Origin of the sequence: Legionella norrlandica, from assembly GCF_000770585.1 — a bacterium.
Taxonomy (GTDB): Bacteria; Pseudomonadota; Gammaproteobacteria; order Legionellales; family Legionellaceae; genus Legionella; species Legionella norrlandica.
The window spans coordinates 1-57,671 of sequence record NZ_JNCF01000014.1; the positions used below are offsets into that span (position 1 = coordinate 1).

Consider the following 57,671-nt stretch of genomic DNA (forward strand, 5'->3'; position numbering starts at 1 on the left):
TAACTTTCGTTAAATCAGTCATAAAATCAATGTGTTATCTTTTGAATCCTTATAGCAATTTTCTCGGCATATAAAAACCTCTTGTCAACAAAAATTATTTAAATTTTATATGGTTTTATGACCAAACGGTAAGGGGCCTGGTACATTCGGAAATCCAGGTTTACCCTTTCTTTAAGGAAACGCATGCAATAGGTCACCCCTATATTAGGGGTGACCTATTGTCTAGAAGAAAATATGATTTAATAGAATCTTGTTACTATTGTACAGTATAACAAGTTAAAGAGAAGCGAAAACGGGCTCTGTTTTGCTTAGGGCCCCACCTATATGGGGTAAAAAATTATCCTAATTCACTCATTGCTGACACAGCATGATACCCAGCATCGACATGCACTACTTCTCCAGTAATGCCTGAAGCCAGATCGGAACATAAGAACGCTGCAGTATTGCCAACTTCATCGGCAGTTACATTTCTCTGTAGAGGCGTGATGTTAGCATAAGCCGCGTGAATCTTACGAAAATCTTTAATCCCTGCTGCAGCTAGGGTTTTAATGGGGCCAGCTGAGATAGCATTGATTCGTAATCCTCTCGAACCTAAACTTGCTGCAAGATATCGTACAGAAGCTTCTAAGCTTGCTTTTGCGACCCCCATTACATTATAGTTTGGTACTGCTTTCTCTGCGCCATAATAACTTAATGTCATAATAGAACCTTGAGTCCCCACCATCATGGGTAATGCTGCTTGAGATAGTCCTATTAGACTATAGGCACTAATATCATGGGCTATTCTAAATCCTTCTCTGTTCGCACATTCAAGAAAATCACCACTGATCTGATCTGCTGGAGCATAGGCTACGGAATGAACCAAAATATCTAATTTATCCCAATGGTTATGTAAATTGTTAAAGACAGATTTAATTTCTTCATCATTTGCAACATCACAAGGGAAGGTCAGAGTTGAATTAAACTCAGCAGCCATTGTTTCTACACGTGATTGTAATTTTTCGTTTTGGTAAGTAAAAGCGAGTTCTGCTCCTTGAGCATGGAATGCTTTAGCTATACCATATGCAATGGATCGATTGCTTGCTAGCCCAACAATAAGCGCTTTTTTCCCAGCTAAAAATCCCACAGTAGTATCTCCTCTCATTTCAAAACATTAATCAAATTATCAGTTGCCTCTAGTGTGAGAAGCTAATAATTCGCGCATTTTAGCCTGAATCATCTCTATGGCAATCCTATTTTCTCCACCTCTAGGCACGATTAAATCAGCATAGCGACTTGATGGTTCAATAAACTGTAGGTACATGGGACGGACAGTGGTTTCATATTGATGAATCACTGACTCAAACGATCGATGTCTTTCTACTACATCTCGTTTTAGACGTCGGGTTAAGCATACATCAAGAGGAGTTGACATAAAAATTCGAATGTCCATAATTTCTCGAAGGGCTTTATCGCTAAAAAGAAGAATTCCTTCCAATACAATGATGGCATGTTTACCTACAGTTCGCGTTTCAGGTAAACGCAGATGTTTGGAGTGGGAATATATTGGAATTTCAACTGAATTACCAAGCCTTAACTGGCGAAGATGATCATAAAGCAGTGTATGGTCAAAGGAGTCAGGATGGTCGTAATTTATTTTTTCTCTTTGAGAAAAAGGCAAGTGCCCGTTGTCTTTATAATAGGCATCCTCAGAGATAACGACAACCTGTTCTGAGCCCAGTTCATTGACTATAGTATTTGCTAACAGACTTTTCCCGGATGCTGAAGGGCCGGAAATCCCAATAATAATTGCTGGCTTTATCATAATATTTTAATTAAAAATTTTGTACGAATAGTAAAGTTTTTTTAGTTAGAATTCAATCATTCTCTCCTGCCTTATGCAAGATATCTAACACTTCAAATAGAGGTTGCCCAACGCTTGCAGAAGGTTGTTTAATCAATAACAACGAAGATAACGTTGGGGCAATATCTGTTGTAGATACCTGCCGAAATATAAATTTTGGTTTTAAGCTTGGATGAGCAAATAATAGTGGTACATAAGTATCGTATTGCCATGGGCTGCCATGATTAACGCGGTCTTCGCTTTTAGCTCCATTACTTTGATAAGGTGGTTGTACCAGATAGACATCGCCTGCGCGATAAGTGTATGACATGCGACCAACTTTGGAGCTGAGCCAATCTTTTTCAACATCTTGTAATGGTAATGGATAGGCTCTAAATACTCCTGGAAAGTGACTTATTTCTTCCGCAATGTATTGGCTGATTTCTGCAACATTTAATTGCTTATCCTTTATAATTTGGTGATCAAAATATATGAAAGGAGGGGTTATTGACATTAAGGTTTGGGGTGGCAGATTGTATCGTTTCTTCAATAATCCTTTGATGGATTGCTCGGTAGCTCTTAGATTAATTGGTTTTATTTCAGATATTTTATGAGCTTTAAGGTAAGCAGGACCGTCACTAACACCATGGTCAGCAGTAAGTATAATTAGCGTATTGTTTAAGCCGACTTCTTTATCTATGATCTTAAAGAAATCGCTTAATGTATTATCCAGAGTTATTAAATTGTCTTCGGCTTCCAAGCTGTTAGGTCCAAATTGATGGCCAATGGCATCTACTGCGGAAAAGCTAACTGCCAGGTAATCAGTTTGGTCGGCTGTTTGTCCTAATTTTTCATGAATTAATAATTGTTGTGCAAAATTGGCAGTCAGCTCATCTGCTTTCGGTGTTCTTGAAAGAGCCTTAAAATAGGCCTCGGAGGGCGGATTTATCACATGATGAGGAAATGTTTGACCGAAATTACCGTAATTATGACGAAATGGAGGGGTGTCTGCGTTTTGATAAAAAGATTTTGGATGACTAAGGGTCCAGTCAAATTCTTTAGGCTGATAGTTTTTGTTCCAGTTTACTACCCATGATGGATAATCTGAATAGTAATAATTGGTTGTAATAAACCCCCCATTAGTTTTATCGAACCAAAAGGCTTTGCCGGCATGCCCTGCTAAAGTGATTGCTGCCCTATCTTTTAAGGAGACAGCGAACGCCCTGCCTTTTTTCGCCAAAATGATCTCGTCACTTGATGTAGAGGCTTTTAAGTTGTGAGGGGAACGACCTGGGATTTCGGTGCGTGTATGTACGGTAGGCAAAATTTTGACTTGCAAGTCCTCCATACAATATTTTATTTGTTTTGTTTTTCTATCATACCAATCATTATCAATAACGCCATGCAAGGAAGGGAAGCTACCTGTTGCGATGGTGCTATGACCTACACAAGTTGTGGTATTAGCATGAGGGTGATGGGCATTATGATAGTCTATCCCGTGACTTAACAAATAGTTAAAGCCTGAAGGGCCAAATTGTTTGTGATGGCGATAAATTAAATCACCTCTCAATTGGTCAATAACTATTTGTAAAATCAACTTTGGCTGACAGGAATTTGCATAGCAAATTAAAGTATATAAGAAAAGAAGAATGCCACAAGCTAGTTTTTTCATTTCGCCCCATTTTCTGATGTAAATTGATGGGTAAGTTAAATCAAATGTTTCATAAAAACAATAGACATCTTGTATAGCAGGTCCCTTTTGCTACACCTACTCAATTTTTTATTAAAATCAATAGATTGAAAATTAATTAGATAGTAAAAAGAAAAAGCATGACGAAAAGAAATAATTAGTTTAAACTGACCTCCGATGAAATTATTTCATCAGTCCTGTTCATGGAGTTTAAGGAGAAAATAAGATGTCTTTTGAATTAGTCGCATATGATCTATTACAAAAACGTATCAAAGAAAGTATTATCACATTAATCAAATCTAATAACAAAAAAGCTAAAATAAACCCTGACAAATTAGAAGACTCAGTAAAAGAGGTTTCTGAAGAGAGACAACCTCAAGTAATGGTTTTATTAAAAACCATGGATTTACTGGATAAGTCATCCCTGCCAAATGAAGAAAAAGCTCGTGTATTAAATGCGTTTGCCTATTATATTCGTGAACAAATTGCTATAAGTTATGGATGGATCTCTCCGGAAAGAAGCAATTTCTATAATTCACTTACTACATCACTTGATTTAACTAAAAATAACAGCCCTAATGATCAAGATTTGTATGCAATGTACTTTGCATTAGAGGAGTTTTTGCGTACTAACGTTTATAACAATGCTGATCCAATAAAAGGTTATTTAGTAGAACAGTCTTTCGCAATTGAAAAATATTCGGCTGTTAAGGATATTCGTGATTTAGTTCAAAAAGTGTCTGAGTTAAAGCTGAAAATTATTGAAGAGGCTGAAAAGCTGCATTTGCAACAACAAAAACCAAAAGCCACAAAAAGCAGTTGGTTTTTTGGTGGTTCGTCAAGCAAAGAGGAAAGCAATAAACCTCATGAGGACTCTAAGGCTCCTGTTTTATAAGCGAATAGCTCCCTCTTGCTCCAAGGTTCCGCAACTGCTTGCTGGGTCCAGTATTTTAGTAGTACTCTGGATCCCCCTGACAAGCAGCGGGACTTTGGAGAGCAGCTCTGGACTGGGTTTCCTGAAATGTGCAGAAGATTCAGCTTAAGGAGTGGTGTAGGATTCCTGTTCCACAGGATAACCACTCGTAGCCCAAGCCATAATTCCGCCCTCAACAGAATAAACTTCTAAATATCCTAAGTCTATCAAGCATTGGGCAGCATACAGGGATCTTACTCCACTTTTGCAATGCAAATAAATTGGTCGGCTTTTATCAGGTATTTTATTTTCAATTTCGAATGAAATGCAGTCTTTGGGAATATGGAGTGCTCCTCGTATATGCATACTTTCCCATTCATCCAATTCACGTACATCGATCAAATGCCAATTGGTTTGATTTTCCATTAGATCTTTCAACTCATGAACATTGATGGTATTGATTTTATCCCTTATCATAATGTATTTCTCTCACAGTAGGTCTAGTTAAGGTAGAGTGATGAAGTATCCAGTATATGGTCGCGGTAATTACTCCTCCAATTAATGTGGCAAATGCCCAAGTAGGAGCAGAAACTAAAACAGTTTTTTGACCAACTTTATAAAGACTGCCTGCATCGCGAGCTACGGCACCAGCAAAAATGACATGCAGTAATCCATTAATTAACATAATTAAATAAAAAAACGTTTGGATTTGAGTATTGAATTGTTCTGCTAATTGATTAAGCATCAGTCATTCCCCTTGTGTTTGTCGCGACTGTCTCCATGATAACAGAAAAATAGCGGAAACCACTAAAGCGATTGCGATACCCTGAAGAACGGTTGGTGTTTCATCAAAAACCAAGTATCCCCAGAATAAACCCGTCAAAGCAACAACCCCACCAGTTAGACTATAAAAAACCGGTCCTGCCATACGAATTAGAATAAAAAAGAGTAAATACCCTAAACTGGATAATATTATCTCTAAGATGACGATTTGTTTTACAAGAGTCAGAGGGGTTGAGAGAGGATAAAAGGCTTTCTGATTGAGGACAAGAGGTATCAGCAAAAATGAAGCGGCCAGTAACATTCCGCTAGCAGCTTGTAGTGCATTAATTTCTTTAGGTTGCCTGGCTCCAATATAAATTGAGCACAGAGCAAATCCAATAGGGCTAAGCATTGCTAGAATGGTCCAACTGGAATAAATTCCAGCTGTATTTATTCCTATGATTGCAAGTATACCTGTCATACCAAGTATTAATGCCGAAAATCGCCATCGATCAAGTTTTTCTTGACCAGACAGCAGAGCTAAGGGATAGACTAATAAAGGAACAGTATTGACCAGAACGGCTAATAAGCCAGAAGGAATGTGGTTTGCAATAAAATACATATTGGTATTTGGGATTGCGATGCCTATTAATCCGCAAATAAAAAAATAAGGCCAATAAGCAGGGTGTAGTAAGGGTGTTTGTTTGGTAAGAAAGCTGATAAAAGTTAATAATATTGCTGGCCCCAATGATTGCCAAAAAGCATAACCCAAAGGAGTAACGCCATTGGTCATTGCAAATTTTGCCAAAGTGTAGCCCGAACCCCAAATGAATCCTAAAAGTATAAGCAACAAAGTGGCTTTAATGGTTTTCAGGTCAAGCATATAAGATACTTTTGCGAATTTTTAGTGATTATGCCATTTTAAGTGAAAAATAACGATACTATTTAAATATCTGTAGTAATTTTTAAAAAGTATTAATACTTTCATTTTATGAATAACATAGGTAACATCGATTTATTTTAAAATTTAGGGAGTTTGGATGAACGCGAATGAAACCCCAGTTCCACATCTGACCACTGCTCATTCTGGTCCTTTGCATCATGTGGAAAAAATGATTTTAAATAAGCTTGCAGAAATAGAATCCTGGTTTAGAAAAAAGTGGCAAGAAACGCCTGCTCCCTTGACCTCATCTGTTGATTTACGCCATGCAGGTTTTAAAATAGCTCCTGTGGATACCAATTTGTTTCCCGCCGGCTTTAATAATTTGAATCCAGAATTTTTGCCTTTATGTATACAGGCTGCCCAATCGGCATTGGTAGAATACATCCCGGATTGCACTAAAATTTTAATTCTTCCTGAAAGTCATACCCGAAATAAATTTTATTTACGTAGCCTAAGTGTCTTAAAAACTATTTTTGCTAAGGCTGGTTTTATCGTTAGAATTGGTAGTTTGGATCCAGAGGCTAAAGAGCCAAAAGAAATACAGCTTGAACAAGGGGAAGCTTTATTAATTGAGCCTTTGCAAAGACAGGGTGACAAGGTAGGTTTGGATAATTTTAACCCTTGTCTTTTGCTTTTAAATAATGATTTGTCTTCTGGCGTTCCCGACATACTACAGAATGTACAACAGCGCATTAGACCTACAGCGAAGTTAGGTTGGACCTCTCGTTTAAAATCCAGTCATTTCCAATTTTTTGAAGAGGTGGCAAATGAGTTTTCTGAAGTAGTTGGCATCGATTCATGGTTAATCAATCCTTATTTCAGTGCAATAGAAGGGATTGATTTTATGGCTCAGGAAGGAGTTGAGCAGCTTGCTCAGGAGGTAGAGAAAATATTATCTCTAATCCATGATAAATATGCGACTTACGGGATAAAAGATAAACCTTTTGCTGTAGTAAAAGCTGATAATGGCACTTATGGTATGAGTGTGATGATGGTGCATAGTGGAAATGAAATTCGGCAATTAAACAGGAAGCAACGCACCAGGATGTCTACCAGTAAAGGTAGTAAAAAAGTGGATAGAGTCATTGTTCAGGAAGGCGTTTATACTTTTGAAACGATGCCTGATGGCGCTGTTGCAGAACCTGTTGTCTATATGATCGGGCAATTTGTAGTTGGTGGTTTTTACCGCGTTCACCAGGGTAGAGGAATTGATGAAAATCTCAATGCACCTGGAATGCATTTTGAACCGCTAGCTTTTGCACAAGCTTGTAATATGCCACGTGATGATTTGGGAGCAGTGGAATGTCCTAATCGTTTTTATGTATATGGAGTCATTGCTCGATTAGCTGCATTGGCTGCTGCAAGAGAAATTGCTGCAATCGGAGGTGAATAATGAAACTTGCAGTGCTTATGGATCCCTTACAATACATAAAGCCTTATAAAGACTCTACGGTAGCTATGATTAAAAGTGCCCAGAGATTGGGATGGTCTTGTTCTTATTTCACTCAAAATGAGTTGTTTTGTAGTAATGGGCAAGCTTATGCTTATGCTCATAGTATTAACATCGGGGATGAACGCAGTACGGATTGGGTTAAAACCAGCGATTTAGGCAAAAAATCATTAGGTGATTTCGATATTATTCTTATGCGCAAAGATCCACCATTTGATATGGAGTATATTTATTCAACCTATGCTTTAGACTTAGCCGAGCAGGGTGGAGCATTAGTTGCGAATAAACCTCAAAGCTTGCGTGATGCGAATGAGAAATTTTTCACATTGAATTTTTCTCAATGTTGTCCTCCAACTTTAGTGTCGAGGGATACCAAGCAATTAAGAGAATTTTGGCAGGATCACCGAGAAGTTATTTTTAAACCTCTGGAAGGGATGGGGGGTAATTCTGTTTTTTATGTTGATAAAGAAGGTAAAAATTTGGCAGTTATTTTGGAAGTATTAACCAAAGGTCAAACAAAATGCATTATGGCTCAGCGCTATATTCCTGAAATAACTCAAACGGGCGACAAACGCATTCTTTTAATCAATGGAGAGCCTGTTCCTTTTGCTCTAGCTCGTGTCCCAGCAAAAGGCGATCTTCGAGGGAATTTAGCTGCAGGAGCAAAAGGGGAAGTAGTACCTATCACTGCAAGGGATAAGTGGATTTGTGAACAAATAGCCCCAGTTCTAAAAGAAAAAGGACTGTATTTTGTAGGTATAGATGTTATTGGAGACTATTTAACAGAAATTAATGTGACTAGCCCAACTTGTATTCAGGAAATTGCTGCTGAGACAGGTTTGGATATAGCTGGTGATTATTTACGATGCCTTGAACAATTGCGGAATTGATTGTAAAAACTGTAATCGTTGAAAATGCACCAACCTACAGACTATTTTTAAATTCTCTAGTAATCGTTCAGGGGCATAACTTGAATCTTGGTGGAATGCCAGAGTTGTGTCCAGTTTTAATTCAAGACGGGCCAAATATGGCATTCCGACGATACAGCGTGAGGAGGCTTTTTTATTCATCAACATAGTCAGAGCCTAATTGGTCATTAGACGCGTTAGTTTCTTCTCTTGCTACTTTGTCTGCTTTGGTGTCCTCTATAAAAAGTGAGCCTGTATTTTGTTCTGTGCCTGCAATAAGATAATTTCTATGTTGCAAGTAGGCGTCTCTGATAAAAGTATATTTATCTAGGGCTTCATTTAGTATAGGTTCTGAGGCGAATAATTGTGTTCTTAAATCAATATAACGTAATCCAATCAATCCGTAAACCAAGCCCGCATCGTCAATGTAAACATAGGGAGTCCATAAAGCAAATTGGAATAACCAGCCTGCACCATCGCGAAGAGTGCTGGGACCTAAAAAGGGTATTACCAGATAAGGTGAGTTTTTATCTCCCCATTTGGCGAGTGTTAGGCCTAAATCATTATAATGGGGAGGAAGACCAAATTTTTCTGCTACATCAAATAATCCACCAACTCCAATAGTTGAATTAATAACCAGGCGCCAGGAGTCTTTAATTACCCATTTCCCTTCTGCTTGCAGTATATCATTAGCAATTGTGGGGAACATGTCCAGATTATTGAATGCATTGTTTACGCCTTTTCGTACGATTTTTGGTACAACAGCGACATAAAGTTTGGCAGGAGGCTTCAATACGGTGGAATCAAACGCCATATTGAAGTTATGAATCTTTCGGTTGAAGGGTTCGAAGGGATCTATTGGATTAGTTCCTTTATGCGCACAACTTGTTAATATAAAGGATCCTACCATACCAGCAAACATTAAAATTAAGCGCATAATTATTCTATTTATTAGATACTTAAGACGATGTTACACCAGTTTGAAGTTCTTGCAAACTAGTGAAAGGGGACTGGAAGATAAATAAAATTTTTATACAAGAGCTGGGTTTAAAACTGCAACAAAAAGGTGACTGGACCATCATTACACAAATAGACTTGCATGTTAGCACCAAACATCCGTTTTGGGTATTTGGATAACGCTGTTGGGCAAGGGTTAATAAATTATCAAAAAGCTGCCGACCTAGTTCTGGTGGAGCAGCATTTGAAAAACTCGGACGCAGCCCTTTTTGAGTATCTGCCAATAGCGTAAACTGGGGCACCAATAGTAATCCGCCATTGACATCTTTTAGGCTTAGGTTCATTTTCCCGTTAGAGTCTTCAAAGATACGATAATTGATGATTTTATCTAACATACGATGGATATTTTCTAATGCATCATTAGGTTCGAATCCACATAGTATCAGTAAACCGTGGTTTATTTTACCAACCGTTTGACCATGTATATCCACTCTGGCATCTTTAACTCGTTGGACAACAGTTAACATGCATCGAGACCCTGTTTTGAAATTTCCTTGCTGGCATAAATAATAGCATCAATAATTCCTGATTCTCTATCCGAATGACCAGCGTCTCTGACAATTCTAAGATTGGAAGCAGGTATAGCCTGATGTAACTCCCAAGCACTAGCTAAAGGGCTAACCAAATCAAAACGACCATGTACAATATAGGTGGGTATATGTCTTATTTTATGGACATTAGCCATAACCTGATTTTCTTCAATAAAGTAATGATTGATAACGTAATAAGATTCTAGTGTCGCTAAGGCTAGGGCGAAGTGTGGATCACTGTACTGATCTATAACGTATAAATGAGGCTGTAGGCTACTGCATCTGGCTTGCCAAAGTGCCCAATTTTTTGCAGCAGCCATTCGCGCTAATTCATTTGTTCCTTGTAAACATTCAGCATAGTATTGTGGAATATTAGAAAGCTTATTTTCTGGAACAGAGTTAATAAACTCTTCCCAATAGTCAGGGTAAACTAAATTGGCACCAAATTTATAGAACCACTCGATGTCTTTGGGGCGACCTAAAAATATTTGATGAAGGAGTAGTGCTTTAATTTGTTGGGGAAATTTTTGTGCATAGAGCAATGCCAATAGTGAACCCCAGCCTCCACCAAATAATACAAATTCTCTTATGCTTAGATAATCTCTAATGGAATCAATATCGTCCATTAGGAGCTGTGTGTTGTTCTCATTAATTTCTAGATGAGGTGTTGATCGTCCACAACCGCGTTGATCAAAGAGTATAATCCGATATCGCTGAGGATCAAAAAAACGCCTCATATGCGGATCTGCTCCGGCGCCTGGTCCATGATGCAGTACAATGACGGGTATGCCTTCAGGATTCCCGGTTTCTTCTAGATAAAGCGTATGCAGTTTACTAACCTTTAATTCGTGTTGTGTATAGGGTTTAATTGCCGGGTAGAGGTTATGCATTTTAGTCCTTTATCATCATGTCTTTGTATTATAATAATACTGAAATTAAATTTTTTTTAAACCGTATTTTGCGCTTTGATTACTTTGAAAGCAATACTTGGACAGATTTTCTCAGATCATTACGCAATATTTATGGATATTTAATCATTTCCTTGTCGGCAAATTAAGCCTTTGCTTTAAAAATTAAATTTAAAGATAATACAGGCACTTTTTCTGTTGGAAATATTTTTATGACCATGGCAATACTTCTCAAAGGATTAAATGAAAGGCAGCAGGAGGCAGTGACTTCTCCTTTAGGTAATATGCTAGTTTTGGCAGGTGCTGGCAGTGGTAAAACACGAGTATTAGTAAGCCGCATTGCGTGGTTAATAGAAGAGCGGCATATTTCTCCTCATGCCATTTTGGCTGTCACATTTACAAATAAAGCAGCTGGAGAAATGAGGACAAGGTTAAATAGCATGCTTTCTACTTCCATTCTTGGTTTGTGGGTCGGTACGTTTCATGGTTTGTGTCATCGTTTATTACGTCGTCATTATAAGGAAGCTCATCTTCCTGAACAATTTCATATTCTTGATTCAGAAGATCAGGCACGTCTGATTAAACGAGTTATCACCTCGCTTAATCTTGATCCAGAGCAGTGGCAAGTCAAACAAGTTCAATCATTTATTAATGGTAAAAAGGACGAGGCTTGCGCCCCCAACATATTAATGCATTGCACTATGGCCCAACCAAAACTTTAGTTTCTATTTATAAAGCCTATGAACAAGCCTGCCAAACTGCAGGAGTGATAGACTTTGCTGAGCTATTATTACGAACACATGAGTTGTTGAGAAATAACGAAGAAATTCTTTCTCATTACCGAGAGCGTTTCCAAGCTATTTTAGTGGATGAATTTCAAGACACAAACACAATTCAATATGCCTGGATTCGCTTGCTTGCTGGTGAGCATACGGCTGTTTTGGCTGTAGGGGATGATGATCAATCCATTTATGGTTGGCGTGGAGCCAAAGTAGAAAACATTCAGCAATTTGTCCGTGACTTTAAAGATACCCAGATCATAAGGCTGGAGCAGAATTATAGGTCAACTGCCACCATATTAAATGCGGCAAACGCTTTAATTATAAATAACAGCGCTCGTATGGGCAAGGAATTATGGACTTCTGGTAGTGAAGGTGAAAAAATTCTTGTATACAGTGCCTTCAATGAATTGGATGAAGCTCGTTTTGTTATAGAAAGAATCATGATGGAGCTGAATGAAGGTGTGAGTGCTGATGAAATTGCTATCCTATATCGCTCCAATGCTCAGTCTCGAGTTTTGGAAGAAGCTTTATTACGCGCAGGCATAGCGTACAGAATATATGGGGGAGTACGGTTTTTTGATAGGGCTGAAATTAAGGATACCTTGGCGTACTTACGTTTATTAGTTAATCCAAACGATGATACTGCTTTTGAAAGGGTAGTTAATTTTCCTACTCGTGGCATAGGTGAAAAAACACTAGACGAACTGCGTCATTATGCCAAGGCAGAAGAATGCTCTTTATGGGTTGCTTCCAAAGAAATATTTCAATCAGGAAGTTTGGCGCAAAGGGCTGGTTCTGCATTAGCCAAATTTATTGACTTGATTGAAAAACTCCAGATGTTGACGACCAACAAAGAATTGGATGAACAGATTTCTGATATTATTCAGCATAGCGGTTTGTATGCTCATTTTAGTAAGATTAAAGGCGATAAATCAGAATCACGTTTGGATAACCTGCAAGAGCTAATCAATGCTGCTAAGCAATTTCGCTATGAATCTGATGAGGAAGACGAACTGCCTTTAGTAAATTCATTTCTCGCACATGCTTCATTAGAATCAGGAGAGTTGCAGGCTGATGAGCATGAACGTTCCGTTCATTTAATGACTCTACATGCTGCTAAGGGACTTGAGTTCCCTATTGTATTTTTGGTAGGTATGGAAGAAGGAGTATTTCCTGGAAGACAATCTATTGAAGAGCCTGGACGTTTGGAAGAGGAACGCCGGTTATGTTATGTAGGGATGACGCGAGCCATGCGGAAATTAGTTTTGTCCTATGCCGAAGTCAGAAGACAATATGGACGCGAAGAGTATCATAGATCATCACGATTTTTGCGTGAAATTCCTCAACAGTTTCTTGATGAAGTACGCATTAAGGCGAGATTTCATAGGCCAGGTGCGACAAGCCATAAATTACCGGTGGCTGAAGAGACAGCTGGTATTGCAATAGGACGAAATGTACAACATGCCAAATTTGGTCAAGGCGTTGTTCTGGCTATGGAGGGGAGTGGAGCGCACACTCGCGTTCAGGTAAAATTTAGGGAGCATGGTGTGAAGTGGTTGGTTTTAGCTTATGCCAATTTAACAGAATGCCTATAGTAGTTGCGAGACTTTTACAAAGCAGCTGAAGTGCATTTTAATATTGAATTTTTTCTCCGCGAATGCTAGGGTGCGTTTGGCAACGGAAATTTGTTATACTTTTAAATTTGAAAAGCTCATTTCGGATAAAGTTATCTGTAGAGTATAATATGCGTTATTAATTAACTATTAATAAGGGGAATTGTGTGAAATTTACAAATTTATTGACGGCTGGAGCATTAGCTACTACATTAGTATCACCCATGAGTATGGCAGCAGATACAAACAGCTCCTCTTTATCAGATGCCCAAAAAAAAGAAATTGAAAAAGTAATTCATGATTATCTAATTAATAATCCAGAAGTTTTATTGGAAGCTTCTCAAGCTTTACAGCAAAAACAACAACAAAACATGCAACAGCAAGCTCAATCTGCAATTCAAGAAAACGCTGATGAACTTTTTCAAGGCCAGCTGACAACAGTTGGTAATCCAAAAGGAAATGTGACATTAGTTGAGTTTTTTGATTATCAATGCATTCATTGCAAAAAAATGGCTCCTACCATTGAAAATCTGGTTAAAAAAGATAGTGGGTTGCGAGTGATATACAAGGAATTCCCCATCTTTGGCAAGAGTTCTGATATGGCTTCCAGAGCTGCTCTTGCGGCAGGTATGCAAGGTAAGTATCAAGCCATGCATAATGCTTTGATTAAATTGGATAAGCGCCTGGATGATAAAATTGTCATGGATACTGCCAAATCTTTAGGTTTGGATATGGAAAAACTTAAAAAAGACATGGACAGTAAGGAAGTGACTGATATATTGGATGCTAATCGGGATTTGGCTGAAAAATTACACTTAATGGGTACTCCGGCATTTATAATTGGTTCAACACCTAATGGTCAATTTAAAAAAGGCAGCGAAACCTCATTTATTCCTGGTGCTACCAGTGAGCAATCGCTGCGTGAGTTGATTAAGAAAGCAGGTGGAAATTAAACATTCATTTTAACCAATAGCTAAGATTCGGAAATTTGATTAAAATGTGCTATTCCCGCCTTCGCGGTAATGGCACGTTTGAGATTATGTTTGATCAAAACATGATTTTTGCCCTAATAAGTGCTGAATTTCACTAGATTCCGCATCGCCTACACTAATATATTAAAGTTTTATATTTGTTATTTTTTGAGATTTTCATGAATAAACCTACTACTTTTCAGGAAATTATATTAACTCTGCAACAATATTGGGCGGATCTTGGTTGCGTTATCTTACAGCCTTTAGACCTGGAAGTTGGTGCTGGTACATTTCATCCAGCAACTTTTTTGCGGGCCATTGGTCCTGAACCATGGTCAGCTGCTTATGTTCAGCCATCGAGAAGGCCGACTGATGGTCGGTATGGGGAAAATCCAAACCGTGTTCAACATTATTATCAATTTCAAGTGGTATTAAAGCCATCACCAATTGATATACAAGATAAATATTTGAATTCATTACGCGCACTTGGGGTAGATCCTTTACTTGATGATATCCGTTTTGTTGAAGACAATTGGGAGTCTCCGACATTAGGTGCTTGGGGATTGGGTTGGGAAGTCTGGCAAAATGGCATGGAAGTGTCTCAATTTACTTATTTTCAACAAGTAGGTGGCCTTATATGTAAACCAATAACTGGTGAATTGACTTATGGTTTAGAACGTATCGCCATGTTTGTTTTAGGTGTGGATAATTTATTTGATTTACCTTGGTGCAAAACAACCAACGGTATTGTTACTTATGGTGATGTGTTCCATCAAAATGAAGTAGAGATGTCAGCTTATAACTTTGAACAAGCTAATGTTGAGGAATTATTTAGACAATTTGATTATTATGAAAGCGAAGCTCAAAAGCTGATTGCTTTGCAGTTACCGCTTCCAGCTTACGAAATGGTAATAAAAGCTTCTCACTCATTCAATTTGTTAGATGCTCGTAAGGCTATTTCAGTGACTGAAAGGCAAAGATATATTTTGCGCGTAAGACATTTATCAAGGGCAGTGGCTCAAGCTTATTATCAAGTGCGTGAAGCCTTGGGTTTTCCTATGCAAAAGGTGTGTAATGGTTAATGATTTTATTTTTGAATTAGGATGTGAAGAATTACCCTCTGGAGCAGTTTGGCCCTTAGCCGATGAGCTTTCTGCTCAATTATTGGCTGCGCTAGATAAAGCACAATTAAGTTATGGGGAAGTAAAGCAGTTTGCAACACCAAGACGTTTAGCTGTTGTTATTTATGATTTGCAGACAGAACAAGAAAGTCAACTGGTTACTCGACGTGGTCCTGCTGCAAAAACTGCATATGATAGTGAAGGAAACCCCACACCTGCATTATTAGGATTTGCAAAATCATGTGGAGTTCTTGTAGAAAAACTTACTAAAATCGAAACTGAAAAAGGGGAGTGGATCGTTTTCGAGACTCAAAACGAGGGCGCTAAAACAAAGGATCTGCTTCCTACCTTGATAAATCAGTCTTTGGCGAGTTTACCTATAGCAAAACCTATGCGATGGGGAGACGGCGAGGATGAATTTGCCAGGCCAGTGCATTGGGTAGTGATGCTTTATGGGAATAAAGTACTTGAACATACCGTTCTAGGTGTTACAAGTGGTCATCACAGCAGAGGGCACCGCTTTCATCACCCACAAGAGATTAAGATAGAATCAGCGACTAGCTATGAAGCTCAAATGAGAGATGCTTTTGTTATTGCTGATTTTCATGCTAGGCGACAAACGATTATAAACCAGGTTCAGCAATTAGCAGCATCTCTGGATGCTTTCGCAGTTATGCCTGAAGAATTGGTTGATGAGGTAACCTCTATAGTAGAGTGGCCTCAGGCCTTAATGGCAGATTTTGAAGAGGAATTTTTAGAAGTTCCTCCTGAAGCATTAATTGCTTCCATGCAATCGCATCAAAAATGCTTTGCTCTAAAGGACGGTGATGGTAAGTTGTTGCCTCATTTTATTACTATCTCTAATATTGTGAGTTCTAATCCAGAACAAGTCATATTAGGGAATGAGAAAGTAATGAGGGCGAGGCTAAGTGATGCGGCATTTTTCTTTAAACAGGATAAAAAGCAACCTTTAAGTGCACATATTCCCTCTACTGAACAAGTTATTTTTCAAGCAAAACTGGGCAGTATGTATGACAAGGTACAGAGAATTATTGTAATGATGCAGCATTTAAGTCAAGCCCTGGATTTATCGCTTAATAAAGCAGAGAGAGCTGCTTTATTAAGTAAATGCGATTTGATGACCGGAATGGTTGGCGAATTCCCTGAACTGCAAGGAATTATGGGGTATTATTATGCTCTTAATGATGGAGAGGATGAGGCTATTGCCAAAGCTTTAAATGAACAATATATGCCTAGATTCTCGGGTGATGATTTACCTGAATCTTCTTTGGGTAAGGCACTTTCCCTAACGGATCGCATGGATACTTTAGTAGGCATCTTTGCTATTGGGCAAAAGCCTCTGGAGTCAAGGATCCATTTAAGTTACGGCGCCATGCTTTGGCTGTTGTTCGTTTATTAATTTCAATACCGGCACCACTTAATTTATCAACCTTAATTAAAGAAGCAATGATCAATTATGGTGATATACTGCCTCAAGACAAGAATTTAATTGATGAATTAAAGCCATTTATTCTTGATAGGCTCCAATCTTATTACCAAAATCAAGGAGTAAGTACAGATTTAATATATGCTGTTCGTGCTCGCCAGGATGATTGGTTATATGATTTGGATAAACGTATCGCTGCCTTAAATGCATTTATAGCCATGCCAGAAGCCGCATCATTGTCAGCAGCGTGTAAAAGGGTTGGTAATATATTAACACAAGCAGGCAATTCCAATAAGACAATTGAAATTAACGAGAAGCTTATAGAAGAAGGTGCTGAAAGGGCTTTATTTGAACACATTAATAAAATTACTAAAACAGTTGAGACTTTATATATTGCTGCAGATTATGGAGCTTTACTAAAACTTTTAGCTGGTCTTAAAGAGCCGGTAGATGCCTTTTTTGATCATGTGATGGTTATGGTCGAAGATGAATTATTGAAACGAAACAGGCTTGCGCTTTTGCAACGCTTGCAAGAATTATTGCAAGGTGTTGCCGATATTTCATTGTTGTAGTTTTATGACACGAATTTACACCGATCGATATTGCAAGAAGAGCATAATAAAAGCTATTGGTTATGAAAAAGACGAGCTAAAAGAGTACGCTCAATTATTAGCTGATAAGTTAAATTTGCAGCTAGAACGAGATGCTAAGACTTGTCTTTTTGTTTCTGTTGAGAAGCTTGCTTTAAAAATTCCGAGTTTTTCCCTGTTGTCTACAGACTTTAGTGCACATACATGGAGTAAAAGAAGAGGAGAGGGCAAGAAACAGGGGTTGCTTCGAGCCTGCAAGCCAGCTAAAGGCATTAAAATTCTGGATGCAACGGCTGGCTGGGGAAGAGATGCCGCCCTATTAGCTTCTTTTGGTGCTGAGGTGATTATGCTGGAACGTCATCCAGTTATGGCCGCTTTATTAGCTGATGCCTTGTCTCGTAGAAACGAATTAGATAAGCAAAAAATGCACTTATCCCTCATTGAAATGGATGCATTCTCATATCTATATAACTTAAGTAACCAAGAGTATCCCGATGTTATTTACATTGATCCAATGCATCCAGAGCGGAGTAAATCTGCCTTGGTTAAGAAAGAAATGCAGGCTTTGCAGCAAATGATAGGGACTGATAACGATGCTTTGGAGTTGATTAAGATGGCGTTGTCTCGTGTTAACTTACGAGTAGTTGTAAAATGGCCACAAAAAATCAAGCCATTATTAGCTCCTCATGCCTCTGTTGAAGGAAAAACTGTAAGGTTTGATATTTATAGACCTCATGCTTTTTAAGCTAAGATAGCGGAGAGTCGTTTAGCCAAATTCTTCCAGTTCTTCTCGCAAGCGCTTTTCTTCAAACAAATCTTCTATTTTTCTACGTCTTTCCAGCTTTGTAGAAAGGCTAACTTCAGTAATATCTGCCTCAGTATCACTGAAATCTTCCAAATCATTATCAAATTCATCAAAACGACGAGTACCCATAGCCATCTCCTTAGCTAACTCGTTAGCTCCATTTCAAACAGAGCTCTTGCATAACCTTGATCTTTTGTATTATTGTTTCGTTGCAAGCATTTCTCCGGTGCTCATTGAGTTCATGCAAACTCTGCTCCTCGGAATGTTTGCGCCTTGCACTAATTTAAAATCTACTGGTGATGCAAGAGCTCTAATATAAGGCGATTGAATAGTAATGTCTTATAAAATATCAGAAATCATCCATTAGAGATAGTGGAATTTTTTGAGCAAGACATTGATAGAAGCTGTATTAGACTTCTTTCGAAACTCGCTGCCATGAGAGAAGTGCGAGGAGAAACGGAGCGCAGAACAGCAGTGTACACGTAAGTACATGAGGATTCGAGCACCGTATTGACAAAGCAATTCTCCATGGCAGTAGAGTTTCGAAAGAAGTCTATTGAATTTGAGATTCAAAGAAGTCCTTATGCAAGAGCTCTAATACATCAAGATCAGCTAGGTTAACTTTGCCCCATGTTGTTCTTGAGGTTCAGTATGCTCAGCTCTTTCTTTAGCTTTTTGTTGTTCTTTTATGGCCGTCACTGCTTCTTTAACCGCGGTGGTATTTACTGGCCCAGTAGGTGTTTTGGCAGCAGATATTTCTGCATAATCTTTTTCAATTTTTGGAACTTTTTTCATGAGGTCTTGATAAGTTTTTTTGTCTTCTTTAAATAGTTCTTCTGGTTTCATTACCTTGCCATTAACTTTGATAGTAATTTTGTCCGGTGCGAAACCTGCCTCAATACAAGCAGCATACGCCTGCCTCCCTCTTTCCATACCTATTTTTTCACTTTTTGGAAAATCACAGTCCATTTCAATACTATTATGACCTGGAGGTGTCGAGTATATTGCCTTTGCCATCAACATCAGGTCAGCTTTAATATTTTGCCTTGGATCCTGATAATAAAGCGGATTTATCGCTGGCATTTTAATAACGAAGCTACCATCTGGCTGTTGATGTAATGCCATTCCACTCGGCCCTTTGAGTACAGGTAGATCTTTAAGTTTAACGCCGCTGAAATCAATATCTTTTATAGATGCAAAAGCCTTTGTTGTTTCGGGGGGAAGTCCCATTTTTTTACGATGCTCTGCCATTTTGTTTTCAATTAATCGCTCCATCTCCTTATTATTTTCATAAAGACTTACAATAAATAGGTATTCTCTTGTTTGATTTGCAACAGCTTGATGTAATTTATTCAAAGACTCACTGGTGGTTTTATCAAACTCTTCCTGTTGTTTTTTATGCGATGCCTTTAGATCGTTTAATAAATTCGTTTTGACTTTCTCAACATCGTTATCGCTGGTTAAATTCAAAGTTTTCTTTAGATTGGGTACGAAATTTGGATTTTTTGTGAGGTCAAACTGCTCTTCCAGCATTTTAATTTCATGTTGTTGTTGGGCCAGGATGGCTTTTCTTCCATCGTCCACTAGCTCTTTCATAGTCCCAATAAGATCCTGTGCCCTGAATTTGCTTGGAATTAGTTTAGTAAGTTCTTTAAATGTTGACGCCGATTCGGAAAAATTTTTTTGTGCTTCAGTAAATTCCGGTGTGGTTTCTAAGCTCTTGTTTAACCCATCCCTCACTTCTTTTGCTTCTGGGGTGTCTCCGGCTAGTTTATCGTGTATTGTGGTACTACTTGGGCCTTTGGTTTGTGAAAAACCATTGAAATCCCCAATCCTTGAGCTTACAAGCTTGTCAAAAGCATCAGAGCTGAACGTTGCATTGTCACCTAGTCCAATGGAATCTCTATATTCTCTTTCTAGTCTTTTAATTTCATTGGCAGAGTATTTTTGTGTACGGCTTTCTGATTTCAAGTGTTTACCAAATAAAGGTAAGGAATTATAAAAAGGCATATCAAATTACCTCAGCGAGATTATCTAAGTAAAGTATAACAGTTTTTTATTAATTTTTTATTAAGTAAAATTAACTTAAAAATTACCATGCTGCTATAGCATCATCACCAAATAATTCCTTAGCTTTTTCTTTTACCTCTTCAGAGTTCAACGCCTTCACAAATAATTCCAGTTGTGGTCTTTTTTCTGTGTCGCGACGTATTACAATTATATTAGCATAAGGAGAATCCTTGTTTTCAGTAAATAAGGCGTCTTTTGATGGACTTAATCCAGCTGGCAAGGCGAAAGTAGTATTGATCACGGCAGCATCCACATCTGGAAGTATCCTGGGTAATTGGGCAGCATCCATTTCTTTGAATTTGAATTTTTTAGGATTACTTTCTATATCTTGTATACCGCTATTCGTTGTATTTTTTAAAGTAATTAGATGAGCTTTTTCCAATAATAAAAAGGCGCGCATTTCATTACTGGGATCATTAGGCACCGCAATAACCCCATTTTCAGGTAACTCACTGAGCGTTTTATATTTCTTAGAATAAATCCCCATTGGATAAACAAAAGTTCTACCTATTGCTTGCAAATTATAGCCATGCGACAAGATTGCTGCTTTTAAATAAGGTAAATGTTGATAAACATTAGCATCCAGACTACCGTCCTGCAGTGCTTCGTTTGGTAAATTATAATCATTAAATTCAACTATTTTTATGGTTATGCCATATTCTTTTTCAGCAACTTGCTTTGCTGTTTCTATAAGTTCTGTTTCTGGACCAGCTATTGTTCCTATGACCAAAGTATTGGGGGCTGGTTTACTGCTGCAGGCTACTAGGCTAATGATTAAAACTAAATAACTTAAAATTCGCATCGGATCTCCCATTTAGTGATGTATGCAGCGTTTAGCTAGGTAATCGCCAACCATCTGTATCAGTTGAACTAAAATTATTAACACGATAACAGTAGATATCATAACGCCTGCGTTAAAACGTTGATAGCCATAATTAATTGCTAATGTCCCTAGTCCTCCAGCACCTACTGTTCCAGCCATTGCAGAATAATTAATTAGGGTGATAGCTGTAACAGTAATAGCGTGAATTAGTCCAGACTGTGCTTCAGGTAATATAATATGTAAAATGATTTGTCTCGTGTTGGCACCCATGGAGTATCCTGTTTCTATGAGGCCATGAGGCAGTGCTTGCAAAACATTATCAATTAATCGGGCAAAAAAAGGTATAGCTCCAACTGTTAATGGAACAATTGCTGCATTAATTCCTATACTGGTACCTACAATTAGCCTGGTAAAAGGAATGATGGCAACAAGTAATATGATAAAGGGAATAGAACGGAAAATATTAATCAGAGCCGACAATACCTTGTTTAAATTGCGGTTGGGTTTTATCCGAGCGGAGGAATACAATAATATGCCTAACGGTAGACCAAGCAGCACAGCAAAAAGTGTGCTAAAGAACACCATATACAGTGTTTCACCTGTAGCAGTAAGTAAATCATAAACCATCTGGTAGGACATAGCCTAAAACCTCCACAGTAATGTCAGCCTCTTCGCAACGTTTAATGAACGCTTCAAGCAATAATGGATTTGCTGTAAGCTCAACGATTAAAACACCGCAAGTCACTTCATCAAAACGATCGATATTAGCCAGCAGAATATTGATATCCATATTTAAATCTCTGCTAGTTTGACTAATGAAGGGTACTGTTGCTTCCTCCCCCTGGAAGAATAGCCTCACCAGAGGTTTTTCAGTAGCGTAGTCTGCCAGCCTGCGAGTGAGAGACACTGGTAGTTCAGGACTAATTTGGGCATACAGCATGCTGCGAGCAAGACTATCGGGCTTATTGAAAATATTAGACAAGGCTGTGGTTTCGACAATCTTTCCATCCACCATAACAGAAAGCCTTTTACAGATGCGTTTTACGACATCCATTTCATGAGTAATTAAAACAATAGTAATGCCATATAATTCATTGATTTTTTTTAGCAAGGCTAATATGGAATCGGTTGTTTTGGGATCTAGTGCCGAAGTGGCTTCATCACAAAGTAATATTTTGGGCGAGCAGCTTAGGGCTCGCGCGATGGCTACTCTTTGTTTTTGACCGCCGCTCAGTTGTGAGGGATAGGCGTCTCGTTTCTCTGTTAATTCAACAATTGGAAGTAACTCATCAATTTTTTGTTTGATTGATCCTTCATCTATGCCCTGGATTCTCATTGGAAGGGCTATATTATCGAATACTGTTTTTGAATTTAATAAATTAAAATGCTGGAAAATCATGGCAATTTTATGGCGTGCTAATGCCAACTCTTTTCTGGAAAGACTCATTAAATCCTGGCCATCAATGATGACTTCTCCCTCATCAGGCCTTTCCAGTAGATTTAGGCAACGTAACAATGTTGATTTTCCCGCACCACTTTTGCCTATGATTCCAAATATTTCTCCCTCCGGGATAAATAAATTAATATCGTTTAAGGCTAGTTTTCCTGAGAAAGACTTCTTTAATCCACTTAATTCAATCATTATTATAACCTGAGGTATCTTAGGTATGGCTTGCAGAAAGGCAAAAAGGGATAGGAACTACCGCTTTAGCCGTATTTTCAAAAGAACATTAAAATATAAAATCCTCCAATTATTGAAGTTTCTCTATATCCCAGAGGAAGATCTTTTGAGCGTCCGCAAGCTGTGTTTCAAATCGACGCTAAGTCAAATTATACACAACCTGGTTTTACAAACAAAGAAAAATCTTTATTTAATTTGTGGAGGATTGACAAGAGAAATTCTTATTGGCACGCTTACGCCGATTTAAATACAAGGAGCAGTTCAAATGAAAAAAATATTTTTGGCGTGTTTTACTCTGTGTTCATTTACAGTGCAGGCTGCCGAGTTGGGAACTTTTCAAGAGGTTGCCGATGCTGTGTCAGCAGGCAAAAAAATAACCTTTGTAATCAATTTAAAAAAATGTACTTCTGAAATGCCATTGCATTCTGCAATAATTTCATTTACCCCAAATGCTGTTGCGCTAGCCAATAACAATCGAGTTACTGCCTCTGATCGGCATTTTACTCTTGATGATCCAGTGGCACGTGGTACGCCTATGTTTGATTACAGTAAATTTAATCTGGATTCAGAAGGTGAAGCATCAATCAAAACTACTGTGTTAAATGCGAGCACTTATGAGCGCATAAGTAGTTTTCAAATGAATTGTAAACTAGGAGAAGGATTTAAAGTGTTTGAATGAATCAAGTCCTGAAAGTCTTGGAAACTGCTTTGCAGCAAATTGTCCATATTAGCGCGCAGCTTAATACGGAATTAGAGCATCTATCTCCCCGGACTACAGCTATGTCTAGTCCGGGTTGCAAATAGCCATGCCATATTTTAATTCTTTAACTCTTCTCTGTCTTTAAAATGCTCCAATGCTTGGGGGTTGGCTAATGATTGCAAGTTGCTTACTTGTTGACCATGAACGATTTGTCTGACAGCCAGCTCAACAATTTTCCCACTAAGGGTTCTAGGGATATCTGGAACTTGCAGTATTTTTGCAGGAACGTGTCTTGGTGAGGCATTTTTTTTAATGGTTGTTTTAATGGTATTGATTAAGTCTTCATCCAGTGTTTTTCCTTCACGTAATTTTACAAATAATACAACTCGTACATCATCTTGCCAATCTTGTCCGATGACTATACTGTCAACAACAGCATCCACTTTTTCAACTTGTCTGTAAATTTCAGCAGTTCCTATACGTACCCCTCCTGGATTTAAAACCGCATCGGAGCGCCCATAGATAATCAAGCCATTATGTTCTGTTATTTCAGCAAAATCACCATGAGCCCATACACCACCAGGGAATCGCTCAAAATAAGCATGGTTATAAGCTTGGTTGCCTTTGTCATTCCAAAAACCTACAGGCATTGAAGGAAATGGTTTTGTACAGACTAATTCGCCGCGTTTTTGTTTTACAGAGTGTCCGTCTTCATCAAATACGGCAACTTCCATACCTAGTCCGATGCATTGTAATTCGCCACGATAAACGGGTAGGATAGGATTCCCTAAAGCAAAACAGGATATGATGTCAGTCCCTCCTGAAATGGAACTCAGCTGCAGGTCTTTTTTAATATGCTTGTAAACGAAATCATAGTTTTTAGGAAGGAGAGGGGAGCCCGTAGACAGGATGCAACGTAATGCAGACAACTGGAATTCACTCCTGGGTTTGACATCAGATTTTTCTATTGCCGAAATAAATTTGGCACTGGTCCCAAATACAGTGACTTTTTCTTCATCTATTAACCGGAACATTCTGTTATTAGTTGGGAAAGTAGGGCAGCCTTCATACAAAGTGATGGTTGCTCCTAATGCCAAAGCAGAAACAGTCCAGTTCCACATCATCCATCCACAGGTTGTATAGAAACATAAATTGTCTGTTGATTTTATATCAGAATGTAATCCCAATTCTTTCAGGTGCTGAATTAAAGTGCCTCCCGCGCCGTGAACAATACATTTCGGTTTACCCGTTGTTCCTGAGGAAAATAAAATATAAACCGGATGATTAAAAGGAAGTGATATAAAGTCACATTCAGTTGCTGGTTTTATAAAATCGTTCCAATAAGATGCGTTGGGCATTGGTTCCAGATCGATTTTTTCATTAATGTTTGGGCAAATAACTATCTGCTGTAGGGAAGGAATTCCTGCAGATAGCAGGTTAATTTTTTCTATACTACTGTATTTTTTCCCCTGGTATTGGTGACCGTCGCAAATAAAAAGTACTTTTGGTTCAATCTGACCTATACGATCCAGAGCAGCTTGGGTACCAAAATCAGGAGAACATGAAGACCAAATAGCCCCTAAAGAAGTGGTGGCAAGCATTGCAATGATTGTATAGGGAGTGTTGGGCATAACTGCAGCAATGCGATCACCTGTTGAGACGCCAATTGCCTTAAGCCCTGCAGCACATTGTGCTACTTTCTCGTATAATTGAGCGTAGGTGATAACCTTTTTATGATCGTCTTCATCTAAACTTATCAAAGCAGGGTGATTATCTCTGCGGCTTAATAATTTTTGGGCAAAGTTGAGGTGAGCACCAGAAAACCACCGTGCTTCAATCATCTCAGAATAATAATTAAGAATTTGGTGTGGTGGTGTATCAAAATTTAGTTTAAAGAAATGACAAAGAGTTTCCCAGAATGACTCAGGATGTTTTACTGACCAAGTATATAAATCCTGATAATTTTCAAAAATTTGACAATGTTTTTTTGCAGCAAAATCCATAAATTGCCACATTCTTGTTTGCTCGGGTTTTTGAGGATTCCATACTATATCGTTCATGAAGATATCTCACATTGTTTTGTTTTGAGTAGGTTGGTTTTGGACAACATGAAGCCCAACAGACCTAAAGTTGAGTGTTGGCTTTGCTAATTGCCAACCTACGCTGATAATTATTTCTCAATCTAATTGCATGGGTTAGCCAGCATAGCGTTAGCGACTTTGGATTGATTCCTTCGCCCTAATACCTTACAAATCATGTCGCCAGCAGTAACAATTTTAAATATATCTATACCTGTATCGATACCAAGTCCATGCATTAGATAAAGCACATCTTCTGTTGCAACATTGCCACTAGCGCCTCGGGCATAAGGACAACCTCCAAGCCCGGCAACAGAACTGTCAAATCGGTTTACACCATACTCCAAAGAAGCGTATATATTAGCAATTGCTTGTCCATAAGTATCATGGAAATGCATAGCTAGTTGAGTAAGAGGCAGTATTGGTAGTATGAGATCCAAAAGCATCTGAGTTTGTTTCGGAGATCCTACTCCAATAGTATCTCCTAGCGAAATTTCATGCACACCCAGATCAAGAAGCATTTTTGTGACCTCTGCCACTTTTGCAGGTTGTATATGTCCTTCGTAGGGACAACCCAAAACACATGAAATATAGCCCCTCACCTTAATTTGATTGGCTTTTGCCAATTCCAAAACAGGTTTAAACCGCTCTATGCTTTCTTTAATAGAACAATTAATGTTCCGTTGATTAAACAGTTCACTAGCAGCTGTGAATACTGCTATATTCTGTACTCCTGCTTCTAGGGCTTTCTGCATTCCTCGCTCATTAGGGACGAGAGCAGAGTAGTTTATAGATGGGACTTTATTAATTGATTGAAACACGGTTTCATTATCAGCTAACTGGGGGATGGCTTTTGCTGAAACAAAGCTGGTGACTTCTATGTGTTGCAAGCCTGTTTGACTCAGTAAATTGATTAATTCAATTTTTTTGTCGCTAGAAAGAAAAGAGGGCTCGTTTTGTAAGCCATCTCTAGGTCCTACTTCAATGATTGTCACATGTTGTGGATAATCCATATATAACATTCTCTCAGGTATCTAATTCGCTCAGCGCTAATAATTCTGCTCCCTCACTCACTTGGGACCCCACAGAATAAAAAATATCCGATAATATGCCGTCAACTGGAGCATGGATAGTGTGCTCCATTTTCATAGCTTCCAAAACGATTAAGCTCTCCCCAGCTTTTACCTGTTCACCAATGTTTTTTAAGATGGCAACGACTGTAGCGGGCATTGGTGCAGTTAATTGTCCTTTATGGCTAGAGGCATGGGTGTCCAATTTACTCCAATGGAAGCGTTCAATTGAGGCCTGACCTTTGTCAGTATAAAAAATCAAGTGGTCATCTTTATCTTCTACTCGCGCCTTCAGTGATTGCTGATTCATTTCAATAACAAGTTGATCACAATCAAATTTCGCATGAATAATCATCTCTTTATTATTGATAGTAAGTAACTGTTTTTCATTTCTGAGCTCTCCTCCTCGGCTCCCATCAGTCAAGCCATGGGAGGGCGAGGTGGGGAACGCAGTTGCGATGTTTGCTCTAAATGTTTCTTTATCTAACGGTGTAATCTTGACTTCAATTGTTGTGGAATCTAGTTGATAACGCCATATCCAGTGGCTTTGAAGATGCATTTGCCAAGCGAATGCATCTTGCAATAAAGGATCAGAAGGACGGTTCACTGTGGACAAATAATCAAAACTTATAGCTAAAAATAAGGCCAACTCATTATTAGGTTGTGGCAGATGAATGTTCCCTTTCTCTAAAAAATTAGTGCTTAATTCTGCTTCTTTGAATTTGGTATGTTGGCAAATGGCTCGCAAAAAAGGGATATTAGTTTTTACTCCACCAATATCATAATGGGCGAGACTTCGATCCAATCTTTGCAATGCTTCCTCTCTGCTATGCCCCCAAACAATAAGTTTGGCTATCATTGGATCGTAATACATTGTTATTTCTGAAGATAAGGTAACGCCTGTATCAATGCGAATACCTTCACCTGAAGGTTCATTTAGAAATTCAAGCTGACCAATAGAAGGAATAAAACCATGGTAGGGGTCTTCAGCATAGATACGACACTCAATAGCATGACCCTTAGTTTGAATTTGATTTTGAGACAATGGCAAAATTTCATTAGCAGCAATTTTTAATTGCCAGGAAACAAGGTCAAGTCCGGTAATCATTTCTGTAACCGGGTGTTCTACTTGCAGTCTTGTGTTCATCTCCATAAAGTAGAAATTATCTTCACCATCTACTAGAAATTCTACTGTACCAGCTCCCCTGTAATTAATGGAACGTGCAACCTCACAAGCGGCTTCGGATAATCTTTGACGTAACGAGAGCTGTAAATTAGGGGCGGGAGCTTCCTCAATAATTTTTTGATGTCTGCGTTGGATGGAGCAATCCCGTTCAAATAAATGCACAACAGTTCCGTAGTTATCCGCCATCACTTGTACTTCAACATGGCGAGGATTGAGCACTAATTTTTCGATTATCATGGTATCATCCGCAAAAGATGCTATAGACTCTCTTTTCGCTCCTGCTAATGCCTCATGAAATTCTTTTTCTTCATATACAGCGCGCATCCCTTTTCCGCCACCACCATTAGCTGCTTTGATTAATACTGGGAATCCTATTTTTTTTGCTGCATTCAGTAATTCTTCTTCTGATTGTTCGGCACCGTGATAACCTGGAGTTAGAGGGACATTAGTTTTTTCAAGGAGTTGTTTAGCCAATTGTTTAGACGCCATTGCTTCCATAGCTTTGATTGAAGGGCCAATGAAAATGATACCGGCTTGCTCACAGGCTTTTGCAAAATCAGGATTTTCAGATAAAAACCCATAACCAGGGTGGATAGCTTGTGCCCCACTATCTTTAGCAGCCTGAATGATGTGATCTATATTCAAGTAACTGTCTTTAGCCGGTGCTTCACCAATATAATAGGCACTGTCGGCTAATCGCACATGAAGACTATTTCTATCTACTTCTGAATAAACTGCAATGGCTTGAATTCCCATAGAATGTGCTGTTCTAATGATTCGGCAAGCTATTTCGCCTCGATTGGCAATTAGTATTTTATTGAACATGTCCAGAACCTTTATTCCAGTTAGGTGTTTCTTTATTAAGAAATGCTTTTAGACCTTCTTGTCCTTCAGCGGAAACTCTTTTATGAGCAATCAGAGAAGCGGTATAATGAACCAATTCTTCATCGATTTCTTTATTAGCCACATATCGTGCCAACTGCTTTGAACGTTTAACAGCGTCAGGTGCATTATTACTAATTTGCATTGCATATTTGAGAGTAAACTCCAATAATGTGTCTTCCGGGACACAGTGTTGGACTAGGTTAAGAGAGTAAGCGCGTGCCGCATCAAAAATTTCAGCACTCATGAATAACATTTTTGCGGCACGTTCCCCTATTGCTTTGACAACATAAGGACTGATTACTGCAGGGATTAAACCTAGCTTAACCTCAGAAAAACAAAATCGTGCAGAAGTCCCGGCAATAGCTATATCACATGCAGCAACCAGTCCCGCTCCTCCACCAAAAGCAGAACCTTGGACCATAGCGATAGTAGGTTTTGAACTTTGATTTAAGCTATACATTAAATTGCCTAATATCATACTGTCTTTTAGATTTTCTTCTTCAGTAAAATTGGCCATGCTCTGCATCCAGGCCAAATCAGCGCCCGCTGAAAAGTGTTTCCCATTGGCTTTAAGCACTATGACCCGGATATCAGGATTATTTATTGCAGAGCTGAGCTGTACTTGCATTTCAGATAACAGTTGATTATCAAAGGCATTATATTTACTAACTCGATTCATCGTCAGTAAGCATACTCGCTCTTGAGTTTCGTATAATAAATCACTCATGCTGTTGTTCCTTTCACATGCGAAATACGCCAAATCGAGTATCTTCAATCGGCGCATTTAAAGCTGCGGATAAGCTAAGCCCCAGTATTGTACGCGTATCTTGGGGCGCAATTACTCCATCATCCCAAAGTCTGGCACTAGTGTAGTAGGGATGCCCCTGAGTTTCATACTGGTTTCGCATTTGGTTTTTAAATTGCTCTTCTTCTTCGACAGACCATTCTTTTCTTTGCTTGGCGTATTTTTCTCTAGTGATCTGAGCCAGAACATTGGCTGCTTGTTCTCCACCCATTACAGAAATGCGAGAATTAGGCCAAGTCCATAAAAAACGAGAATTATATGCTCTGCCACACATAGCATAATTTCCAGCCCCAAAACTGCCACCTATCATTACAGTAAATTTTGGTACATTAGCATTTGCAACTGCCGTTACCATTTTAGCACCATGCTTTGCAATACCAGATGCTTCATATTTAGAACCTACCATAAATCCAGTAATGTTTTGCAGAAATACGAGAGGTATTTTACGTTGACAACACAACTCAATGAAATGGCTCCCTTTTAATGCACTTTCACTAAATAGGATGCCGTTATTCGCAACAATTCCTATAGGATAGCCATATAAGTGAGCGAAACCACAAACCAGGGTTGTTCCAAATAGTGCTTTGAATTCATCAAATTCTGAACCATCTACGATACGAGCAATAACTTCCCTTATATCAAAAGGCTTTCTAGGATCTGTCGGTACTATTCCATTAAGTTCTTCGCTATTGTAAAGAGGAGGGACTGTATCAATTCTGTCTAGAGAATCTGGTTTTTTTCGATTTAGGTTACTGATAGCAATTCGTGCCAAATGCAGAGCATGCGCGTCATGTTCTGCATAATAATCAGATACGCCCGAGTGTCGACAATGGACTTCAGCACCGCCTAATTCTTCTGCACTGATTATTTCACCTGTTGCGGCTTTAACAAGCGGTGGTCCCCCCAAAAATATTGTTGCCTGATTTTTTACCATGATGGATTCATCAGCCATAGCTGGGACATAAGCTCCTCCTGCTGTACAAGAACCCATGACCACAGCAATTTGTGGGATATTTTGAGCTGACATTTGTGCTTGATTAAAAAATACCCGTCCAAAATGGTCCTTATCTGGGAAAACTTCGTCCTGAAGTGGTAAGAAAGCACCCCCTGAGTCCACCAGGTAGATACATGGTAAATGATTGGTCATCGCAATTTCTTGCGCGCGTAGATGTTTTTTTACTGTCAGAGGGTAATAAGTGCCACCTTTAACAGTGGCATCATTGACAACAATCATGCATTCAGTCCCTGCGACCCTTCCAATTCCAGTAATTATTCCTGCAGCTGGTACTATGTCTTCATATACTTGGTATGCTGCAAGCTGCGATAGTTCAAGAAATGGACTGCCTGGATCCAGTAATTGATGGAGACGCTCTCTGGGAAGTAATTTACCATGTTGTTGATGTCTTGCACGCGCTTTTTCATCGCCACCAAGAGCAATCTGATTTACTTTCTCTTGTAAATCAGAAACTATAGCTTGCATGTTTGCTTGATTATTTTTGAATTCTTGGCTGCCTGTATTGATTTGAGTAGTTAATTTGGCCATAGTTTTATCCTTACCGAATCAAGATATCGCTTAAGACGATGATGGTCCAGATGACCCAGACAATGGAGACAAAATGCGGCATGTCTTTGCCTTTGATTGCTCGATAGACTAGTGCTGGGATTCCTGTAATGATAATAGGTAACAGCATAAGGACTATGGTCTTCCTGATAATTAGCCCCCAGCCTGTCTGGCTAAAGATAGGCATTAACTTCCAATTAACATAGGTAAAAAACATATCAATGTAAACTATGACAAGATGAGCATATTTTGCAAAGACCACAATAAGAATACTTAGCACAAGATAAATGAGACTATGTCTTAGCATGTACATCCTTTATTATTTAGCAATCTGATTTAGATTTATAAAACAGGTGTAAAAATCCCGGATAAAATAAAAATTTTACCCGGGTTATACATTCAATACTAACTACTAAATTAGTTCAATTGCCATTGCTGTTGCTTCGCCGCCACCTATACATAACGAGGCTACTCCGCGTTTTTTACTTTGGTGTTTTAATGCGTGTATTAATGTTACCAGGATACGAGCCCCTGAAGCACCAATAGGATGACCTAAAGCACAAGCCCCACCGTGTATATTCACTTGCTCTGGGTTTAACTCGAGTTGAGTAATAGCCGCCATAGCAACGACTGCAAAGGCTTCATTAATTTCGTAGAGATCCACGTCATCTTGTCTCCATGAAGCTTTGTTCATTACCTTACGGATGGCTTCAACAGGCGCTGTTGTAAACCATTGTGGTGCTTGAGAGTGGCTGGCATGGGCAACAATTCTGGCAAAAGGTTGGATACCAAGTTTCTCTGCATTGGCAGCACTCATTAAAATTAAACTAGCTGCTCCATCAGAAATCGAGCTTGAGTTGGCCGCTGTGACAGTACCATCTGCTTGAAATGCAGGCTTTAATTGGGGGATTTTAGCAAGCTTTGCTTCATCCGGGCCTCGTCAACTTGAATGGTTACTTCCCCTTTACGGGTTGTTAGTGTAACAGGGGATATCTCTTCTTCGAACGCACCGCTTTTTATAGCCTTTAGTGCTCTCGCCATTGAGCGTTGAGCGTATTCGTCTTGTTGAGCTCTGCTGAAGTTAAAATGTTTGGCTGTGGCTTCGGCAAAACAACCCATTAATTGACCTTTGTCATAGGCATCTTCTAAACCATCAAGAAACATATGGTCTTTTATTTCACCATGCCCCAGTCGATATCCGGCACGAGCTTTCATCAGTAGATAGGGAGCATTACTCATACTTTCCATTCCACTAGCCAAGACCACATTTGCAGTCCCTGCTTTGATTAAATCATGGCCAAGCATAACCGCTTTCATACCTGAACCGCACATTTTATTAATAGTTGTTGCACCTGCAGAGTTAGGTATTCCCGCTTTGATTGCTGCTTGTCTTGCAGGTGCTTGGCCAATACCTGCTTGCAGTACACAACCACTGATCACTTCATCGATTTCTGCTGGAGCAATGCCTGCTTGAGATAAAGCTGCCCTATGTGCTATTGCGCCTAACTCTGGAGAAGAAAGCGCTGATAAATTGCCCAGCATAGCTCCCATAGGCGTTCTTTTTGCTGCGACTATCACCACATCATTATGTTCCATTCCTTTCTTCCTTATGCTGTTTCTTTAAAAAGTTCACGGCCAATCAGCATTCTTCTAATTTCAGAAGTGCCTGCCCCAATTTCATATAACTTCGCATCCCGTAACAAACGTCCCGTAGGATATTCGTTAATGTATCCATTCCCTCCGAGAATTTGTATTGATTGCAAAGCCATTTGTGTTGCTCTTTCCGCAGTATATAATATAGCCCCTGCGGCATCTTTACGGCTAACCTTATTATTGTCACACGCTTTCGCAACGGCATATAAATAGGCTCTGCAAGCATTCAAATCAGTATACATATCAGCAAGTTTACCCTGAATAAATTGAAACTCGCCTATTGCTTGATTAAATTGTTTGCGCTCATGTACATAAGGCAATACAACATCCATGCATGCTTGCATGATACCAACAGGTCCAGCAGCCAGGATAGTACGTTCATAATCCAGACCGCTCATTAGAACCTTGACGCCTTGATTAACTATACCTAGAACGTTTTCCGAAGGAACTTCACATTGTTCAAACACTAATTCGCAAGTATTTGAGCCGCGCATCCCCAATTTGTCTAGTTTCTGAGCTGTTTTAAAGCCTGGCATTCCTTTTTCAATAATAAACGCGGTAATGCCTTTACTGCCAGCTTGCTTGTCCGTTTTTGCATAGACGACCAGAACATCAGCGTCAGGACCGTTGGTAATCCACATTTTGGTGCCATCGAGAATATATTTGTTGCCTGAAGAGCGAGCCTGTAATTGCATGCTGACTACATCTGACCCTGAGTTGGACTCACTCATGGCCAAAGCACCAACATATTCTCCATTTATAAGTTTAGGCAAATATTTTTGTTTTTGCTCACTAGTTCCATTTAAATAGATTTGATTAACACACAAATTAGAGTGAGCACCATAACTTAAGCCAACGGACGCAGAAGCTCTGGAAATTTCTTCCATTGCTATGGTATGTGCTAAATAGCCCATATTGGCGCCACCATATTCTTCACTTACAGTGATGCCAAGTAATCCCATTTCTCCTAGTTTTCTCCAGAGATGATTTGGGAAAGTATTTTTCTCATCGATTTGAGCTGCTAAAGGGGCTATTTCTGTTTGGGCAAAGTGATAGACGCTGTGTCTTAACATGTCATATGTTTCACCCAGTTGATGGTCTAGGCCAGTGTACATGAATGACTTCCTGTTATGTTTAAATACGCTAGACTATACCCAAATGAATCGTAATTGTCACCTTCCAGTTTGTTCCTGGGTAATCTATTTTTAAACGGACATCCCCACCTGTCCATTTGAGAAGAGAGTTGAAAAAATTTAAGTCATAAATATTTAGCCTAGGCCGCCCGCAAACCTTAATTTAATTTAAAGTTTGTGCTTCTAAAAGTTTCTCCTGGTTTCTTTCCTCATCATTTAGCTTATTAAATCCCACCCTATTAAAGCCTGATAATTGCTGTATCTCATATCCTATGATACATTGTGTAAAAATTAAATCCATTTAAGATCTGTTGATAATACGCCCTAGAAAAGTAATATAAAAAATGTCAAAACCCAATATACTGATAGTCTGGTCAAACTATTATAGAGAATTGGCTGAAAAACAGCTTGAATCTTGCATAAACAAATTAAAACAATATGAATACAATTATCAGGTTGAAACTGTTGAAGCGGGTACCTATGAGATCCCTGCTGTTATGCAATATTACCATCAATACCATCCCTTTAATGGCTATATACCTTTAAGTTTGTTACTTAAAGGAAGACAGATCATTATGAATTGATATGGGAGCATGTTAAGGAATGCTTTATTCAATTTGCTTTAAATGGTTTAACTATGGGTAATGGTATTATTTCTGCTCCTAATATGGATATTTTGCGCGAACGCGTTGGCAATGGAGAGAGAGTGCAAGAAGCAATTAATGCTGTTGATTATTTAATTCGTTTTAAAAATAAAAAAATAAAGTGACCCCTATCTGTAAAATGTAGTTAAAATGATTCTTTACGTAGGTAAAAAAATCACCTAATCTTTAGCCAATGTGTAATCCAAATGGATTTAGAGAGAGGAGTTTTTTGATGAGAAAACTGGTGCTATGGGGGCATGGAATTGATGAATATCGAGAGATGTTTGATTTACCCCAGGACGAAAAGGATTCAAACCTATTGGAATATGGTTGTGGACCTAGTGCTGTTAATTACCAGCAAACACAGTTGAGCAAAAGGGTAGTTAGCTGCGATCCTTTATTTGTATTAGATAAAGACACTCTATTGGCTAAAGCTAAAATGATTTTTGCTAATATGGCAGAAGAGGTAAAGGAACATCAAGATCAGTTTGATTTTAGCCGTAGTGGTAGCTTTGATAAATTGCTTCAAGCAAGACAAGAAGGAATGAAGCAATTTTTTTCAGATTATGAACAAGGTAAGAGAGACGGTCGATATCTTGGTGTGACAGATTATCATTTACCATTTGCAGATTTTGCCTTTGATTATGCTTTGAGCTCTCATTATTTTTTTGCAGATCTGGAAGATCAAACCGTTGATTTTCATTTATTTGTAATCCGTGAATTAGCTAGGGTAGCGAAAGAGGTTAGGATATTTCCTTTGATTGATAGGGAAGGGAAGACCTCAGAATTTCTAGGACCAGTTTTATTAGGTTTGCAACAAGATAATTATGGAGTGGAAGTTAGGGAAGTTGCTTTTCATCTACATAAATCAGGTAATGCCATGCTGAGAGTTTGGGCACAGCAATGTGTTGTGTAACTTCCACTTTCACTGAAGTAATCATGTTAATAGGGATGAAAAATGGATGTATCCAATAAGAAAATCGGGAATTCTTCTCACTCCTTGCGCTCTCATATCATTACAGCATTGTTAAGTATGGGAGCTGCTGGGACTATCGTATGGCTAGCTTCAGGTATGACTTTAGTCACTGTACTGGCTAACTCATTTAATCTTGGGTTTTATATAGGATTTATGTTATTGATGAGTGCTGCCTCTGCGGTACTCACCTCCCCGATTATCTTACCTGGTTTATTACTTGCTGCGTCAGGATTGCTTTTAGGAGCCGCTGTTGTTACCCTCGCTTTTAAGTTGAAAAATGCTTTCAATACTGCCCCAAGTCAATTAAATAATGGCTTAAATGAGGAATTCAATCTGGAAGATAAACCAGATTTACAAAAAAATCATGAAGATTTGAATGATCATTCAAATAATTTAAGAAACTCAAATGCTTCCTCTAAGGGAAAGAAAGTTGACCTTATAAGGTTCTGGGGCAGCTTAAGCTTAACTTCGCTTGTCAGCTCAGGGGCTACTGCTTTATTAGGATGGTTTGCCACTGACCTGGTCATTTCGCTTTCCATAATTCCTGCATTTCTACTAGGAATGACCCTTGCCATTGTTTTGGTTCCTTTATCAATTGCATTATCAGGAGTTTTTGCATTACCGGCTTTTACTGCTCTTATGTTTGCTTTGGGCGGCTTTGTCACTGGTGCTGCTGTCACAACATTTGCAACTTATTTTTTATCTGATGAACCTATAGTTGCTCATGGTGATGTGTCGGTATTGAATGTTTCTATGGATAATCCTGAAAAGGAAGATTCGCATCAAAAAATGCTAATTAGTTTAAAAAATGATAAATCAAATAACAAAGACTTTAAAAATCCTGGTTTAAGTGGGCAAAGGTCAGTGGTTCCTAAAGTAACTCAGGAACGCAATGAGATTAAGACTGAGGATACGGATCCAACAGAGCAATACAGTTTTTGCGGTTTGAGGTTTTAAGAATGATTTTATGTATCCGTTGTGCTTGCTTTTTAGAGTAGATGCAGGAAGCTGTATAGGTTTTTATTATATTACATTGTATTTTGAGCAAATTTCAGGACGAAGTTTTTTTGAAAATGCTATCATATTTGTTTTCTAGTGATTCCTCAGGAGTGATTTTATGTATTCCCTACTGCGCCCCTTGTTATTCAGGATGGATGCAGAAAAAGCCCATTCATTCACTTTGTCTGCTTTACATGCCATCCCGGGCTTTTGTTTTCGGCAACCGATTGGTAAGCCAATTCATGCGATGGGGCTTATTTTTCCTCATCAGGTTGGATTAGCAGCTGGTTTGGATAAAAACGGTCAACATCTCGATGCCTTGGCTAAACTGGGATTTTCATTTATTGAATTAGGGACGGTGACCCCCAAACCCCAAGAAGGTAATCCCAAGCCAAGGCTATTTCGCCTCCCAGAGGCAAACGCAATCATTAACAGAATGGGTTTTAACAATTGGGGAGTTGATGCCTTAGTAGATAATGTAAAAAATGCAAGGTATAAAGGAATATTAGGTATCAATATTGGAAAAAATAAAGCTACAACTTTGGATAACGCTGCTCAGGATTATCTCTATTGTTTGCGAAAAGTGTACTGCTATGCGTCGTATGTCACTATCAATATTTCTTCACCAAACACCCCGGATTTACGGCAGTTACAACAGCAGGATTATTTTGCAGGGTTGCTCAGCCAGTTACAAACAGAACAAGCCAGGTTAGCAGACCAATTTGGGCGCCATGTCCCTTTGATTGTCAAAATATCTCCAGATGAGACTGATGAAACCTTAAAACAAATGACAGAGCTTATCTTGCAATATGGTATTGAAGGGATCATTGCAACGAACACTACTTGTTCTCGTGAGTTAGTAAAAAACTTGCCTCATGCGGAAGAACAAGGGGGATTAAGTGGTAGGCCACTGACAGAATTATCCACCCGCTGTTTGTGCTTATTAAAAAAATATGTTGGAAATCAAATAACTTTGATAGGAGTAGGGGGGATTGATAGCCTGGCGAGTGCTGAGGATAAAATCAGTGCAGGTGCTTCTTTGCTCCAAATATACAGTGGCTTAGTTTATCAGGGACCTGGACTAATATATGATATTGTTTCTGGGTTAAATGTTAATAATGGAAAAAATTGATGTACGTTACCAAAGAGTTAACAGCCCGCATGGAGGCTTGTATCAAGCAAAGTCATATTGAAGTTGCTAAACAATATCCTCAAGGAAATATTCTGGAGGTGAATGGAGGGGCCGCTTGTTTTTCTGGTTTTGACTCTTTTTTATCCCAAGTAGTGGCTGGGGGTTTAAGACGGAACCAAAGCAATATAAATCTGAAATCGAAGCTATAGAAAATTTCTATAGGTCGTTGAGCCATCATCGTGTTGATATTGAGTTATGTCCTTTCGTAGGAAATCAGTTAATTAATTTTTTAAGTCAACGCGGTTACCGTGTGACAGAATCAAGTAATGTTTCCGTTCTTGATTTAAAGAATTATCAGTCTGCTGTTAATTTTAGTGATAATACTTTTGCTATAAGAGAGGTAAGGCAATCGGAGTTAGAGGAGTGGGCGAAGCGAGTTGCTATAGGATTTGGCTTTCCTGATGCCCAAGAGCAATTTTATAAATATGCTCACGCAAAAGGAGTTCTGGCTTTGGCTGCTTATGATCAGGATAATCTGGTTGCAGGGGCAACAATAGCTATTCATGGGGATGTTTGCGATTTAGGTGTTACCAGTACATTACCTCTTTATCGAGGGAAAGGCTTGCAAAAAAAACTACTGTTTGCCCGGTTAAATCTAGCGAAACAATTTGGTCTGGAATGGGCAACCGTTACTACAGAACCCGGTACAGTTTCCGATCTTAATGTCCAAAAATCGGGATTTCGTTGTGCTTATACGCGTATAAAATTTACCCTAGAAAACTATTTCTGATCGGTTTTATAATGCTCTGTTTGATCAAAATATGGTTTTTCCTGGACTAAACGAGAGAATATTGGCACTTAAGCAGAATAAGAGTTACAATTCTTCTCATTTGCGTGCGCCTTAACTGTTTAATGAAAAATAATCTTCCAATTAAATCTCATCTGTTATACCAACGTTTGCTGAACTACGTTAAACCCTTTTGGCCTGTTTTACTTTTAGGAATACTTGCCAATATTCTTTATTCGGGTATCGATGCTGGATTTACTTATATGACCAAGCTTTTTTTGGATAAAAGCTTTATTAATATTGATCTTGATTTTGTTAAGCAAATCCCGCTTATTGTTTTAGTTGGTATTACTTTACGAGGGGTTGTTAGTTCCTTGGGGAGCTACTGTATGACATGGGTGGCTCGCTCAGTGGTGAAGGTCTTAAGACAAATCGTATTTACTCATATTATTCATTTGCCAGCTGATTACTATGATGAAGCTACTTCAGGTCAGTTGCTGTCAAAAATTTTATATGATGTTGAGCAAGTAGCTCAGGTGAGTGCAGATGCCTTAACGGATTTTATTCAAAATATATGCCTGGTTATTGGACTGCTTACGGTGATGATGGTGATTTGTTGGCAATTATCTTTAATGTTTCTACTAACGATTCCATTTGTAGGGTTAATTGTCAATTATACCAATAAGAGAGTACGGCGTATTAGCCACAAAGTACAAAAAACCATGGGTGAAGTCACGGAAATTGCCAGTGAGGCCATTGAGGGCTATCGAGTAGTTCGTATTTTCGGTGGCGAAAACTATGAAATAACAAAATTTAATAAGGCAACAGAATATTCGCGCAAAAATGACATGAAAGTGGCTGTAAGCAAGGCTATTAATGTTTCAGGAGTGCAATTGGTCATCGCCATCGGGATCGCCATGATTATTATGGCTGCAATTCATTTGTCGACGGTTATTATTATTAGTGCTGGGTCTTTTTTAGCGATCATTGCCGCTATGTTGCAGTTAATAAAGCCTATGAAAACATTGACTACTCTTAATGCTACCATACAGAGAGGATTGGCAGGTGCAGAAAGTGTGTTCAATTTACTGGATTTGCCTTTAGAACAAAACAAGGGAACGATCTTAAAAGAAAAAGTACGTGGCGAAATCGAATTTAAGCAAGTCTCTTACGGATACAGGCAAAGCCAAAATATACTGCATGATGTGAGCTTTATAATTGAAGCGGGAACATCCGTTGCCCTTGTAGGGCATTCAGGAAGTGGTAAAACGACTATTGCCAGTTTGTTACCCAGATTTTATGAATTGAATCAAGGCGAAATTACCCTAGATGGCATTCCCATCCAACAACTCAGCTTAGACAGTTTACGTCAGCAAATGTCTTTAGTGAGCCAAAACGTGACTCTCTTTAATGATACCTTGGCTAATAATATCGCTTATGGCCGTTTTGATGTGAGTCGAGAGCAAATTATTGCTGCTGCGAAACTTGCTTACGCGGATGAATTTATAAATCAATTACCTAATGGTTATGATACCAAGGTAGGAGAAAATGGGGTGTTATTGTCTGGAGGGCAAAGACAAAGAATAGCAATAGCCAGAGCAATATTGAAAGATGCGCCTATTTTAATACTTGATGAAGCGACCTCAGCCTTGGATAGTGAATCGGAGCATTATATTCAGGCGGCGTTGGAGCAGGTGATGAAAGGTAGAACTACGCTAATTATTGCGCACCGTTTATCAACTATCAAGCACGCGCACAAAATCGTTGTATTACACCATGGGCGGATAGTGGAGCAAGGCAGCCATCAAGAGTTGCTTGATTTACATGGTCATTATGCCCAGCTTTATAAAGTACAACAATTTGGCAAGATGGATGAGGAAGTAACTGCTTAATGTCATTTATCGTAGATAAAATTTGGTATGGTAAACATTTTTTACAGTGGATATTATTTCCATTTTCTTGGCTCTATAGTCTGTTAATACGAATTAGGCAATGGTATTTGCAACGTTTTTGTCAACAATTTTATCCTATACCAATTATTGTAGTGGGAAATATAACCGTAGGGGGAGTAGGTAAAACTCCCTTAGTCATTGAATTAGCTAAGAGGATCCAGCAAAAGGGATTAAAAGTTGGTGTTGTGAGTCGTGGGTATCGATCTAAAATAAAACATTTCCCTTATGAGGTACAATTCAATGATTGCGCTGAATTCGTGGGAGATGAACCCTTAATGATAGCAAGAACACTTAATTGTCCTGTGGTCATTGCACCTAAACGAACACAAGCCGTGAGTTATCTTTTAGGAAAACATTCAGTGCAACTGATTATCAGCGATGATGGATTACAACATTACAGAATGGGGCGTTCCATTGAAATTGCTGTAATAGATGGAACACGTGGCTTGGGCAATAGGCTTTGCCTGCCAGCTGGGCCATTAAGGGAGCCAGATTCAAGATTAAAACAAGTTGATTTTGTTATTGTAAATGAGGGGAATTGGACGGATGCTTATTCTATGAAACTGGTTCCTAATAAAATAATCAAGCTTGCCACTGGGGAGGAAGTAAGTATAGACTTGTTTACTACTGAAGTAGCTGCTATAGCAGGAATTGGTAATCCACAACGATTTTATTCTACTTTGAGTCAATTAGGTATAAAATTTAAATCTTATTCTTACCCGGATCATTATCAATTTAAGTTGAATGATTTAAACTATGGCGAATCGCAGGTTATTATGACAGAAAAGGATGCTGTAAAATGTAGTTCATTTAGTTCAGATAAGTTATTTTATTTGTCAGTCGAAGCAAAATTAGATGATTCCTTTTGGGAAGCATTGTGGTCACATCAACAATTACAAGGTTATTGCTAATATGGTACCAAAACGAATTTGGTTAGTATTATTTTCTGTATTCTTATTTTTAAGCAGTAATATTTTTGCTTTGGAAAATACAGAAGAAGATAAAACAGTTCAGCCGGATGAACCAATGGTTGGAAGTTGGGTTTTTACTGGCATGGTTACTAATGAAAGTGGTGAACGGTATGGTTATTTCTTTCAGGTACAAAGACAAGGTACTGATATTTATGCCAAAACTGCGTTAATTGAAGGACAAACCAATCAATTAATCCTGTTTTATGAAGCGAATGATAAAATTGACAGCTCATCGCCTCAAGTCAATTGGCAGGTTGGCCGTTCCTTTATACGCTATAACCCCATTAATGACAGTTGGATTTTTGGGGTGAAAGTAGAAAATGAAAAGGGATTCAATTTTAAAGTAGACATGCTAAAGCAGGACAATAAAGACGTTGAAACGTTAGTATTAAGGCCTGGAGTAGAACTTCAAACGTTACAAACTAGTCGCTTGAATGGACATATACACATAGGGAAGGAGAATAAAGAGCAGTTTGTAACAGGCAATAACGCCTGGTTTGGGAAGTTATGGTTTAGCAAGGATCAAAATTCTCCTCATGACATCAGCACAATTTTTTGTAGATTAAGCAATGATAATGGATTTTATTCCGCCAACCTCAAGGAAGCAGATGCCACTGGTGCTGCGATAGCAGGATGGCGCGATCCAGCAGGAAATAATATAAAAATGTCTCAGTTTGTTTCTATTAAAACATTAACGGATAATCAATGTTTACTTAGCGTAGGTTTACCGAAGCTAAAATTAAGACTGATAAACACTTTAAAACAAGAGGAAAACGCTCCTCTCACAGTGGCAGGTTTTTCTGCTGAAAATCCAAAAGGCTTTTGTTTCATAACCAAGCAAATTTTTAATCAGGTTAAAGAATCGGCAGTAGAATCTGCTATAAATAGACCTCTTGCATAATCATAGCATTTTATTGTTTTATGGCAGTGGGGATGCTTACGACTTTTCTGGAAGAAAGCAAGCGAATAAGCTTGCTAATACCATAGCTAAAGGAATGATTAAAAGAGCCAGTTGATAGTCACTTAAGCTATAGTGGCTTTGGTGGCTGCTAAGCCTATCTAAAATAAAGCCTATTAGTGGTTGCAGTAAGGGAGCTGAGAGCATAGCCAAGGTATTAGTGAAACCGGTACATGTAGATAAAAATTCTGGGGGAGCTAATTCATTGGCAATGGAATAAGCAAGCATATAAGCACCACAACTTAGACCAATAGAAAACATTAAGAAACTTACTAATAGAGTATTTTCAGTTGGCCAATATAAAACAAGCAATAATAGCCCCGCGGTGAGCAAACAGGATAAATGGATAAGAGGTTTACGTTTACTAAGATGCATTGAAATCTGACCCAATAAAGGACAACTTAAACCAGCACCCAATAAGATCATGGATGTTACTATACTTGCTGTTTTGATAGTGCAATGAAGTTTTAACTGGAGAAAAGGGACTGCCCACATGGCGCCAAATACAGTGATGACTGAGAACTCCAGACAAACAAAAAGACCATTAAACCAGGCTAATTTATTTTTTAAAATTGGAATAATTTGTTGCTTATATTGTTGCGGAAAATTAGAGAGGGGCTTACTGCTTGGAATATATAACCAGCATAAGCCAGCAATCAGGCATCCAACGATTCCTGCTGCAATAATAAAAGAACGCCAACCTAAGTGGCTGATTAAGGATCCCATGCCAATCATTCCTAAAACAGTGACAGTGAATCCTAACGTTTCTGATAGACCTATCATAAAAGCATATTGTTTTAAGGGAAAATGTTGGCGTAATAAATGACTTAAACCGATAAAAGCGAAAGCAGAACCGGCACCAATGACAAGGCGCCCAAGAAAAAGGGTAGGCAGACTATATCCTGAAGCGAATATAAAACACCCAGTGGCGCATAAGGCAGCATTAATTGATAACAGTATTCGTGTATTGTAGCGATCAAAAAGAATTCCAACTGGAATTTGGAAAGAAGTATAGACATAATAAAAAGCACTGCTTAAAAGGCCTGCACTCAGAGCGGAGATATTTTCTTCATGCATGATGGCACCCACAATGATCCCTGAGGATAATTGCAAGAAAAATTGGAACAATAAAAAAAATACGCCTACCAACCAAATGGTAATTCGTTTTGTTTTAGTTGCAGATGAGTTGTTCAAATTAATTCATATTTCAAGAAAAAGAAAGCGACTAAATATATAGCATTGTGGCACTGGTGTAAATTTTTAATCGAAGCTTGCACAGTAGGTTTTAACTGCTTTTTCTAGGATAATACAAGGTCCAATTCTCTATTTCTTACTGAGATAGCCGGTTTTCCTTTCTATTTTCACAAAAGCCAAACCAACTTACAATCCATTGGCATAAAGATTGTTTTAGCTGGGCATGTTCTGGTTGGAACATGGAAAATTTCCCAAGTGGGCTCAGTGGTTGAGATAATTGTCTCAGTGCCCTTATTTCTTTAGAGAATAATTCACCAGTCTTTCTTGGATTATTACTGTTTATTTTAGAGTTTAGTGATTTAATAATGCTATCTAGATATGCAGAATATTTACTTAATGAGGATTGTTTTATTATCTCTTTTAATTTTGATTTTGCGCTGTTTTCATTAGTATAACCCAGTGCTTGGGCAACATCTTTTTTTAATTGCTTTCCATTGCTATTAACGAAGAGAGCATACTGAAGAACATATATTTCTTCTTTGGTTTTTGCAGACTTAATCAGATTTAAATAGTGTTTGGTTCGTATTTTTCCTCTCTCGTAATCAAAGTAATAAGATAAATAGCTTAAAGTGGCATTACGGTGACCAAAATAGCTTGTAATCCCTTTAACAGCTTTATTTTTTAAAGTTTTAAGTAAATCTTCTTGTAGCAATTTTTCATTAGAGACTGGTTTAATCGTTTTTTCTTCTTTATTAGGCTTATTTAATTCACCTGGCTGTCCTAGTTCTTCTTTTTTTGGAATTCTTTTAAGGGAGTTAATGTGGAATTGAATTTCTGGTATAACAAAAGTAATAGGTAATTTTGCTTGGGTTAACGCTAAGTCTAATGTAGAAACGGTGTCTTTAAAATCCAGTTGTACTTGAGTCGATGAGATTTCTAATGATTTTTGCCCAAGATTATATTGCTTCATTAATGAAAAAATATGAAGCTCTTGCTCGCATACGGCTTTAAACCGAGGATTATTGGCTAGTCTATTCAAAAGTTCACTATGTTCCTCTGTCAAATAGTCAGGAACAATATCATATTCAGCCATTAAAGCTTTAATCTGTGCAAATTGCATAACTATATTTGGGTTTTCAATTGGGTCCTTCAAATCAATTTTGGATTCAATTATGGTAGAATGACAAGCAGTGAAAATTTTATGTATTCTATCAAGACCCTCATAAAATTTCTTATTGCTCAATGCATGACGATAGATATGACCATTTAAATTAACCCCATTGTTAATCATTTTTAACTCAATCGAACTAAGAGTTTCCTGAATTAAGTCAAAATAAGGTGCTGCTAGTTGGTGAAGTGCTTTTGGATCTTCGGATAATCCCTGCAGGAGAGTGAATAGATGAGGTCTGAGATCTTCTTTTTCATAATGGGTCTCTACAGCTTCTATGTAAGCTTGGATAATTTTCTTATGATTGCAATCAATTTGTTTTTGAATTTCAAGTGAGAGTTCTTCTTTAGTGCAGCAAGCCAATATATTAGCAATAATTGCCCATTCCCCTTGATTTAGAGCTTTTTGAATTAATGAGTCTAAAGAATATTTTTTTTCAATGATATCCAAGATCTTGGGAGTCATTCCTGGATCAGATAAAAGGGCTAGGGTGTCTTTATCGGGATTTACTGGTAAGGTAGTTTGGTTGAAAAATTTGATGAAATTTTCCACGCTTCTTTCTAATAGCGCTTTTTTTAAAGGGGGAGTAGATAAATAAAGTGCTGTTTTTTGGAATTTAGGATCATGAATAGAGTTTCTAATAGTTCGCAGTAATTCTGATTTTGGATGATGAATTTTGGCTTTAAGCAACATACTATAAAGTCTACCGTGAGCGTTTTGATAAATAGCTTCAAAAATACTTGCTGAAGAGGGTTCGTCAAATAATTGTTTAACCGCATCACATATCTCTTTTTCATCAAGCTGTAAATCCCTACTTAATAAAGCATTCGCTACAGCTGCTTGTTTCTGCTCACAACTGCAGATGAATAATTCTTTGAAATTAATTCCAAAATCGACATCAGAGTTTATAAAGAGCTCTAAAATGCTAATATGTCCTTTTTTTATGGCTTCCTTGAATTGCTCTGACAGTGGGAGAGTAAACTGTGTTGTGGATGTAATTTTTTTCTTTGCTAAAAGAGTCTTTACTACCTCTTGATTGTCATAGATGAAAGCGGCTTCGAATATTTTTAGATAAATCTCATCTGATAAGGTAATATTTTTGTTTAATAAGCCATTTATTGCTTTGAAAAAGTTATTTTCCAGTAAAGCTTTTATTAAATTTGTTTCTTGGGTCAAATCAGGATAATTTTTAAGTAAATGAAAAACACCTAATTCATTTTTTGATTCAATTAACTCCCCAAGCAATTGCTTTAACTCCAAATTGGTCAAAGTGATTGGGCTTGCCAGCGCATTGGCAAGTTTGAAAAGTTTATGATGGAAACAATATTTGATAAACTCTTTTTGTTCCGCTTCAACCAGTGTTAATCTAAAAGTGCCGGCTGATAATTGATCAGCTTCAGCATTCAGTTTAGCTAAATGATTATCCCTTGTCCTGGGGTCAGTTTGTTTTACCCAATCTTGAAATAAAGTATCAAATAACTTTGGATCTGTTTCTCTAAATTGTTTAATAATCGTCTGGCAATTAAAGTTTAAAGCGTTCTCAAGAACTATCTTTCTAATTTGATGATTAGCTTGGACAATGCAATTTTCGATAATGGAGAAATCATTGTTATCAAGGCTTATGTAAAAAAGAGTTTTAATATATTTTGTATTATTCAGAATATTAAAACCTAATTGAACTAGTACCGAGAGAATGGTGTAATTTTCTTCTTTGATAGCTGTTTGATAAAGATAATCCAGAGTATCTGGATCTATAATTTCCTGTCGTTTTGCGAGTTGCTGTTGCAGAAATAGAGAAATGTCAATATTTTCTGAGAGAATTGCTTCCAACAGTGCTGATTGGATGATTTTTGATTTAATATTATTTTTCCAAGCCTTTTTTATATGCGTATTTTTACCTAGTATTATTAGGGCATTGATGAGTGGAACAGGGCCAATTTTAGTTTCGAGATCTAGGGATTCATAGGAGTTTTTATCAATATGTTCCCCAATTTGTTGTTGGCTTTGTTGGTAATAAGCCCGTATATATAATTCAAATATTGTTTTATCAAGACGTTGAGCACAAACATTTATTAATTCCGGCTCGTCAAAATTCACAGTAAAGCCATTTTGGAAAAGAGTTTCCAGAGTTATTGCATTAATTTTTTGTAAAAGCTCTTTATCGAATACAGAAGGAAGATCCTTAAAATTAATTTTTCTTTTTATTAGCTGGTTAATTAATAATTTTAAGGCATAGTGTTGATTAAACATCGCTGTCATTTGAATCTGAGCTATCAATTGTTGAGTAGAAAGAGTCTTAAGGAATCTTTCATAAGTTTCTGGTGGAGATTCGCTGTTGATTAAACCAAGAAGCTTAAGATGATTATAATTAGTAAATGTTTGGTCTGTATTGCTAAGGCCAAATCGGTCAAACAAGTGAAGGAAGTAATCATTGTTTTGTACTTTCTTCATTACAGCAATATTGTTTTTATGCAATATGTCAAAAGATTTTTGCAAGGCGGTTTTCAATGCGGATTGTTCCTCATTTGCGATAAAGATTTGCAGATAGTGGTTTATCAAATGCTCTACCATGGCGGTATTGCCAATATTAATATGCAGATCAATACTCACTAATAAGGTATTTTTTAATTTTTCTGTTTTGGGTTGTTTTAATAAAAGCTCATTAAATTCAGGTCTTAAATATTCAACAGTCAGGTTATTCCAGTCCATACAATTATTAGAAGCAAGATAAACTAAGGTATCGATATCTCGTGCGCATGCTGCAAATTCAGTAGATTGATAAGTGGTATCACCCAAGGCCAATATGCGTTTTTTATCTGACTCATTGAAAAAGGCAATTTGGCGTAATTGCTTTGCACTGGGATAATTTACTGGCTGTGCATCCATTTTGGTAAAGACACGAATGGACAAGCCATAAAGATCCTTAGGGTAGCGGAAACATTTTGTTAATTCCTGCAGGACTTCTTTGGGAGAATGAAATTCCTTAGGCTTTTGATTGGAATTGGGGTCATAAATAAAATAAGTGTCATGCTTATAAAATATACTGATAGCATGGCTCTGACTTAATATAAGATAACCTCTGTTATTGAAAGTAACCGCACTTAAAATGTCTTCCCATTTTTTTGCATCGGTGATAAGGCCAAAATTAAACTCATTCTTAATGGGTTTGTTATCAATAGTAATGACTTTGTCTATATCGCCTTGACCTATCTGATAATTCGAATATTGACCAGGACTAAAGGTTTTTTCTATCTGGATAATGAAATCACTGATTTCAGGATCACAGCCAAGTTTGTAATCCTTAGGTAATTTGCTTAAACGCTCAAGAATATTAAAGAATTCGGTAGTTTTGTTTTCTAACGCATACTTAATATATAGACCAGCAAGGCCGGCACAAACCCCTTTTTTATTAAGCTCAAAATCAATATTGCGTTTTTGTCTTAAACAAGAGTTAACTGCTGTAATTATTCGGCCTTGATTGATCATTTTTAGAAGATAATGGATTAAATTGGCGATTATATTTAAGTGATTGCTTTTAACAAAGCAAAATAAGTAGAACTTGAATAATTAATATAGATTTTATTTATTAATTTAATTAAGATAATAGTTTATTTTTATTATAAAAAGCCATGAATATAAGGGATTTGCATTATTTTGTTGTTCTAGCCGATACAAAACACTTTGGAGAAGCTGCGAAAAAGTGTTTTGTAAGCCAGCCTACCTTGAGTATGCAAATAAAAAAACTGGAAGAGGAATTAGATGTTGTTTTATTTGAACGAACTAATAAGCAAGTTCTATTGACTGATCACGGTGACAAATTATTAATTTATGCAAGAAAAATATTAATTTTAATAGACGAGATGAAGTGTTTGGCTCGTCAATCAGAAGACCCTTTTTCAGGTGAATTACGATTGGGAGTAATACCTACTGTATCCCCTTATATGTTGCCCTTGGTAATGCCAGAAACTAGAAAAAAATTTCCTGGTTTAAAAATATGGTTGATAGAAGAGCAGACGCACAGGTTAATCAGCAAGCTGGAGAAGGGCGATATAGATGCTGCCATTATGGCTCTACCGATAGAAGGAAATTTTTCCTGTCAAATTTTATATGAAGAAAAATTCTATTTTGCTTGCGCGAGCACTCACTCGTTGGCATATGCTAAATCAATCAATATAAATGATTTAATTAACCAGCCTATTATGTTATTAGAAGAGGGGCATTGCTTAAGAGATCAGGCTATAGCAGTTTGTCAGTTAGCTAAAGCCAATGAAATGGCTGATTTTACTGCAACCAGCTTGGAAACACTAAGATTAATGGTGCAGGCGGGAATGGGGGTTACTTTGTTGCCGGCTTTAGCTACATTAGCCAGTTCAACGGATGATATAAGATGTATTCCTTTTGATGAGCCAGCTCCATCTCGAAGCATAGGTTTATTTTGGCGTGTTGGGACGCCGAGACAAATTTGTTTTAATGCAATTGCTGAGTTGATAATGGAAATAATAGAACCTAAATTAGGCAGTGTTCCTGAAGTTATTTTAAGCAACCGTATGAATTTTAACGAGCATCCCTAACTGTGGATGATCAAGATAATAGATAGTACTGCCTTTTAAACGTTGTTTTTGAGAAACAGAAAAAGAAGCTCCCTGATTACCGGGGGGTGAACATTGTAGTTCTGCTTCTAGTAGATAGTAGTTACTTTGACGTACTTTGAGAGTCCCTTGAATTTGCCATCCATTATGATTGATCTTGGGTAAGGCAACCATACTATTACTTTGTGCAGGCTGTCTCCATGAATAGTGCCCCATGACTTGAAATCGTGATTTACGACTTAAAAGGTAATATTGATCACGCAATTTCGATTGGGAAGGTGGCAATAGAGTGTACGATCCGTGTTGTTTATTAGTGCTCGGATGCAGCATAATTACCTCTTTACCAAGAGGAATTAATGGAGTAGAGGGATCAAGTTTTATATTATTAATACTGTCTTGTGGTTGAGCAAAAAGTATTAAATCGATTTGATAACTTGCTTTCGCAAATGCAAGCGCTGAGCATAATATACTGATTGCTATTATAAATAATCTAGTCATAATAATATTATTATTGTTTTTCTCAGGGTGTCCGCTTCCTCACGGTCGCGGCTTAGTTAATAATTTTTTATTCTCTACGTATTATACTCATCTCAAAAGAATAAGAAATGGAATTCCTGTTATTCGACAACAATTTTTGGAAACTTATCGGCATAATTTATCGGCTTTTTGCTCAGTTCAATGGCTGTTTTCATAGAGGTTTTAATAAAGGCGTCAGTCAGTAAATTAGAGAAATGTATTGAAGTGGGTATGCCTTCATCACAATGTTTCCTGATATGGCTGTCTAAAGGTAATTGACCTAGTAATTTGCATTGATAAGCGTCACATAAAGCTTCTGCTCCTCCTTTACCAAAAATTGCTTCCTGATGGCCGCATTGACTACAGATGTGAGTGGACATGTTCTCTATGACTCCCAACACGTCAATTCCAGTTCTGGAAAACATAGTGATTGCTTTCTGGGCATCTAAGGTCGCTACATTTTGTGGAGTGGTAACCACTATTGCAGCAGTTAAAGGGATTTTTTGTACCAATGTTAATTGAATATCCCCAGTTCCTGGAGGTAAGTCGATAAATAAATAATCGAGTTCATCCCAAAGAGTAATATCTAACATTTGGATTAAAGATTTGGCAAGCATGGGGCCTCTCCAAATCAACGCTTGATTGTTATCAGTAAGATACCCAATAGACATGGCTTGCATGCCATGTGCTTCGACTGGTACATAACAATTGTCTTTCACTTGTAGCGGGCTGGTTTTGCCAAGCATTAAAGGGATGCTGGGGCCGTAGATATCGGCATCCAAAATACCAACTCGAGCACCAAGTTTTGCCAAAGCTGCTGCAAGATTGACTGTCACAGTAGATTTGCCAACCCCCCCCTTCCCGGAAGCGACTGCAATGGTATTTTTTACACCTCGAAGTGCTTTCCCTGTCAGTTGGGTTTTGTGTGCCTTTATGAATTGTTTGAAGGTGATAGTAATCTGGTGATTAGGATACTTTTGTTGCAGAGCTTCAATTACTATCGGTTTATAACTGGTTTCTAGCAAACTGATAGGGTATCCGGCAGTTAGATTAATATGAATGGTATGCTCAGTACAGATGGTTTGGTACTGGAGGTTCATCTCTTTTCCATTGAGATCAAGAAATGGTTCCTTTAAGGAATCAATTAGCTTAATTATATTCTCTTCAATCGTCATTTTCTTAACCTAATCTGAAAATAAATCGGTAATAGACTTCTTTCGAAACTCGCTGCCATGAGAGAAGTGCGAGGAGAAACGGAGCGCAGAACCGCAGTGTACACGTTAGTACATGAGGATTCGAGCACCGTATCGACAAAGCAATTCTCCATGGCAGTAGAGTTTCGAAAGAAATCTAATGATAACTTAGGTTGTTGCTAATCACTAGCGACAATTATCATCTGTTTAGGCAAAATCAGGATATTTATTATGCCAATTAAGAAGGATAAAGATCTATAATCGATTGAGCGCTTGCCCCATAATGCCAATCTACCCAATGGCCATTAGAGAGATAATAGAGTCCACATCGTATAGGAAACTTTGTATGATCTGATAAATAGTATCCATACTCGTTTAATTGCTTCTGGTGTTGTTGCAAAGAAGCTATATCTTCTTTTCCTGTTTTAAAATCAATGATCCATTGAGTGTTCTTCTCAACAAAAGTGCGATCAATGATACGAGTCACTAATTTATTTTGATGCTCTACAAGTAGTTCATACTCATTCTGCTCATTCTCATGCTTAGCTATAATCCATAGGCCTGTATTATTTTGATACATTTGAGAAATTTGTTTTTTTACAATAAATAAAGCATTTTCTTGCAAATCTTGATTTAGTCCCAATTCTTTAAATTCATTAACAGCGAGGAGCCAGGGTATCTGATCAATTGTTTGGGGATGGTTGTCACATATCCATTGTAATAACTTATGAGCTACGATACCTATTAAACGAGGTATGCCAGATGACAATTCTGGAGTTTGATTCTCATGAGATTGAGAGGGGTTAATGATAACTTTTTGATAATATTCTAAAGGTAGTTTGCTTAGTTTTGGTAGTGAGTATTCTGCTTCTTTATTTTGAGTTTCTTCAGAATCGACAATAAACTCTTGATGCTTCAATAAACTTCGGAAGGAAGATTTATAGGATTTTGATGAGTGGTCAAGCAAATATAATCTGGATTTGCTTCGTGTAGCAGCAACATAAAACAATCTTTGAGCTTCATATCCAGATTTTTCTTCTTCTAGCTGCTCTAAATAATCGTATAAAGGATTATTCTCCTGATGTGCTGCTTTTATGGGAGATACTAATAATAGGTTGCCATGGTATTGGGTGGGCCGTTTCATCCATCGTAACATGGGAGCGTCCCCACGACTGGCTTGTGAACCCAAGCCAGGGATAATCACTGTGTCAAATTCTAATCCTTTGGATTTATGGATGGTCATTATCTGTAAACGGGAGGGGGTAGCTTGTTGAGAATACAGTTTATTAAACTCATTAAGAAATTCTTTCATATCTGAAATACGGCCTTCTTTTTCATATTGATCAAGTAGCACCCAGAATTGCTCAAGATCATTTAATTGAGTTTTATTAAGTATCTTTTCAACATGAAGGTCTTTTAGTGTTTTTCCAATCCAGTCGGATAAACGACGGTGAGATCGGTTTGATAAAGACGCGTGCATGATTTGAATAAAAAAATGGGCACGTATTCGCCCTTCTTCACTGATATTTTGAATTTCATCTAAATGAAGTAAGTTATAATAAATTGACTTTTTTGTATTATATTGAGCAATTTGGTGAATATCTGATAGAGTTAAGCCAACGTAAGGGCTGTGTAATACACAGAGCCAGGACAGTCGATTTCCAGGGAAAAGCAAAGCATGAGTCAGTGACCAGACGTCTCGTACATGGACTAAATTGGCTAATAAATCAATATCTGTGCCTTGATAGGGAATATTGTATTGGCGAAGCAGGCTGATTATTTCAGAAAGTTGTGTGCGGGTACGTACTAAGATCGCTATTGTTTGGGTGGTATTCATTTCTAGTTCGTTTTTTATAATGTTAATTAAACGCTTTGCTTCCTGTTCGCGAGTTTTACATTGTATGGCATGGACGGTACTGCCCTCATTACTCTTAATGACGTTGACAGAGGGGTGGAAGGATACTGCTCCTGACTCAATATCGAATTGTTGAGGAAATATCTTGCTGAAATGAAAATTTACCCAATTCACTATGGTTTCAGTAGAGCGGAAATTACAACTTAACTCGAGTGATTTCAGTGCAACAGGGCCTATACCTTGTGCTTTGGCACGAAAAAATAATCCAACTTCAGCTTGCCTGAAACGATAAATGGATTGCATGGGATCGCCGACAAGAAATAAAGTTTTTCCATCTCCTGGTTCCCAACCTTGAACTAGCTTGGCAAGTAACTCAAACTGAGTAATGGAAGTATCTTGAAATTCATCCACTAACAAGTGATGAATCGATTGGTCTAGATACAATGCCAGATCAGTAGGATTGTCTATATCACCCAAAGCAGCCAACGCTTGGTGGGATATTGCAGTGAAATCCACTTCGTTCTGTTCACTGAATGAAACCTGTAAATGTCCAACCAATAGGGGTAGTAAGAGAAAAAGGGCTTGCAGAACTTGCCATTGCTCATCATCGTACTCAGGGGTTGGTAATTTATTGACATGAAGTAAAGAGTCCAGAAATTCTGGATAATCAAGTAATTGAGTAAGTAATTCGGCGCTGGATGTTTTTATCTTGCTGTATTCTTCTGGGGTACACTCTTTTTTAACTAGACCAACATGATGATCAAATACTTTACGCAATTGGTTATCACTGTTTAAGAGTAATTTGCATAAGGCATTCACAATTTGCGGATTGCATTGATTAAATTCATACCAATCTCTGAGTGGGTACCGCGGAGAATCTGGTTTGTTTTCTATGATAGCCATCTCTCGAGCTAAACAAGTTAATTCCTGTGCCAAGTCATCTGGCAGGCTTTGTTTTAAAAGAGATAGTTCATGTTCTTCAATAAAGCGCAAGGCTTTTTCAAAGGTTGATTTTTCTTGATTGCGTGCTAAAAAGAGGGGGGATAACCATTGGTCTCTTTGGCTTAAAAGCGCTTGAAATAATTGAATTAAACGTTCTTGTTTATTATCAACGTGTAGGAGTAAGGTTTTTATTGCTTGTTGATATTCTGGCGTCGCAATCGCGTATTGAATGCAATTACGGGCAGCATTGAGGTAATGAGAATCGGGTGTATCTGTAATTTCAGGATAAGCAATTTGTTTTTCCAAGAGAGGAATTGCTTGATTAATACTTTGGCATAGTGAGTCGATCGTTATTATTTTTAAGCGATTAGGTTGCTGAAGCAAATCCCATTGGTATTGTTCATTTCTCTTTAATGCTTGTTTTGCGAAATTTTGGGTAATTTGTTGATGGGAGCTTTGAGGGGGCTGATTGGAGGCCGCTTGCTGCAGTGCTTGAACAATTCGTTCACGCATCTCACTGGCTGCTTTTCGCGTAAAGGTCAAAGCAATAATTTGTTCTGGAGATTGAACAGTACTTAATAAGCGCAAGAAACGCTGAGTCAGGATTTCTGTTTTTCCTGACCCAGCAGGAGCTTGAACAATAAAAGATTCCCGCGGGTCGGTAGCTCGACTTCTTTGCTCACTATCGATTAGCATCATGCCATTATTCCAGAACTATTTCTTGAGCAGGAGGCCTCAAATTATAGTGCGAACTCATGCAGTGACCATAAGCTCCAGTATTTGCTATTAATATGATGTCACCTTCCTTGGTAACTGGTAACAATCGGTCATAGCCGAGTGTGTCTCCAGATTCACAAATAGGACCAACTATATGAGCAAATCCAGCTTTTTCCTCATGAAGTCGAGTTAAATTTACAATTTCATGATAGGCACCGTATAATGAAGTTCTGATTAAGGAGTTCATTCCTGTTTCAATACCGATAAATCTTACTTTCCCTTTCTCTTTACATTGAGTGACTTTGGCGAGAATAACCCCGCTTTCAGCAACAAAGAAACGTCCGGGCTCAAGCCAAATTTCCAATCCCTGGAATTGAGATTTTACTGCCATTAATTGGGCATCAAGTACAGTAAAATCAATAGGATGTTGGCCTGGTTTTTCTACAATGCCTAGGCCACCTCCTAAATTAATTGAACGTACTTCAGGGAATTGGGTGGTTAGTGAAGCCAGCATCATTGCTGTTTGTTGCCATAAGTCTGTAGAGAGTATCCCGCTCCCTGAATGAGCATGCAGACCTATGACTTTGACATGGTGGGTTCTTGCCAGAGATAAAATTTGTCCGATGTCATTTTGAGTGATACCAAATTTGGATTCATTGCCACCTGTAGAAACGTGCTTATGGTGGCCAGCGCCAGTACCTGGATCTATGCGTATAATCACTTCACGATTTTCAAATAACTCAGGCCAATTTTCTAAAGGATATAGGCTGTCGATGGTGACATAGCAGCCTGCTTGTAATGCAAATTCATATTCCAATTTGGGGGCGAAATTGGGTGTAAATAAAATTCTTTCTCTTTTGATATTAGGAAATAGTTTTAACACCAGATCCAATTCCTGAATGGAAACACACTCAAATCCTATACCTTCTTTCTCAAGGGTTTTTAAAATGGAAGGGAATGGATTGGCTTTAATGGCATAGAATAAGTTATCAATGGACTCCAGAGCTGATAACTGCTTGGCACGACTGATTTGTATTGGGCTATGGTAAACATAACAGGGTGAATGGAGAGCACTGGTAGTTAGTAATCGGTCTCTTTCGATTTCCCACCATGGCGTAGGGCGTACATTCGGTTTTCCAAATTCTTCATGCCAACTTTTAGAGTAATAAAAGACTTGAGGATTACTTTCAATCAATAAATGGTGTAATTTCTGACACAGTTTATCAGCATGGGATTCATCAACCACGAAAGTCAAATTAAGATCATTGGATGCCAAAGACATCAAATAGACTTGCTTTGCCTCAAACACCTCCAAGGCGGGGCCTAGATGAGGTAATACAGTTCGAATGTGGTGCCCCACCAAGCTGACAGCACTGCATGGTTCTATAAGTTTGGCGCGCCCGAATTGGTTTAAATCTTCCAGCAAAGCATTAATCGCTGGTCTGTCATGTATTTTGGCGTTAACATCCAAGGATAAGGTGACGTTAAACTCAGAAGAAGAAAGCAAGTCGACGGAAAAGCCGTGTTTTTTAAAGGCAGCAAACACATCAGCTAGGAATCCAACCTGTTGCCACATATTCAAGGTATCTATGGAAATCAATAAAATGCTGTGTTTAACCTGGATGGATTTGATTAAAGGGGCGGATTCATCAATGTCTTTTGTAATTAGTGTCCCTGAATGTTCTGGCATATGAGTATATTTTACTACCATAGGGATATTGGCTTTGCGAACTGGCGGTATGCAGTTTGGGTGAAGAACTTTGGCACCCATTGATGCAATTTCTTGAGCTTCGTCATAATTTAATTGCTTTAATAATCGAGCATGCGGTAGTTGATGTGGGTTCGCAGTATAAATTCCTGGGACATCAGTCCATATCTCACATGAAGAAGCTTGTAGTTTTCCAGCGAGTAATGCTGCTGAAGTGTCAGAACCTCCACGGCCAAGCAAAACCGTTTCACCATGAGAATTGGCTGCAAAAAAGCCTTGGGTAATAATGGCTTGAGCTCCACTTGAAAGAAATTTCTCTACTAACGCCGGGTCATATTCACTTTCACAACGCGCTGACAGGTAGTTCATAATCTCACCACCTGGTGTAGGCATACTTGTTAGCAATTCTCTGGCGTCATACCACTTTGTTTGAATCCCCTGTTTTTCAAGAAATGCATGCCCAAGACGTGTCATCATTAATTCACCCAAGCTTAAAATTTGAGCGTGAGTTTTGGCGGGTGCTTGTTTAAGCAAGGCGATTCCAGTCAGCCATTGCTGTAATTGATGTAAGTCCATTGAAATTAATTCGGGATTGACCTCAAGTTGTTCTGCCAGGTTCATATGGCTGTTTTGAATGTCACTCAAGATACTGTGATGCTCATCAAGAAGAGCAGCTTCAATAGCTTTTTCCAATTTATTAGAGATTTGGGTTAGAGCAGAACAGACGATGATTGGTTGAACATCAGCATCCAGATGTTTTTTAGTGATAGATACAATATTGTTCCAGGTGGTTCTGCTTGAAACACTGGTGCCGCCAAATTTGATGACTATTTGTTGCATGATTAGATTCCGCTCAAAATTAATACACATTAGCATGGACTAAAGGACTTACACAAGTAGATAGAGCAACCAAATTTTCAACACAGTTGCTCTCCCGCGCTAGGAATTTGGAACTACCCAAATTCCTAGCGCGGAGAGAGGCATATTGAAGTAAACTCAAAAATCTGTGAAAAATTTAAGATCCAATAGTGTGTAAGAAACTTCAGGGGCATTGCCTAATAGATATTGTTAAAGTATATCTTTGTTTATTCTGAAAAATCCAGATTGTTACCCCGAATTATCCAATATCTTATTCCGAAAAATCCAATATTCTGTCCCGAGATTCCATAAGACCTTGCAATCTTAGCGGCAGGTGAGTATCAAAAAGCAGCAGCCACTGAGGTGCAAACAACATGAGTAAAGAGAGTGATGTTTATTACATTATGATATCGCCTAATTTTGTTGAATAAAAAAGCATATTCAATAAAATTAGGTGATATCAATATAGAAGTAAGACGACAAACTGTCCTGGAGGCTTAAGGTAAGCAAAGCTTGATAGCAAAACAGGTACGTCCCACTTTTTCAAAACCTATTCATTCGTGGCGATGCTTAATTAAAAATCTTTCTCTTGTTT

General features: G+C 38.1%; 44 protein-coding genes and 5 pseudogenes (1 of these 49 running past the window's edge). 19 read left to right on the forward strand and 30 right to left on the reverse strand.

Going from position 1 to position 57,671, the window contains the following annotated elements:
* Positions 1-337: 337 nt before the first annotated feature.
* Genes OK13_RS05190 through OK13_RS05200 form a run of 3 tightly spaced genes read right to left on the reverse strand, consistent with a single transcriptional unit; the run spans position 338 to position 3,494 of the window.
* Positions 338-1,144, reverse strand: a complete 807-nt coding sequence (locus tag OK13_RS05190; protein WP_152571586.1) for an enoyl-ACP reductase FabI — start codon at positions 1,142-1,144, stop codon at positions 338-340.
* Between the two features lie 21 nt (positions 1,145-1,165).
* Positions 1,166-1,804: a uridine kinase gene (gene udk / locus OK13_RS05195; protein ID WP_035888492.1), complete on the reverse strand. Its 639-nt coding sequence runs from the start codon at positions 1,802-1,804 to the stop codon at positions 1,166-1,168.
* Positions 1,805-1,856: 52 nt separating this feature from the next.
* Positions 1,857-3,494, reverse strand: coding sequence for an alkaline phosphatase family protein (locus tag OK13_RS05200; protein ID WP_035888503.1), 1,638 nt, complete (start codon positions 3,492-3,494; stop codon positions 1,857-1,859).
* Between the two features lie 244 nt (positions 3,495-3,738).
* On the opposite strand from OK13_RS05200, the gene OK13_RS05205 reads away from it, so the two are divergent.
* Complete coding sequence (locus tag OK13_RS05205; RefSeq protein WP_052117577.1) at positions 3,739-4,407, forward strand: hypothetical protein; 669 nt, start codon at positions 3,739-3,741, stop codon at positions 4,405-4,407.
* A gap of 144 nt (positions 4,408-4,551) precedes the next feature.
* On the opposite strand, the gene OK13_RS05210 is transcribed toward OK13_RS05205, so the two are convergent.
* From OK13_RS05210 to OK13_RS05220, 3 genes are read right to left on the reverse strand one after another with little or no spacing between them, the layout of a single operon-like run.
* Entirely contained in the window at positions 4,552-4,902 is a 351-nt protein-coding gene (locus tag OK13_RS05210; RefSeq protein ID WP_035888505.1) for a rhodanese-like domain-containing protein, read from the reverse strand.
* Entirely contained in the window at positions 4,889-5,170 is a 282-nt protein-coding gene (locus tag OK13_RS05215; RefSeq protein WP_035888508.1) for a hypothetical protein, read from the reverse strand. Before OK13_RS05215 ends, OK13_RS05210 begins: the two co-directional genes overlap by 14 nt.
* 3 nt (positions 5,171-5,173) lie before the next feature.
* Entirely contained in the window at positions 5,174-6,070 is an 897-nt protein-coding gene (locus tag OK13_RS05220) for a DMT family transporter (protein WP_035888510.1), read from the reverse strand.
* 157 nt (positions 6,071-6,227) lie between these two features.
* On the opposite strand from OK13_RS05220, the gene gshA reads away from it, so the two are divergent.
* Both gshA and gshB read left to right on the forward strand, forming a co-directional pair.
* Positions 6,228-7,523, forward strand: coding sequence for a glutamate--cysteine ligase (gene gshA / locus OK13_RS05225; protein WP_035888511.1), 1,296 nt, complete (start codon positions 6,228-6,230; stop codon positions 7,521-7,523).
* Positions 7,523-8,470 (forward strand): glutathione synthase, encoded by a 948-nt coding sequence (gene gshB, locus OK13_RS05230; protein ID WP_035888515.1) that lies wholly within the window; start codon positions 7,523-7,525, stop codon positions 8,468-8,470. Before gshA ends, gshB begins: the two co-directional genes overlap by 1 nt.
* A 172-nt stretch (positions 8,471-8,642) precedes the next feature.
* On the opposite strand, the gene OK13_RS05235 is transcribed toward gshB, so the two are convergent.
* The 3 genes and pseudogenes from OK13_RS05235 to pip form a co-directional block, all read right to left on the reverse strand.
* Positions 8,643-9,425, reverse strand: coding sequence for an MlaA family lipoprotein (locus OK13_RS05235; protein WP_035888516.1), 783 nt, complete (start codon positions 9,423-9,425; stop codon positions 8,643-8,645).
* A gap of 110 nt (positions 9,426-9,535) precedes the next feature.
* Positions 9,536-9,972 (reverse strand): annotated as a pseudogene (dtd, locus tag OK13_RS05240) (D-aminoacyl-tRNA deacylase).
* On the reverse strand, positions 9,966-10,925 hold the full coding sequence (gene pip, locus OK13_RS05245; RefSeq protein WP_035888518.1) for a prolyl aminopeptidase: 960 nt from the start codon (positions 10,923-10,925) through the stop codon (positions 9,966-9,968). The pseudogene dtd and the gene pip overlap by 7 nt, the downstream one beginning before the upstream one ends.
* 230 nt (positions 10,926-11,155) lie before the next feature.
* Here pip and uvrD point away from each other — a divergent pair.
* The 5 genes and pseudogenes from uvrD (at position 11,156) to OK13_RS05270 (ending at position 18,212) form a co-directional block, all read left to right on the forward strand.
* Positions 11,156-13,320: pseudogene (gene uvrD / locus OK13_RS05250) on the forward strand (DNA helicase II).
* Between the two features lie 185 nt (positions 13,321-13,505).
* On the forward strand, positions 13,506-14,291 hold the full coding sequence (locus tag OK13_RS05255) for a DsbA family protein (RefSeq protein ID WP_035888520.1): 786 nt from the start codon (positions 13,506-13,508) through the stop codon (positions 14,289-14,291).
* A gap of 197 nt (positions 14,292-14,488) precedes the next feature.
* Entirely contained in the window at positions 14,489-15,391 is a 903-nt protein-coding gene (gene glyQ / locus OK13_RS05260) for a glycine--tRNA ligase subunit alpha (RefSeq protein WP_035888521.1), read from the forward strand.
* Positions 15,384-17,449, forward strand: a pseudogene (gene glyS / locus OK13_RS05265) (glycine--tRNA ligase subunit beta). The gene glyQ and the pseudogene glyS overlap by 8 nt, the downstream one beginning before the upstream one ends.
* Positions 17,450-17,453: 4 nt before the next feature.
* The gene (locus OK13_RS05270; RefSeq protein ID WP_052117578.1) at positions 17,454-18,212 is read left to right on the forward strand and encodes a class I SAM-dependent methyltransferase; all 759 of its coding nucleotides are present in this window, start codon (positions 17,454-17,456) and stop codon (positions 18,210-18,212) included.
* Between the two features lie 21 nt (positions 18,213-18,233).
* On the opposite strand, the gene OK13_RS14745 is transcribed toward OK13_RS05270, so the two are convergent.
* The 5 genes from OK13_RS14745 to OK13_RS05290 all read right to left on the reverse strand — a co-directional run bounded on the left by OK13_RS14745 (position 18,234) and on the right by OK13_RS05290 (position 22,807).
* Positions 18,234-18,401: a PA3496 family putative envelope integrity protein gene (locus tag OK13_RS14745; RefSeq protein ID WP_162833791.1), complete on the reverse strand. Its 168-nt coding sequence runs from the start codon at positions 18,399-18,401 to the stop codon at positions 18,234-18,236.
* Between the two features lie 483 nt (positions 18,402-18,884).
* Positions 18,885-20,282 carry a hypothetical protein gene (locus OK13_RS05275; protein ID WP_035888523.1) on the reverse strand — a complete coding sequence of 466 codons (1,398 nt, stop codon included), beginning with the start codon at positions 20,280-20,282 and terminating at the stop codon, positions 18,885-18,887.
* Between the two features lie 82 nt (positions 20,283-20,364).
* Complete coding sequence (locus OK13_RS05280; protein ID WP_035888600.1) at positions 20,365-21,144, reverse strand: MetQ/NlpA family ABC transporter substrate-binding protein; 780 nt, start codon at positions 21,142-21,144, stop codon at positions 20,365-20,367.
* Positions 21,145-21,156: 12 nt separating this feature from the next.
* Positions 21,157-21,804 carry a methionine ABC transporter permease gene (locus tag OK13_RS05285; protein WP_035888525.1) on the reverse strand — a complete coding sequence of 216 codons (648 nt, stop codon included), beginning with the start codon at positions 21,802-21,804 and terminating at the stop codon, positions 21,157-21,159.
* Positions 21,782-22,807, reverse strand: coding sequence for a methionine ABC transporter ATP-binding protein (locus OK13_RS05290; protein WP_035888526.1), 1,026 nt, complete (start codon positions 22,805-22,807; stop codon positions 21,782-21,784). The genes OK13_RS05285 and OK13_RS05290 overlap by 23 nt, the downstream gene beginning before the upstream one ends.
* 304 nt (positions 22,808-23,111) lie before the next feature.
* Here OK13_RS05290 and OK13_RS05295 point away from each other — a divergent pair, with 304 nt between their 5' ends.
* On the forward strand, positions 23,112-23,525 hold the full coding sequence (locus OK13_RS05295) for a VirK family protein (RefSeq protein ID WP_035888528.1): 414 nt from the start codon (positions 23,112-23,114) through the stop codon (positions 23,523-23,525).
* 137 nt (positions 23,526-23,662) lie between these two features.
* On the opposite strand, the gene OK13_RS05300 is transcribed toward OK13_RS05295, so the two are convergent.
* The 9 genes and pseudogenes from OK13_RS05300 to OK13_RS05335 all read right to left on the reverse strand — a co-directional run bounded on the left by OK13_RS05300 (position 23,663) and on the right by OK13_RS05335 (position 33,899).
* Complete coding sequence (locus OK13_RS05300) at positions 23,663-25,606, reverse strand: acetoacetate--CoA ligase (protein ID WP_035888533.1); 1,944 nt, start codon at positions 25,604-25,606, stop codon at positions 23,663-23,665.
* Positions 25,607-25,728: 122 nt separating this feature from the next.
* Positions 25,729-26,637, reverse strand: coding sequence for a hydroxymethylglutaryl-CoA lyase (locus tag OK13_RS05305; protein ID WP_035888603.1), 909 nt, complete (start codon positions 26,635-26,637; stop codon positions 25,729-25,731).
* A 13-nt stretch (positions 26,638-26,650) separates the two neighbouring features.
* A complete protein-coding gene (locus OK13_RS05310) occupies positions 26,651-28,705 on the reverse strand; it encodes an acetyl/propionyl/methylcrotonyl-CoA carboxylase subunit alpha (protein ID WP_035888536.1) in 2,055 nt (684 codons plus the stop codon).
* Positions 28,695-29,492: an enoyl-CoA hydratase-related protein gene (locus OK13_RS05315; RefSeq protein WP_035888541.1), complete on the reverse strand. Its 798-nt coding sequence runs from the start codon at positions 29,490-29,492 to the stop codon at positions 28,695-28,697. The genes OK13_RS05310 and OK13_RS05315 overlap by 11 nt, the downstream gene beginning before the upstream one ends.
* Before the next feature lie 13 nt (positions 29,493-29,505).
* Complete coding sequence (locus tag OK13_RS05320; protein ID WP_035888546.1) at positions 29,506-31,113, reverse strand: carboxyl transferase domain-containing protein; 1,608 nt, start codon at positions 31,111-31,113, stop codon at positions 29,506-29,508.
* A 10-nt stretch (positions 31,114-31,123) separates the two neighbouring features.
* Complete coding sequence (locus OK13_RS05325) at positions 31,124-31,438, reverse strand: hypothetical protein (RefSeq protein ID WP_035888555.1); 315 nt, start codon at positions 31,436-31,438, stop codon at positions 31,124-31,126.
* Positions 31,439-31,543: 105 nt separating this feature from the next.
* Positions 31,544-31,948, reverse strand: coding sequence for a thiolase family protein (locus OK13_RS15180; RefSeq protein ID WP_241480437.1), 405 nt, complete (start codon positions 31,946-31,948; stop codon positions 31,544-31,546).
* 51 nt (positions 31,949-31,999) lie between these two features.
* A pseudogene (locus OK13_RS15185) lies at positions 32,000-32,727 on the reverse strand (thiolase family protein); the annotation flags it as partial.
* An 11-nt stretch (positions 32,728-32,738) separates the two neighbouring features.
* On the reverse strand, positions 32,739-33,899 hold the full coding sequence (locus tag OK13_RS05335; RefSeq protein ID WP_035888557.1) for an isovaleryl-CoA dehydrogenase: 1,161 nt from the start codon (positions 33,897-33,899) through the stop codon (positions 32,739-32,741).
* A 362-nt stretch (positions 33,900-34,261) separates the two neighbouring features.
* Between OK13_RS05335 and OK13_RS15190 the strand changes: the two genes are divergently transcribed.
* The 9 genes and pseudogenes from OK13_RS15190 (at position 34,262) to OK13_RS05375 (ending at position 42,279) form a co-directional block, all read left to right on the forward strand.
* Positions 34,262-34,501 carry a 6,7-dimethyl-8-ribityllumazine synthase gene (locus tag OK13_RS15190; RefSeq protein ID WP_241480435.1) on the forward strand — a complete coding sequence of 80 codons (240 nt, stop codon included), beginning with the start codon at positions 34,262-34,264 and terminating at the stop codon, positions 34,499-34,501.
* 53 nt (positions 34,502-34,554) lie between these two features.
* Complete coding sequence (locus OK13_RS15790) at positions 34,555-34,686, forward strand: hypothetical protein (protein ID WP_277619268.1); 132 nt, start codon at positions 34,555-34,557, stop codon at positions 34,684-34,686.
* A gap of 107 nt (positions 34,687-34,793) precedes the next feature.
* Positions 34,794-35,477 (forward strand): hypothetical protein, encoded by a 684-nt coding sequence (locus OK13_RS05345; protein ID WP_035888560.1) that lies wholly within the window; start codon positions 34,794-34,796, stop codon positions 35,475-35,477.
* A gap of 42 nt (positions 35,478-35,519) precedes the next feature.
* Positions 35,520-36,494, forward strand: a complete 975-nt coding sequence (locus tag OK13_RS05350) for a hypothetical protein (protein ID WP_035888563.1) — start codon at positions 35,520-35,522, stop codon at positions 36,492-36,494.
* A 160-nt stretch (positions 36,495-36,654) separates the two neighbouring features.
* The gene (locus OK13_RS05355; protein ID WP_035888567.1) at positions 36,655-37,668 is read left to right on the forward strand and encodes a quinone-dependent dihydroorotate dehydrogenase; all 1,014 of its coding nucleotides are present in this window, start codon (positions 36,655-36,657) and stop codon (positions 37,666-37,668) included.
* Positions 37,668-38,458, forward strand: a pseudogene (locus OK13_RS05360) (GNAT family N-acetyltransferase). Before OK13_RS05355 ends, OK13_RS05360 begins: the two are co-directional and overlap by 1 nt.
* 122 nt (positions 38,459-38,580) lie before the next feature.
* Positions 38,581-40,347 (forward strand): lipid A export permease/ATP-binding protein MsbA, encoded by a 1,767-nt coding sequence (msbA, locus tag OK13_RS05365; protein ID WP_035888607.1) that lies wholly within the window; start codon positions 38,581-38,583, stop codon positions 40,345-40,347.
* On the forward strand, positions 40,347-41,318 hold the full coding sequence (gene lpxK, locus OK13_RS05370; RefSeq protein ID WP_035888570.1) for a tetraacyldisaccharide 4'-kinase: 972 nt from the start codon (positions 40,347-40,349) through the stop codon (positions 41,316-41,318). The genes msbA and lpxK overlap by 1 nt, the downstream gene beginning before the upstream one ends.
* A gap of 1 nt (position 41,319) precedes the next feature.
* Positions 41,320-42,279: a hypothetical protein gene (locus OK13_RS05375; protein WP_035888577.1), complete on the forward strand. Its 960-nt coding sequence runs from the start codon at positions 41,320-41,322 to the stop codon at positions 42,277-42,279.
* A 36-nt stretch (positions 42,280-42,315) separates the two neighbouring features.
* Here OK13_RS05375 and OK13_RS05380 read toward each other — a convergent pair whose 3' ends face one another.
* Both OK13_RS05380 and OK13_RS05385 read right to left on the reverse strand, forming a co-directional pair.
* A complete protein-coding gene (locus OK13_RS05380) occupies positions 42,316-43,530 on the reverse strand; it encodes an MFS transporter (RefSeq protein ID WP_338151666.1) in 1,215 nt (404 codons plus the stop codon).
* A gap of 136 nt (positions 43,531-43,666) precedes the next feature.
* Positions 43,667-48,184, reverse strand: coding sequence for a hypothetical protein (locus OK13_RS05385; protein ID WP_035888583.1), 4,518 nt, complete (start codon positions 48,182-48,184; stop codon positions 43,667-43,669).
* Positions 48,185-48,327: 143 nt separating this feature from the next.
* On the opposite strand from OK13_RS05385, the gene OK13_RS05390 reads away from it, so the two are divergent.
* Positions 48,328-49,269 (forward strand): LysR substrate-binding domain-containing protein, encoded by a 942-nt coding sequence (locus OK13_RS05390; protein ID WP_052117580.1) that lies wholly within the window; start codon positions 48,328-48,330, stop codon positions 49,267-49,269.
* Here the strand turns inward: OK13_RS05390 and OK13_RS05395 are convergent.
* From OK13_RS05395 to OK13_RS05415, 5 genes are all read right to left on the reverse strand, one after another.
* On the reverse strand, positions 49,234-49,785 hold the full coding sequence (locus OK13_RS05395; protein WP_035888585.1) for a CsiV family protein: 552 nt from the start codon (positions 49,783-49,785) through the stop codon (positions 49,234-49,236). The two genes, OK13_RS05390 and OK13_RS05395, sit on opposite strands and share 36 nt — an antisense overlap.
* 119 nt (positions 49,786-49,904) lie before the next feature.
* Positions 49,905-50,978: an iron-sulfur cluster carrier protein ApbC gene (apbC, locus tag OK13_RS05400; protein WP_035888587.1), complete on the reverse strand. Its 1,074-nt coding sequence runs from the start codon at positions 50,976-50,978 to the stop codon at positions 49,905-49,907.
* A 256-nt stretch (positions 50,979-51,234) separates the two neighbouring features.
* A complete protein-coding gene (locus tag OK13_RS05405; RefSeq protein ID WP_152571590.1) occupies positions 51,235-54,492 on the reverse strand; it encodes a UvrD-helicase domain-containing protein in 3,258 nt (1,085 codons plus the stop codon).
* A gap of 4 nt (positions 54,493-54,496) precedes the next feature.
* Complete coding sequence (locus OK13_RS05410; protein WP_035888588.1) at positions 54,497-57,058, reverse strand: bifunctional aspartate kinase/diaminopimelate decarboxylase; 2,562 nt, start codon at positions 57,056-57,058, stop codon at positions 54,497-54,499.
* Positions 57,059-57,669: 611 nt separating this feature from the next.
* Positions 57,670-57,671: a 2-nt sliver of a P-loop NTPase family protein gene (locus OK13_RS05415; RefSeq protein WP_035888590.1), read on the reverse strand. The gene runs 2,707 nt beyond the window's last position; a 2-nt sliver of its 2,709-nt coding sequence is all that appears in the window; its start codon lies beyond the right edge, outside the window — the gene reads right to left on this strand; the stop codon is cut by the window's right edge — 2 of its three bases fall inside, at positions 57,670-57,671.

Excerpts from the sequence above, each read along its gene's own strand:
- OK13_RS05190 (WP_152571586.1), bottom strand. The coding sequence starts at position 1,144 with ATGAGAGGAGATACTACTGTGGGATTTTTAGCTGGGAAAAAAGCGCTT.
- udk (WP_035888492.1), bottom strand. The coding sequence starts at position 1,804 with ATGATAAAGCCAGCAATTATTATTGGGATTTCCGGCCCTTCAGCATCC.
- OK13_RS05200 (WP_035888503.1), bottom strand. The coding sequence starts at position 3,494 with ATGAAAAAACTAGCTTGTGGCATTCTTCTTTTCTTATATACTTTAATT.
- OK13_RS05205 (WP_052117577.1), top strand. The coding sequence starts at position 3,739 with ATGTCTTTTGAATTAGTCGCATATGATCTATTACAAAAACGTATCAAA.
- OK13_RS05210 (WP_035888505.1), bottom strand. The coding sequence starts at position 4,902 with ATGATAAGGGATAAAATCAATACCATCAATGTTCATGAGTTGAAAGAT.
- OK13_RS05215 (WP_035888508.1), bottom strand. The coding sequence starts at position 5,170 with ATGCTTAATCAATTAGCAGAACAATTCAATACTCAAATCCAAACGTTT.
- OK13_RS05220 (WP_035888510.1), bottom strand. The coding sequence starts at position 6,070 with ATGCTTGACCTGAAAACCATTAAAGCCACTTTGTTGCTTATACTTTTA.
- gshA (WP_035888511.1), top strand. The coding sequence starts at position 6,228 with ATGAACGCGAATGAAACCCCAGTTCCACATCTGACCACTGCTCATTCT.
- gshB (WP_035888515.1), top strand. The coding sequence starts at position 7,523 with ATGAAACTTGCAGTGCTTATGGATCCCTTACAATACATAAAGCCTTAT.
- OK13_RS05235 (WP_035888516.1), bottom strand. The coding sequence starts at position 9,425 with ATGCGCTTAATTTTAATGTTTGCTGGTATGGTAGGATCCTTTATATTA.
- pip (WP_035888518.1), bottom strand. The coding sequence starts at position 10,925 with ATGCATAACCTCTACCCGGCAATTAAACCCTATACACAACACGAATTA.
- glyQ (WP_035888521.1), top strand. The coding sequence starts at position 14,489 with ATGAATAAACCTACTACTTTTCAGGAAATTATATTAACTCTGCAACAA.
- OK13_RS05270 (WP_052117578.1), top strand. The coding sequence starts at position 17,454 with ATGACACGAATTTACACCGATCGATATTGCAAGAAGAGCATAATAAAA.
- OK13_RS14745 (WP_162833791.1), bottom strand. The coding sequence starts at position 18,401 with ATGGGTACTCGTCGTTTTGATGAATTTGATAATGATTTGGAAGATTTC.
- OK13_RS05275 (WP_035888523.1), bottom strand. The coding sequence starts at position 20,282 with ATGCCTTTTTATAATTCCTTACCTTTATTTGGTAAACACTTGAAATCA.
- OK13_RS05280 (WP_035888600.1), bottom strand. The coding sequence starts at position 21,144 with ATGCGAATTTTAAGTTATTTAGTTTTAATCATTAGCCTAGTAGCCTGC.
- OK13_RS05285 (WP_035888525.1), bottom strand. The coding sequence starts at position 21,804 with ATGTCCTACCAGATGGTTTATGATTTACTTACTGCTACAGGTGAAACA.
- OK13_RS05290 (WP_035888526.1), bottom strand. The coding sequence starts at position 22,807 with ATGATTGAATTAAGTGGATTAAAGAAGTCTTTCTCAGGAAAACTAGCC.
- OK13_RS05295 (WP_035888528.1), top strand. The coding sequence starts at position 23,112 with ATGAAAAAAATATTTTTGGCGTGTTTTACTCTGTGTTCATTTACAGTG.
- OK13_RS05300 (WP_035888533.1), bottom strand. The coding sequence starts at position 25,606 with ATGAACGATATAGTATGGAATCCTCAAAAACCCGAGCAAACAAGAATG.
- OK13_RS05305 (WP_035888603.1), bottom strand. The coding sequence starts at position 26,637 with ATGGATTATCCACAACATGTGACAATCATTGAAGTAGGACCTAGAGAT.
- OK13_RS05310 (WP_035888536.1), bottom strand. The coding sequence starts at position 28,705 with ATGTTCAATAAAATACTAATTGCCAATCGAGGCGAAATAGCTTGCCGA.
- OK13_RS05315 (WP_035888541.1), bottom strand. The coding sequence starts at position 29,492 with ATGAGTGATTTATTATACGAAACTCAAGAGCGAGTATGCTTACTGACG.
- OK13_RS05320 (WP_035888546.1), bottom strand. The coding sequence starts at position 31,113 with ATGGCCAAATTAACTACTCAAATCAATACAGGCAGCCAAGAATTCAAA.
- OK13_RS05325 (WP_035888555.1), bottom strand. The coding sequence starts at position 31,438 with ATGCTAAGACATAGTCTCATTTATCTTGTGCTAAGTATTCTTATTGTG.
- OK13_RS15180 (WP_241480437.1), bottom strand. The coding sequence starts at position 31,948 with ATGAGTGCTGCCAATGCAGAGAAACTTGGTATCCAACCTTTTGCCAGA.
- OK13_RS05335 (WP_035888557.1), bottom strand. The coding sequence starts at position 33,899 with ATGTACACTGGCCTAGACCATCAACTGGGTGAAACATATGACATGTTA.
- OK13_RS15190 (WP_241480435.1), top strand. The coding sequence starts at position 34,262 with ATGTCAAAACCCAATATACTGATAGTCTGGTCAAACTATTATAGAGAA.
- OK13_RS15790 (WP_277619268.1), top strand. The coding sequence starts at position 34,555 with ATGGGTAATGGTATTATTTCTGCTCCTAATATGGATATTTTGCGCGAA.
- OK13_RS05345 (WP_035888560.1), top strand. The coding sequence starts at position 34,794 with ATGAGAAAACTGGTGCTATGGGGGCATGGAATTGATGAATATCGAGAG.
- OK13_RS05350 (WP_035888563.1), top strand. The coding sequence starts at position 35,520 with ATGGATGTATCCAATAAGAAAATCGGGAATTCTTCTCACTCCTTGCGC.
- OK13_RS05355 (WP_035888567.1), top strand. The coding sequence starts at position 36,655 with ATGTATTCCCTACTGCGCCCCTTGTTATTCAGGATGGATGCAGAAAAA.
- msbA (WP_035888607.1), top strand. The coding sequence starts at position 38,581 with ATGAAAAATAATCTTCCAATTAAATCTCATCTGTTATACCAACGTTTG.
- lpxK (WP_035888570.1), top strand. The coding sequence starts at position 40,347 with ATGTCATTTATCGTAGATAAAATTTGGTATGGTAAACATTTTTTACAG.
- OK13_RS05375 (WP_035888577.1), top strand. The coding sequence starts at position 41,320 with ATGGTACCAAAACGAATTTGGTTAGTATTATTTTCTGTATTCTTATTT.
- OK13_RS05385 (WP_035888583.1), bottom strand. The coding sequence starts at position 48,184 with ATGATCAATCAAGGCCGAATAATTACAGCAGTTAACTCTTGTTTAAGA.
- OK13_RS05390 (WP_052117580.1), top strand. The coding sequence starts at position 48,328 with ATGAATATAAGGGATTTGCATTATTTTGTTGTTCTAGCCGATACAAAA.
- OK13_RS05395 (WP_035888585.1), bottom strand. The coding sequence starts at position 49,785 with ATGACTAGATTATTTATAATAGCAATCAGTATATTATGCTCAGCGCTT.
- apbC (WP_035888587.1), bottom strand. The coding sequence starts at position 50,978 with ATGACGATTGAAGAGAATATAATTAAGCTAATTGATTCCTTAAAGGAA.
- OK13_RS05405 (WP_152571590.1), bottom strand. The coding sequence starts at position 54,492 with ATGATGCTAATCGATAGTGAGCAAAGAAGTCGAGCTACCGACCCGCGG.
- OK13_RS05410 (WP_035888588.1), bottom strand. The coding sequence starts at position 57,058 with ATGCAACAAATAGTCATCAAATTTGGCGGCACCAGTGTTTCAAGCAGA.